At 44.4% G+C, this 51,876-nt stretch carries 56 protein-coding genes, 2 tRNA genes and 1 rRNA gene; 12 read left to right on the top strand and 47 right to left on the bottom strand.

Annotated features, from left to right (window positions below):
- Positions 1–38: 38 nt before the first annotated feature.
- The 12 genes from KCX82_RS20995 to KCX82_RS21050 form a co-directional block, all read right to left on the bottom strand.
- Positions 39–4,631 (bottom strand): S-layer homology domain-containing protein, encoded by a 4,593-nt coding sequence (locus tag KCX82_RS20995; protein ID WP_227020427.1) that lies wholly within the window; start codon positions 4,629–4,631, stop codon positions 39–41.
- A gap of 121 nt (positions 4,632–4,752) precedes the next feature.
- On the bottom strand, positions 4,753–6,162 hold the full coding sequence (gene ltrA / locus KCX82_RS21000) for a group II intron reverse transcriptase/maturase (protein WP_227020428.1): 1,410 nt from the start codon (positions 6,160–6,162) through the stop codon (positions 4,753–4,755).
- 455 nt (positions 6,163–6,617) lie between these two features.
- Positions 6,618–7,196, bottom strand: a complete 579-nt coding sequence (locus tag KCX82_RS21005; RefSeq protein WP_227020429.1) for a hypothetical protein — start codon at positions 7,194–7,196, stop codon at positions 6,618–6,620.
- A gap of 1 nt (position 7,197) precedes the next feature.
- On the bottom strand, positions 7,198–7,485 hold the full coding sequence (locus KCX82_RS21010) for a division/cell wall cluster transcriptional repressor MraZ (RefSeq protein ID WP_227020430.1): 288 nt from the start codon (positions 7,483–7,485) through the stop codon (positions 7,198–7,200).
- Positions 7,482–7,889: a hypothetical protein gene (locus KCX82_RS21015; RefSeq protein ID WP_227020431.1), complete on the bottom strand. Its 408-nt coding sequence runs from the start codon at positions 7,887–7,889 to the stop codon at positions 7,482–7,484. Before KCX82_RS21015 ends, KCX82_RS21010 begins: the two co-directional genes overlap by 4 nt.
- 63 nt (positions 7,890–7,952) lie before the next feature.
- A complete protein-coding gene (locus tag KCX82_RS21020; RefSeq protein WP_227020432.1) occupies positions 7,953–8,885 on the bottom strand; it encodes a DNA adenine methylase in 933 nt (310 codons plus the stop codon).
- 4 nt (positions 8,886–8,889) lie between these two features.
- Positions 8,890–9,093 (bottom strand): hypothetical protein, encoded by a 204-nt coding sequence (locus tag KCX82_RS21025; protein ID WP_227020433.1) that lies wholly within the window; start codon positions 9,091–9,093, stop codon positions 8,890–8,892.
- 216 nt (positions 9,094–9,309) lie between these two features.
- Positions 9,310–9,564, bottom strand: a complete 255-nt coding sequence (locus KCX82_RS21030) for a hypothetical protein (protein ID WP_227020434.1) — start codon at positions 9,562–9,564, stop codon at positions 9,310–9,312.
- A gap of 1 nt (position 9,565) precedes the next feature.
- Positions 9,566–10,075: a hypothetical protein gene (locus KCX82_RS21035; protein ID WP_227020435.1), complete on the bottom strand. Its 510-nt coding sequence runs from the start codon at positions 10,073–10,075 to the stop codon at positions 9,566–9,568.
- Positions 10,076–10,397: 322 nt separating this feature from the next.
- Complete coding sequence (locus KCX82_RS21040) at positions 10,398–10,901, bottom strand: flavodoxin domain-containing protein (protein ID WP_227020436.1); 504 nt, start codon at positions 10,899–10,901, stop codon at positions 10,398–10,400.
- Entirely contained in the window at positions 10,894–11,580 is a 687-nt protein-coding gene (locus tag KCX82_RS21045; RefSeq protein WP_227020437.1) for a hypothetical protein, read from the bottom strand. Before KCX82_RS21045 ends, KCX82_RS21040 begins: the two co-directional genes overlap by 8 nt.
- Positions 11,580–12,161 carry a TetR/AcrR family transcriptional regulator gene (locus KCX82_RS21050; RefSeq protein ID WP_227020438.1) on the bottom strand — a complete coding sequence of 194 codons (582 nt, stop codon included), beginning with the start codon at positions 12,159–12,161 and terminating at the stop codon, positions 11,580–11,582. The genes KCX82_RS21045 and KCX82_RS21050 overlap by 1 nt, the downstream gene beginning before the upstream one ends.
- 179 nt (positions 12,162–12,340) lie before the next feature.
- On the opposite strand from KCX82_RS21050, the gene KCX82_RS21055 reads away from it, so the two are divergent.
- From KCX82_RS21055 to KCX82_RS21070, 4 genes are read left to right on the top strand one after another with little or no spacing between them, the layout of a single operon-like run.
- The gene (locus KCX82_RS21055; RefSeq protein ID WP_227020439.1) at positions 12,341–12,937 is read left to right on the top strand and encodes a TetR/AcrR family transcriptional regulator; all 597 of its coding nucleotides are present in this window, start codon (positions 12,341–12,343) and stop codon (positions 12,935–12,937) included.
- A gap of 14 nt (positions 12,938–12,951) precedes the next feature.
- Positions 12,952–13,638: a DUF4386 family protein gene (locus KCX82_RS21060; protein ID WP_227020440.1), complete on the top strand. Its 687-nt coding sequence runs from the start codon at positions 12,952–12,954 to the stop codon at positions 13,636–13,638.
- 58 nt (positions 13,639–13,696) lie between these two features.
- Positions 13,697–14,098: an FMN-binding protein gene (locus tag KCX82_RS21065; protein ID WP_227020441.1), complete on the top strand. Its 402-nt coding sequence runs from the start codon at positions 13,697–13,699 to the stop codon at positions 14,096–14,098.
- Between the two features lie 39 nt (positions 14,099–14,137).
- Positions 14,138–14,608: a flavodoxin family protein gene (locus KCX82_RS21070; RefSeq protein ID WP_227020442.1), complete on the top strand. Its 471-nt coding sequence runs from the start codon at positions 14,138–14,140 to the stop codon at positions 14,606–14,608.
- Positions 14,609–14,781: 173 nt separating this feature from the next.
- Here the strand turns inward: KCX82_RS21070 and rlmD are convergent, their stop codons facing one another.
- Together rlmD and KCX82_RS21080 are read right to left on the bottom strand one after the other, a co-directional pair.
- Positions 14,782–16,221, bottom strand: coding sequence for a 23S rRNA (uracil(1939)-C(5))-methyltransferase RlmD (gene rlmD / locus KCX82_RS21075; protein ID WP_227020443.1), 1,440 nt, complete (start codon positions 16,219–16,221; stop codon positions 14,782–14,784).
- A gap of 36 nt (positions 16,222–16,257) precedes the next feature.
- Positions 16,258–16,926 (bottom strand): Crp/Fnr family transcriptional regulator, encoded by a 669-nt coding sequence (locus tag KCX82_RS21080; RefSeq protein ID WP_319633372.1) that lies wholly within the window; start codon positions 16,924–16,926, stop codon positions 16,258–16,260.
- Positions 16,927–17,083: 157 nt separating this feature from the next.
- Here KCX82_RS21080 and KCX82_RS21085 point away from each other — a divergent pair, with 157 nt between their 5' ends.
- Positions 17,084–17,854, top strand: coding sequence for a 4Fe-4S binding protein (locus KCX82_RS21085; RefSeq protein WP_227020445.1), 771 nt, complete (start codon positions 17,084–17,086; stop codon positions 17,852–17,854).
- A 197-nt stretch (positions 17,855–18,051) separates the two neighbouring features.
- Here KCX82_RS21085 and KCX82_RS21090 read toward each other — a convergent pair whose 3' ends face one another.
- From KCX82_RS21090 to murB, 14 genes are all read right to left on the bottom strand, one after another.
- A complete protein-coding gene (locus KCX82_RS21090; protein ID WP_227020446.1) occupies positions 18,052–18,198 on the bottom strand; it encodes a hypothetical protein in 147 nt (48 codons plus the stop codon).
- Between the two features lie 60 nt (positions 18,199–18,258).
- Positions 18,259–19,059 carry a TetR/AcrR family transcriptional regulator gene (locus tag KCX82_RS21095; RefSeq protein WP_227020447.1) on the bottom strand — a complete coding sequence of 267 codons (801 nt, stop codon included), beginning with the start codon at positions 19,057–19,059 and terminating at the stop codon, positions 18,259–18,261.
- Positions 19,060–19,197: 138 nt separating this feature from the next.
- Positions 19,198–19,719, bottom strand: coding sequence for an FmdE family protein (locus tag KCX82_RS21100; RefSeq protein WP_227020448.1), 522 nt, complete (start codon positions 19,717–19,719; stop codon positions 19,198–19,200).
- Positions 19,720–19,813: 94 nt separating this feature from the next.
- On the bottom strand, positions 19,814–20,242 hold the full coding sequence (locus KCX82_RS21105; RefSeq protein WP_227020449.1) for an acyl-CoA thioesterase: 429 nt from the start codon (positions 20,240–20,242) through the stop codon (positions 19,814–19,816).
- Positions 20,243–20,446: 204 nt separating this feature from the next.
- Positions 20,447–22,036, bottom strand: a complete 1,590-nt coding sequence (locus KCX82_RS21110; RefSeq protein WP_227020450.1) for a DUF4153 domain-containing protein — start codon at positions 22,034–22,036, stop codon at positions 20,447–20,449.
- Between the two features lie 5 nt (positions 22,037–22,041).
- On the bottom strand, positions 22,042–22,248 hold the full coding sequence (locus KCX82_RS21115) for a helix-turn-helix domain-containing protein (protein WP_227020451.1): 207 nt from the start codon (positions 22,246–22,248) through the stop codon (positions 22,042–22,044).
- Positions 22,249–22,264: 16 nt separating this feature from the next.
- Positions 22,265–22,711 (bottom strand): DUF2975 domain-containing protein, encoded by a 447-nt coding sequence (locus tag KCX82_RS21120; RefSeq protein ID WP_227020452.1) that lies wholly within the window; start codon positions 22,709–22,711, stop codon positions 22,265–22,267.
- A gap of 190 nt (positions 22,712–22,901) precedes the next feature.
- Complete coding sequence (locus tag KCX82_RS21125) at positions 22,902–25,259, bottom strand: M14 family zinc carboxypeptidase (RefSeq protein ID WP_227020453.1); 2,358 nt, start codon at positions 25,257–25,259, stop codon at positions 22,902–22,904.
- Positions 25,260–25,404: 145 nt separating this feature from the next.
- On the bottom strand, positions 25,405–26,370 hold the full coding sequence (gene whiA / locus KCX82_RS21130) for a DNA-binding protein WhiA (RefSeq protein WP_227020454.1): 966 nt from the start codon (positions 26,368–26,370) through the stop codon (positions 25,405–25,407).
- Between the two features lie 91 nt (positions 26,371–26,461).
- Positions 26,462–27,283 carry a 3-keto-5-aminohexanoate cleavage enzyme gene (gene kce, locus KCX82_RS21135; RefSeq protein ID WP_227020455.1) on the bottom strand — a complete coding sequence of 274 codons (822 nt, stop codon included), beginning with the start codon at positions 27,281–27,283 and terminating at the stop codon, positions 26,462–26,464.
- A gap of 53 nt (positions 27,284–27,336) precedes the next feature.
- Complete coding sequence (locus tag KCX82_RS21140) at positions 27,337–28,329, bottom strand: gluconeogenesis factor YvcK family protein (protein WP_227020456.1); 993 nt, start codon at positions 28,327–28,329, stop codon at positions 27,337–27,339.
- Between the two features lie 25 nt (positions 28,330–28,354).
- Positions 28,355–29,206 (bottom strand): RNase adapter RapZ, encoded by an 852-nt coding sequence (rapZ, locus tag KCX82_RS21145; protein ID WP_227020457.1) that lies wholly within the window; start codon positions 29,204–29,206, stop codon positions 28,355–28,357.
- Between the two features lie 67 nt (positions 29,207–29,273).
- Entirely contained in the window at positions 29,274–30,077 is an 804-nt protein-coding gene (locus KCX82_RS21150; protein ID WP_227020458.1) for a PHP domain-containing protein, read from the bottom strand.
- Between the two features lie 116 nt (positions 30,078–30,193).
- On the bottom strand, positions 30,194–31,105 hold the full coding sequence (gene murB / locus KCX82_RS21155) for a UDP-N-acetylmuramate dehydrogenase (protein WP_227020459.1): 912 nt from the start codon (positions 31,103–31,105) through the stop codon (positions 30,194–30,196).
- Positions 31,106–31,409: 304 nt separating this feature from the next.
- Between murB and KCX82_RS21160 the strand changes: the two genes are divergently transcribed.
- Positions 31,410–32,678, top strand: a complete 1,269-nt coding sequence (locus KCX82_RS21160; RefSeq protein WP_405127718.1) for an argininosuccinate synthase — start codon at positions 31,410–31,412, stop codon at positions 32,676–32,678.
- A complete protein-coding gene (gene argH, locus KCX82_RS21165; RefSeq protein ID WP_227020461.1) occupies positions 32,629–33,987 on the top strand; it encodes an argininosuccinate lyase in 1,359 nt (452 codons plus the stop codon). Before KCX82_RS21160 ends, argH begins: the two co-directional genes overlap by 50 nt.
- Before the next feature lie 80 nt (positions 33,988–34,067).
- Here argH and KCX82_RS21170 read toward each other — a convergent pair whose 3' ends face one another.
- The gene (locus KCX82_RS21170) at positions 34,068–34,787 is read right to left on the bottom strand and encodes a Fic family protein (RefSeq protein ID WP_227020462.1); all 720 of its coding nucleotides are present in this window, start codon (positions 34,785–34,787) and stop codon (positions 34,068–34,070) included.
- Between the two features lie 256 nt (positions 34,788–35,043).
- On the opposite strand from KCX82_RS21170, the gene KCX82_RS21175 reads away from it, so the two are divergent.
- Both KCX82_RS21175 and KCX82_RS21180 read left to right on the top strand, forming a co-directional pair.
- Positions 35,044–35,736, top strand: a complete 693-nt coding sequence (locus KCX82_RS21175; protein WP_227020463.1) for an MgtC/SapB family protein — start codon at positions 35,044–35,046, stop codon at positions 35,734–35,736.
- A 115-nt stretch (positions 35,737–35,851) separates the two neighbouring features.
- Entirely contained in the window at positions 35,852–36,100 is a 249-nt protein-coding gene (locus tag KCX82_RS21180) for a DUF6485 family protein (RefSeq protein ID WP_227020464.1), read from the top strand.
- 82 nt (positions 36,101–36,182) lie between these two features.
- Here KCX82_RS21180 and KCX82_RS21185 read toward each other — a convergent pair whose 3' ends face one another.
- The 6 genes from KCX82_RS21185 to speD all read right to left on the bottom strand — a co-directional run bounded on the left by KCX82_RS21185 (position 36,183) and on the right by speD (position 41,658).
- Positions 36,183–37,580 carry an oxaloacetate decarboxylase subunit alpha gene (locus KCX82_RS21185; RefSeq protein ID WP_227020465.1) on the bottom strand — a complete coding sequence of 466 codons (1,398 nt, stop codon included), beginning with the start codon at positions 37,578–37,580 and terminating at the stop codon, positions 36,183–36,185.
- Positions 37,581–37,701: 121 nt separating this feature from the next.
- Complete coding sequence (locus tag KCX82_RS21190) at positions 37,702–38,130, bottom strand: MOSC domain-containing protein (RefSeq protein ID WP_227020466.1); 429 nt, start codon at positions 38,128–38,130, stop codon at positions 37,702–37,704.
- A 62-nt stretch (positions 38,131–38,192) separates the two neighbouring features.
- A complete protein-coding gene (gene moaC, locus KCX82_RS21195; protein WP_227020467.1) occupies positions 38,193–38,672 on the bottom strand; it encodes a cyclic pyranopterin monophosphate synthase MoaC in 480 nt (159 codons plus the stop codon).
- Position 38,673: 1 nt separating this feature from the next.
- Positions 38,674–39,630: a GTP 3',8-cyclase MoaA gene (gene moaA, locus KCX82_RS21200; protein ID WP_227020468.1), complete on the bottom strand. Its 957-nt coding sequence runs from the start codon at positions 39,628–39,630 to the stop codon at positions 38,674–38,676.
- Positions 39,631–39,962: 332 nt separating this feature from the next.
- Entirely contained in the window at positions 39,963–40,841 is an 879-nt protein-coding gene (gene speE / locus KCX82_RS21205; RefSeq protein ID WP_227020469.1) for a polyamine aminopropyltransferase, read from the bottom strand.
- A 22-nt stretch (positions 40,842–40,863) separates the two neighbouring features.
- A complete protein-coding gene (gene speD, locus KCX82_RS21210) occupies positions 40,864–41,658 on the bottom strand; it encodes an adenosylmethionine decarboxylase (protein WP_227020470.1) in 795 nt (264 codons plus the stop codon).
- A 219-nt stretch (positions 41,659–41,877) separates the two neighbouring features.
- On the opposite strand from speD, the gene KCX82_RS21215 reads away from it, so the two are divergent.
- On the top strand, positions 41,878–42,450 hold the full coding sequence (locus KCX82_RS21215; protein ID WP_227020471.1) for a hypothetical protein: 573 nt from the start codon (positions 41,878–41,880) through the stop codon (positions 42,448–42,450).
- A 53-nt stretch (positions 42,451–42,503) separates the two neighbouring features.
- Here the strand turns inward: KCX82_RS21215 and KCX82_RS21220 are convergent, their stop codons facing one another.
- The 4 genes from KCX82_RS21220 to KCX82_RS23075 all read right to left on the bottom strand — a co-directional run bounded on the left by KCX82_RS21220 (position 42,504) and on the right by KCX82_RS23075 (position 45,964).
- A complete protein-coding gene (locus KCX82_RS21220; RefSeq protein ID WP_227020472.1) occupies positions 42,504–43,658 on the bottom strand; it encodes a M20 family metallopeptidase in 1,155 nt (384 codons plus the stop codon).
- Between the two features lie 210 nt (positions 43,659–43,868).
- Positions 43,869–44,300, bottom strand: coding sequence for an ACT domain-containing protein (locus KCX82_RS21225; protein ID WP_227020473.1), 432 nt, complete (start codon positions 44,298–44,300; stop codon positions 43,869–43,871).
- Positions 44,300–45,613: a phenylacetate--CoA ligase family protein gene (locus KCX82_RS21230; protein ID WP_227020474.1), complete on the bottom strand. Its 1,314-nt coding sequence runs from the start codon at positions 45,611–45,613 to the stop codon at positions 44,300–44,302. The genes KCX82_RS21225 and KCX82_RS21230 overlap by 1 nt, the downstream gene beginning before the upstream one ends.
- Before the next feature lie 216 nt (positions 45,614–45,829).
- Complete coding sequence (locus KCX82_RS23075; RefSeq protein ID WP_264373353.1) at positions 45,830–45,964, bottom strand: hypothetical protein; 135 nt, start codon at positions 45,962–45,964, stop codon at positions 45,830–45,832.
- 181 nt (positions 45,965–46,145) lie between these two features.
- On the opposite strand from KCX82_RS23075, the gene KCX82_RS21235 reads away from it, so the two are divergent.
- Both KCX82_RS21235 and KCX82_RS21240 read left to right on the top strand, forming a co-directional pair.
- Positions 46,146–46,532: a desulfoferrodoxin family protein gene (locus KCX82_RS21235; protein WP_227020475.1), complete on the top strand. Its 387-nt coding sequence runs from the start codon at positions 46,146–46,148 to the stop codon at positions 46,530–46,532.
- Positions 46,533–46,607: 75 nt separating this feature from the next.
- Complete coding sequence (locus KCX82_RS21240) at positions 46,608–47,015, top strand: bacteriohemerythrin (RefSeq protein ID WP_227020476.1); 408 nt, start codon at positions 46,608–46,610, stop codon at positions 47,013–47,015.
- A 60-nt stretch (positions 47,016–47,075) separates the two neighbouring features.
- On the opposite strand, the gene KCX82_RS21245 is transcribed toward KCX82_RS21240, so the two are convergent.
- The 8 genes from KCX82_RS21245 to rrf form a co-directional block, all read right to left on the bottom strand.
- Positions 47,076–47,807, bottom strand: a complete 732-nt coding sequence (locus KCX82_RS21245) for a 4Fe-4S binding protein (RefSeq protein ID WP_227020477.1) — start codon at positions 47,805–47,807, stop codon at positions 47,076–47,078.
- A 105-nt stretch (positions 47,808–47,912) separates the two neighbouring features.
- Positions 47,913–48,767, bottom strand: a complete 855-nt coding sequence (locus KCX82_RS21250) for an ABC transporter permease (protein WP_227020478.1) — start codon at positions 48,765–48,767, stop codon at positions 47,913–47,915.
- Positions 48,764–49,678, bottom strand: coding sequence for an ABC transporter ATP-binding protein (locus tag KCX82_RS21255; RefSeq protein WP_227020479.1), 915 nt, complete (start codon positions 49,676–49,678; stop codon positions 48,764–48,766). Before KCX82_RS21255 ends, KCX82_RS21250 begins: the two co-directional genes overlap by 4 nt.
- 180 nt (positions 49,679–49,858) lie before the next feature.
- Positions 49,859–50,323, bottom strand: a complete 465-nt coding sequence (locus tag KCX82_RS21260) for a DUF3021 domain-containing protein (protein ID WP_227020480.1) — start codon at positions 50,321–50,323, stop codon at positions 49,859–49,861.
- Between the two features lie 22 nt (positions 50,324–50,345).
- Positions 50,346–50,783: a LytTR family DNA-binding domain-containing protein gene (locus KCX82_RS21265; protein WP_227020481.1), complete on the bottom strand. Its 438-nt coding sequence runs from the start codon at positions 50,781–50,783 to the stop codon at positions 50,346–50,348.
- A gap of 714 nt (positions 50,784–51,497) precedes the next feature.
- Positions 51,498–51,580: transfer RNA gene (locus tag KCX82_RS21270), tRNA-Leu, on the bottom strand.
- Positions 51,581–51,588: 8 nt separating this feature from the next.
- Positions 51,589–51,663 (bottom strand) — tRNA-Glu (locus KCX82_RS21275).
- Positions 51,664–51,672: 9 nt separating this feature from the next.
- Positions 51,673–51,789, bottom strand: a 5S ribosomal RNA gene (gene rrf, locus KCX82_RS21280).
- Between the last annotated feature and the right edge of the window lie 87 nt (positions 51,790–51,876).

A 51,876-nucleotide genomic window follows, 5' to 3' on the forward strand; every position in this document is an offset into this window, starting at 1 on the left:
AGTCGGCTGACCAATTAGATTTCTCTTTAATCTAATGCTCACACACGAGCGATACTATAGAGTCCTTGCGGACGCACGTACATGCAATCGTGGTTGGTGTAATAGTAAAACTCCAGCTGACTGTAGATGCCTGGCGACAAGCTGCGGCTGAAGGTGATGCCGTTGGTAGTTGTTGCGTAGTCAAGCTGATCCCACTGTCCGGTCAGTACGTTATAGCCGCGAACACGTCCAAAGTCGTTGCCGCTGTGACCTGAAACAGGAGGAACAGTGAAGGTGTAATTTGTAATGGTTGCGCCCGCGATGCCCTGCTCCAGAATGACGGATTCCGGTCCGCTCAGCGTCATGCCGCCGCCTCTGTTGGGGTCGGCAATAAAGAACACGATTGCAGCCCAAGGCGATTCAGCGCCGGTGGAGTCCACAGCCTTCACACGCACCACATTTTTGCCAAGAGGATAATTGGCGCTGGTCTGTGCCGGGCGGCCTTCCCATACATAGGTGATGGCGTCACCGTCAGCATCAGAGCTTGAGGCTGTGATGGTAATCGGTACGCCGGGAGCGATGCTGTTGCCGTCAGGGGTGCGGGTAATCACCGGAGTTGTGGGAGCGGTGTTTGTTACTGTGAAGGTGATGGCCGTCCAATCGGAGTACAGCCCCCAGACGTCTCTTGCTCTGACATAAACGGTGCTTGTACCAACAGGATAGTAGCTGTCCGCTGTATTTCCTGAATACTCAAGCGTTACAGCGTCGCCATCAGGATCGGTAGCCGAAGCTGAGATGTTCACCAACAGCTTGCCGTTTTGCGCCGTTCTGGTAACCGTTGCACTACCAGTAGGTTTGTTCGGTGCAGTATTGGTGATGGTGATGCTCTGCGAATAGGTGAATACTCTGCCTGTGCTGTCGGTAGTGCTTGCGGTCAGAACATAACTGCCAGGTGCATTAATGGCAATCGCGCCGCCACTGTTTGACAAAGATCCTGAATAGTTTGCAGGAGTGCCGTCCTTTGTCAGCGACCATGTGAGGGTTCTGCCCTCCAGTCCGGATACGGACGTTAGGGATACATTGATGTTGCCGCCGATGTGGACAGAGGACGGGATGGTAAATGGAAAACTGGCTATTGGTTTGACTGTCGCCGTGTTGGATGTGAATGTGAATTTTCTGCCGTTTACGTCCGTTGCTTCCGCAATCAGCTTCACAGCAATGGTTTTATCCGTGCTGATGGTAAGACTGCCCCCTCCTGTACCGACAGAGCCTGTGGCATATTGGGTATAGGGCTTTGCCTGGCCGCCATCCACAGAGATAAGCCAATCGATGCTCGTTCCGTTAAGCTCTGAGCCGGAGGCGGTGACGGCAATAGGGTCGCCGCTGTAGCTGAGTGCCGTGAGTCCGAGGGTCATCGACGGGATAGGATATACAGTGAAGCTTTGGCTCTTGGTGAAGGTGCGGCCGGTGACGTCTGTCAGAGTGAGCGTCAGCTCATACTGACCTTTTGCCGGGAAGGTGATTGTACCGCCCGCTTTAGACAGGGTTCCGTTGACATAGGTTGAATATGGCTCTACGTCGCCGCTGTCCTTACTAATCGTCCAGCTTGCGGTGAGGTTCTCCAAATCAGTGCCGCTGACACTGACCGTTCCTGCTTCCCAAACGTACCAGGGCTGCGTGCTGCTGAGAGAAACAGCAGGAATGGGATAGACAGTAAAGCTGCGGCTTTCGGTGAAGGGACGGCCGTTTACATCTGTCATCGTAAGGGCCAACTGGTACTGTCCTTTTGACGGGAAGGTAATCGTGCCGCCATCCTTAACCAAGTCGCCGGAAGCGTAAGCATAATATGGCTTCGCATCGCCAGCTCCCTGCCTGACTGTCCAGCTTTCAGTAAGGTTCTCCAAATCTGCGCCGCTGACTCCGACTGTTCCGGCTTCTCCGGCGTGCCAGGTCTGCGGGATGCTTAAATTCATCGAAGGAATCGGGTAGATAGTAAAGCTCTGGCTTCGGATAAAGGTTCGACCTGTAAGGTCTGTCATGGTTAGGGTCAGCTTATACTGCCCCTTTGTAGGGAATGTAATTGTACCGCCAGCTTTTGTGAGCGTGCCGGATGCATAATTCGAATACGGCTCAGCGCCGCCGTCATCCTTTATAACAGTCCAGTCTGCGGTGAGGTTTTCCAGATCCGTGCCGATGACGCTGACCGTTCCGGCTTCCCCAGCGTACCAAATCTGCGGCGCGCTGAGTGAAATGACCGGGATCGGATAAACCGAGGTAGAGGCACTGTAGGAGAACACTCTGCTCAGCGCGTCCGTCATGGATGCGGTGAGAGTGTAATCCCCGACCTGCGTAAAGCATATTTTGCCGCCGTAAGGGTTCAGGCTTCCCTCCATTATGCCGGAAGGCTCAACCTGCTCGCCGTCCTTGGTAAGTGTCCACTCAACTGGCAGCACATTGTTGTTGCCGCGTGTTCTCAAGTCGATGGTGCGGTCGGTGTGAGTCGCTTCAGGAAGCTCGAAGGAAATATTAAGCACAGGCAGGACTTCAATTTTGCCGCCGTTCTCAAACAGGAACACCCGCCCCGTTTCATCGGTGATGCGGGCAATCAGCTCATAGGTTCCGGCATGCTTGAAGCGGATAGCACCGCCGGTGTTATCCAGCGTTCCGCTGACATAAGTCCCAAAATCCTGGAATCCGAAGCCGTTCTCCAACAGCCACTCGACCTTCAGGCTGCCAAGCTCAGAGCTTTCCGGAACCACGTTGATGACGGTGTCGGTATGGGCAGTTTCCGGCAGAGTATATGAAATGCTAGGAACGGGGTACACCTTGACCGGTGCTGTGTAGCTGTAGCTTCTGCCAGCAGGATCGGTGAAGGAGGCTCTGAGAACATACTTGCCTTTATTTATAAAGCGGATGGAGCCGCCCGCATTGGTCAGCTCGCCCTGAACCGCATCGGCAAGGTCAACAGCTTCTCCGTCCCTGGTCAGCGACCACTGGATTGCGGCGTCACCGAGGTTTTCAAAGCGGGCTTCCACATGGATTGTTTCATCGGTATGGGTAATCTCCGGCGCATAAAATCCGATGGAGCCTACCGGATAGATGGTGATGGTCTGGGAGGCTTCAAAGGCTCTGCCGATTTCATCAGTGAGCGTTCCGGTGAGCATATACACGCCCTTGTCCTTAAAGCGGAGCGTACCTCCCTCGTTGGCCAGCGTACCCTCGACCGCATCCGCAAGGGCGATGGCCTCACCATTTTGGGTAAGGCTCCAGTCGACATTCAGACCGTCAGCCTCCTTCAGAGTCGTCACCACATTAAGAGTTGTATCAGTGTGGGATGCAGCTGGAAGCGAAAAAGCGATTTCCGCTACAGAATAGACCTTTGAGTTTTCACTGTGAGTGAACGCCCTCCCGGTTTCATCGGTGATGGACGCTGTGAGCGTATATTCACCCTTGTTCCTGAACACAAAGGTGCCGCCTTCGTTTCCGAGCGTTCCGTCCAGAATATCAGTCGGCTGGACTGCTTCGCTGTCCTTCGTCGCCGACCACACGATATCGTGACCGTAGAGCTTTTCCAATGGGAAGGCGAGCGTTACTGATTTGTCGGTATGGGTGGTATCCGGCAGGTCAAAGCTCATGTCGATGACTGGATATACTGTAATCTGTTTGGACAGCACCGTTTCTTTTCCTCTGGCGTTTTTAGCTGTGGCGGTCAGGGTATACTGTCCGTCCTCCTTGAACTGAATGGCGCCGCCTTCCAAGCCAAGTGAACCGTTAGCAGCATCCTCCAGATCCACAGGCTGCTCAGAGCCGTCCACGGCGGTTTTGGTCAGCGACCAGGTATAGCTTTTCATATACTTCCATACTGGCATGACCTTTATCTCTCTGTCAGTATGAGCCGTTTCGGGAAGCTCAAAGCGTACCTGCGCGTCCGGATAATAATATCCGCCGCCTCCCGAACCTCCTGAACCTCCTCCCGGATTACCCGGAGTTGGTGTGGGAGTCGGAGTCGGCTGATTTTCATCCGGATTTGTCGGAGTTGGTGTGGGCTGCTCGGTGGTACCCGGCGTTGGACTCGGAGTAGTTGTGTCCGGCTCTGTCGGCTTCGGAGTGACCTTGTCAATCATATCCTCGGCGTCGCCCTTGGTAACAGGATCATTGGGACGGATTTTGTTGCCATCCGTATCCCCGATGATTCCGTCCTCACGGCCGATGATGACATATCCCTTGTCATCATCCTTGATGTCCGACTGGTCATCATAACCGCTGTGCCCCTGTGTATTTTTAGCTTCCTCATCCTTATCCTCCGCTCTCACAAGCATCTTGACAATTTCCGCGCGGGTGATGGGATCGTCAGGAAGGAAGCCGTCAGGGTAATCGGCTGGATCAATGATTCCTGCATCAATCAGCGCCTCGATGTACTTTTCCGACCAATGGCCGTCGATGTCTGAGAAGCTGGGCGGCTCTTTTTCCGTATTTGTGGTATCCAGTTGCATGTCCTTTGCCATAATGGCTGCGTACTCGCCGCGTGTGATGATGTCATCCTGCCCGATAAAGCTCTCCGGATGCATGCGATATGCCGTATAAATGCCGCCGCATATCAGGAGAAGCAGAGCAAGAGTAATAATAGCAATGCGCTTTCCTTTCTTTTTCATGGGTTTTCTCAATCCTTTCTTTTAAATTTGACAAATCGAGTAGGAGGGAATTGATTATTTCAATTCCCGACCTCTCACACCACCGTACGTACCGTTCGGTATACGGCGGTTCAAATAGGAATTAATGTATTAATAAATACCTTTCGGTTATTGTCGGGAATCCTTGTTTCTTGAGCCTTTCATTGGTTAAGGCAGTTGCTAGGATTGGGCTATTGGAAATTCTCCAGTAGCCTTTTCTTGTGTTGGCATATTCCCACGCTTTATAGTTATCAATTCCAAGCCTAACAAGGTTGTCATGCCTGGTTTTGATTCTCTTCCAGCGTTTCCAGTAACACATTCTTATCCTTCTTCTAAGCCATTCATCCAATTCCTTTGCCAGTTTGCCCATATCCGCAGTTCCAAAGTAGTTCACCCATCCAGTAATAATCTGTTTGAGTTTCGCAATCCTCTCTTTTATACCCATTGCATTGCTTCTGCCTGTAACAGCTTTCAGCTTTGTTTTGAGCTTTCTAACGGATTTGGGATGTACTCTTATTCCGGTTTCGCCCTTTTTAAGGTAGAACGAAAATCCAAGGAATTTTAGCTTCCATGGCCTATCTACTGCGCTTTTATCCTTGTTGACTTTGAGCTTGAACTCTTCTTCAAGAAATTTCGTGATACTTGCCATTACTCTCTCCGCTGCTTTCCTGCTTTTGACGTAAATATTACAGTCATCTGCGTAACGGCAAAATTTCAATCCCCTCTTTGTAAGCTCCTTGTCCAGTTCGTTCAGCATTATGTTGCTGAGAAGCGGAGAAATATTCCCGCCTTGTGGCGTTCCTTCCTCCGTATCAATGACCACACCATTTATCATGACTCCTGATTGCAGGTATTTCCTTATCAGTGACAGTACTCTGCCGTCTTTTATCGTTTTTGACAGAATGCGCATCAGTTTGTCATGGTTTACTGTGTCAAAGTATTTTGCAATGTCAATGTCTACAGTCCATTTGTAGCCTGCGTCTATATATTCCTTGCATTTCCTTATAGCTTGGTGTGCGTCTCTTTCCGGCCTGAATCCATAGCTGTTGTCTGAAAATTCCCTCTCATAAATTGGAGATAGAACCTGTGCAATAGCTTGCTGTATCACCCGGTCAAGCACTGTGGGTATTCCCAGTAACCTTATTCCCCCGTCAGGTTTGGGTATTTCAACCCTCCTGACAGGTTTGGGACTATACGTCCCTTCCATGATAGCCTGCTTCATTCGGTCTCCATTTTCTCTTAGAAACGGCAAAAGTTCATCTACCGTCATTCCATCAATTCCATGCTTCCCTTTGTTTGACTTGACCTTCTTAAATGCCTTGTTCATGTTGTCTCGGTCAAGAATTTTCTCAAGCAGCCCCATGGCGTACCATTTTCCATCGTTTGTTTCCTTGTCTGACATGGAAGAAATGCTCAACGCTCCTGCATTACCTTCGAGTTCCACTCTATCTTCCTGCAGGTAACCCTCTTTATGAAGTTGTCTGTTTTCACTGCATTTCCTCGTGTCCTTCAAATTCTCCAAACCTCCTACTGTTCAGTCCTTCCCAGTATGTACATCCATGCTGGTACTATGACCTCTGCTGACTTCTCATGATAAATCTTGTTTCAACCGTGATTCAAATTTCATTTCCTCACGTCCATGAGCTATCCGCGGGTAAGCTCGCGCCCCTTCATCCCATATACCTGCTGCATTTACACCGTAAGCCTCGGATAGCATTGGACTTCGTTTTGTTCAGCAAACTCGTCCGGTTTACATATGCCTTATATGCAGTTTCTGTTCGTCAGGCCGGGACTTTGCCTCCGGCTTCCTTCAGATTCCACCTCACGATGGACACCCTTGCCCTTGGCTAACGGTTGGTGCTATCAACCCCCGTAACGGACTTTCACCGTCAAGGTCGCGCGCATGCCGCGCGCACTAAAAAAGCCGGAACCATTTTTTCTGTTTCCGGCTTCAAGTCCTTATTTGGTTCATAGCTTCATTTCCATGCCGCCCTGCTCCGGCTGTTCCTTTTGCAAGGCTTCCTGCAATGGGAGGACAACCTTTCCGTCAAGCATTTCAAATACGCAGAAGTCATCCCTGTCACAGATCATAACCCTGTGCTGGTAGTCCTTCTGCATTTCGATGTAGTCCTGCACCTCCTTGATGCTGCACAGCCACACGCCGGAGGTATATCTGCCATTCGGCAAAAAACAATAGCCGCTGTACTGCGGCTCATGACTTTTCAGATCCAAGGCTTCAGTAGGACGGATTTGTGAAAGCTGTAGACGGGCATGGTCGGTAAGGATTTCCGGCTTAGCGACGCCAAGTATGTCGCTCCGGTTCCACCGAACCTGCTCTCCGTCAGCAAGGGAACCGGCAAAGACAGATCTGCCACTGGGATTTGGATTGCTGCCGAAGCCTCCGGTGCAGAAGTACATCTGATGTTTGGCGCTGCGGAATTCCTCCGACAGCGTTGAGGGACTAAGGACAATGACCTTGCCGCCTATTGGCATACCGTATCCGGTTTGTATGCAGTCCTCCTGTGTAAATAATTCTTTCTCAGTCAACTCAGATCGGCTCCTTTCTTTTCTCGATGATATCCAGCAGCCTTGCCGCTATGGATATAAGCGTATCCTCCGGCATATCACGGATGGCGGCACGGACGAACGCCTCTACCGCCTCCGGCGACTGGTCGCCGATTTCAATGAGGTCAACCTTTTTAGCGGTGACGACGCCCTTCTGGACACCAAGCCTCACAATGTCGCCATGCTCCATTTCAGCAGCGGCGCGGAGTGCCTTTGGAATCAGGACGCGGCCTTTTTCGTCAAGTATTTTGTAAATGGGCTTTGCTTTCATACGAAGTAACCCTCCTTTCTCATAACCTCCCGAACCGTGTCGGGGTTGATGCCGAGTGTAGCGAACAGCTCGTGAAGCTCATCCGGCAGATTATCCAGAATATCCGCTTCCAATATAACGATGGCACCCGGCGCGCAGACAATTTCCAGAGCGCTTGCTTCCGAAATCTCAGCCGCTTCCAGAAGCAAGTCGGGAAGGGTCAGGGAAATCTCCACGCCATCTTCTTGGCAGTCACACAACGGCTCATCTGCTTCAGGCGCAATGGGGGTAAGGACAATCTGCGGACAGGTATTTTCATCCGCATCATCATCCACAGCGAGAGTGACATTCACCTCATCGCCCGGCTTTAGCCCTGCGGTGTCGAGCGCCCCTGTCTGCAGGGTGATACGACCGTGCTTATCCACGGACGTAACCATTTTAAATAGCTTCATAATGTAAATCCTCCTGAAAAATATGATTTGATTTTGTTATAGCGTGCCGAAAAAACCGCCTACGTCGAATAAGCCCATTTGCAAAGGTATATCCCGCATGCGCTCGCCAGTATCGTAGTTGGAGATCAGCACCTCGGCATATTCACAGCCGTTGTCATAACGTTGCGCGAGGTTGTTGATCCGGCTGACCGCTTCGATATTGAAGTCTTTATACAACTCCCGAATGAATTCGCAGTCGTTGTAGCTGACCAGCCATTTGCCCAGACAGGATGCCAAGGTATCTCGCAGGCGGTAGTGATCCTCTTTTCTGAACACCACCTCGTAGTGTCCCTCCGTTTGATAATATGGGGGGTCGCAGTAAATGAAAGCGTGTTCTCGGTCGTACTGCTTTATCAGAGCTTCAAAGTCCTTGTTCTCAATGACTGTGTCCTTGAGCCTCCGGCTTGCCTGCCAAATGAGGTCAAAAGTTTTACGGATATCGAATGGCTGACATCCATAACTGGTGCAGCCGCTTCCGTAACTTAATCGGATGAGCTTGTAAAAGGCTGCGGCGCGTTTCACATTGTTCATCTGCGCCTTTTCTAAAAGGATGGGCTTAATTTCTTCAAACTGAAGCTCAGTGAGATGCTTTTGCGCTATCTCCAATTCCTCATGCAGATACTCGTTTGTGAATTCCTCCTTCTCCAGAAATTTTCTCAGGACATTGAATTCGTCCCGCCCATTAAGAGGAAGAAAGCCAAGCTCTTTTAGCAAAGCCAGGGGTCTGTCACGGATACAGGTGAACATATTGGCAAGGTCGGAGTTAAAATCGTTATATACCTCCATGACGGTGCTTGGCCTTCGACCGAATAACACCCAGCCGCCTCCGCCAAATACCTCGATGTACCTGCCGAATTCCTTCGGCAGCCTCTGATAAATCAGATCCCGCAGAGACTTTTTACCGCCCACCCAGCTGATGGGACTGTTCATTGCATCACCTCCCTGGGCTGCGGGAGCTAATCCTTTCAACCTCGGTTCTCAGACAGGAGCCGTCAGGACTCCAGCAGATGAAGCCGACGCCGGGATATGGGCAGCCATCACATCGGGTGGTATCTTTGGGCGGGGGGACGGTAAACTTTTTAGGCAGACCGGTTTCTCCCGCATTTACTTTTGCTTCTGTGCTTAAATCATTGTTCATGGTTCAGCTCCTTTCTCGGAAAAACAAAAAAGGCGCTGCCTTTTTTGTAAAGACAGCGCCCTCTCGTTCATTTATTTAGTTGTTTGGCTCACAGTTTCGGAAATAGAAATAGCGCCCTTCAGCTCCAAGAGAAACTAAAGAGCGCTACATATTCATCTGCATTCTCTGGTCGGGGTATAGGATAGCGAAGCTTTTCGTCTGCAGATGCGTGACCGCCTAGCTCAATAAAAATTCGTGATTGGCCTTAAGCCAATTGAGATCCTCGGCTGTGGCGTCCTCCGGCTTACCTTCACCATAATAGTAAGATTTGACCGTCGCCGTTATATATTCTGATTCACCGCAGTCCTCGACCAGCTCTTTATATAACTGGGACTTTTGAATGTCCTCCGCTTCGGGGATACCACTCATGAGGCCGACTGCACTGATGCCGGTGTTGGTTTCCAGACCAATGATGGAGAACACCTTGCTCATTTTACATTCCTCCCATCACCGGACCGCCGTATCCAGCATCAGGCGAGCTGTTTTTCATCTCCTGCTCCAGCTTCATGGAGTAATTTTCGCTGTCCCAAAAGCTGACATAGATTTCTCCATCCGGCGTTTTGATGGGACGCTGCTCGAATCCTTCCCCATAACCATCAGAGTTCTGACCGCACACATAGTCCATAAGCGCAGCGGTTTCTTCTCCGGTGAGAGTCTCCTTCAGCCCTGCGGTCATGACTCCCCACAGCTCGCCATCAACAACCTCCACTGTCGGGTAGAGACTATGCACCTTTTCTTTAAGAGCTTCGTCGTGAATGTACTCGGCAAGACCTCGGTCATTTTCAAAGTGCCGGTTCTCCTTTGCTATGGCAGCGAGGATTTGATCCTCATATGCCACCGCATCCCTGGACGAGATATCCTCCCGCTCATCCTCCGAGCAGTCATACTGAGGATAGCTGAAAATCTTCAGAGGGAAAAAGATACGCATTGTTTCGTTTGCCATTTTGATTTCCTCCATTCGTTTTTATATGAACCCTAAAAAAGGGCATAAAAAAAGAGGGGGTATCTTCGTTAGAAAATACTCCCGCTGATTTTTTAGGCATCGGTATATGGTTGTTTCGATACGTGATAACAGAAAGCAGAAATCCTTCCTCAATTATGAAAAAGGATTTCTGCTTTTTTGAAATGTTAACCTTGCGCCTTCAAAATCGTAATTGCTCTACATATCAATAAAACAGTACCGCTAATAACGCCGGCAGAAACACCGATAATTTTTAATATCTTTATAACGGCCCCTCTGCTACCCTCTTAATTCTTTTGACACGTCAGCATTCCCTGTGGATTGTTTCCGTCCAGAAAACGATGTCCTTCCAATTACGGAAGTCGCCTTCGGGCGCTTGTACTTTGTTAATGATCCACTTTTCAAAAGGGTTCAGCGTTTTCAGCTCCAATTTTCCTCCAAAGCAGGTGATATCACGAGGATGTATGCGTTCAATGACTGGTCGGAGAGATTTAGGGTAAAACCAGCCGTCCATCTGTTCAATCGGGTTTCCGGGGCCGGTTGGGCCGCATATAAAGAGCCAAACAGGCAATTTCTCCAATACTTCTATGTTCCTTTTCAAAAAATGCACGACTTTTTTATGCCAAAGACCGATATAAACCGAGCTACCGAGGATGATTTTACTGTAAGGAGTCAGATCAGTTACTGTACCGGCATCCAGCACATCCACCTGCAAGCCTTTTTGTCTGAGTGTTTCACCGATTCTTTCAGCTATCTCCGCAGTCGAGCCTCTTTTGGAGCCATAAGCCACTAATATTTTCTTATCCATTGGTTACCCCTCCCTTGTCAATGTCATGAGCGCATCCCGATATGAACGCGAGAATTAGGAACAGCAGCCCGACACCCAAGGTAGATACCATTACCGTGCTGATGCTGTCCGGATTGGATACGCCGGGTACAAATCCAAATATTGCGATTTGCAACGTAATAAGTATAAACAAGGAGCTGACAATCAAGAAAGGACGCCATAGCTTTGACAAAAACCTGCGCGTACCTACTGGCAGAACCTTTCTCCACCAATTGAGAGGCTTATGGATACGCAGGGACATTGCCCATCCAATCATAAAGAAAATTATCTGAGCTATTCCGCCTCCGACTAAAAACAACAGGATAAACAACGACAGAAATATCAAAGAGGCATACTTTTTATACATAAAGCCCGCCGACCAGATGATGACGGCAACCCCCACCAGCATGGCGGCAATACCGGTTATCAGGAAATTTGGGATGATGGTAAAGGCAGGCTCATTTCCATGAAGCCACATTCTGTTTGCCTCTCCGATGGCGTCAATTACATAGCCATTCGTGGCAGTATTGCCTTGCAACGCTTCAAAAAAGCCATGACTCATGCCACCAATGCCGAAAATGACACCGAGCGTGGCAACGATTGTCTGAATCGCACGATTGACGTTGCCTTGTCTTGTATTAATAGTATTTTCGCTTATCATTACTCTACCTCCTTGATTCGTCCGGATAATACGCAATCGACTATTTGATTGATCTTTTGCTTCCTCTTTTCCTCATCAAAAAAATCCGTATCCAAATATCTGCTATAAAACTCTGGTTTCAGCACAATATGGTGAAATGGAATCATGAGCTGCATGGCGATAATATTCAAGTCCGATTCATCGCACTCAGTCAATATCTCTTTTAGCAAGGGCGTGACCAATTTGCAGGAATTCCCGCAGCCGGATTTCAGTTCGAGTGAAATAGCGATTTTGCATATATTGCGGTATTTGAACGCCGCATCCGCTGTTGCGAGCAGCATATTCCGCAGCCGTGTCTGCGCGTCGATAGCCATGTGGTTATTTTGGTTGGACTTCTCAATAATTTCGCCCATCATCGTTCCTACAACCTGGCTGAGCAGATTCTCTTTTGACTGGTAGTAATAATTAACAAGCGCAAGATTTACGCCAGCTTTTGATGCAATCTCTCTCGTCGTTATCTGCTGATCGTTTTTTCCCTCAGCCACCAATTCCAGTGCAGCCTGGAATATCTTTTCTTTGGCATTTGCCTCATCTTGATTCATACTTGATACTCCTTATTAAACAAGTTTTAATCATGTTTAATATTATACTCCATGCTTAGAGATTGTCAATAGCTTTTTTACCATATTTTAATAAAACCCCCTTGACATCATTATTAATATGCTATATATTTTAACTAAGTTCAATTATTTTAACTAAGTTAAAGTACCCGGAGGTTAATGTGAAACAGACGAAAAAAGAACGTACTCAAAAAGAAATCATCGAGGCTGCGAAGGATATCATCCATGATAAAGGACATGAAGCCGTTACTGTTCGATATTTGGCTGAAGTAACAGGATATTCATATACCAATCTATATTATTATTTTAAGGATGTGAATGCTCTCTTGTGGACATTACGTCTCGATATGATTGAGGATATGATTACAGAGCTTACATCCATTTCCTTTAAGAAGGATGATCCTGTGGAAGAAATCCTTGGCGCTTTTTTCTGCTATACGGACTATTTCTTCAAACACCCGAATGTCTTCCGTTTTTTTTACTTTTACCCTTTTGTTCAACCGGAAGGAGATGACAGTTATCAAAAGCTTGAGCAACGATTTCACAGCATGTGGCAGACATCCTTTATCAGGCTAATCCAGGAAGGCATCATTCAAACTGAGGATATTGAAGTTGTAGCCAAGACTATCATTTACGCCTTACAGGGAATGATCATGCTGAGTTTCTCATCCAATGGTGCTACACAAAAAGAAGACATCAAAGATGAACTTATAAAACTTGTGAATTACTTATTCAATAAGAATAAGAGAAATTATTAAGGAGGTTATGTCTTATGAACCAAGGTTTCAAAATCAACTTTCAGCCACTTTATCGCGTCGCCCAGTTTTTGGCTTTAACAATGCTCATTCTTATTCCATTACAAATCGTTATTTATGTGATTGCACCGCCACCGGATACTGTTAAAGGATTCTTTGAACTTTATCAGCAAAATCCGTTTTTAGGACTTCTGAGCTTGGATTTTCTTTACCTGTTTAACAATATGATTATTGTAATAATCTATTTAGCCCTCTTTGTCCTCTTATACCGAGAAAAGCCCGTTATTGTACTCTTGGCATTAATACTTGGTTTAATCGGCATCGCATGTTATTATCCGTCCAATCCTGCGTTTGAAATGCTGACTTTAAGCAATCAGTATTTTCAGGCGCTGCCTGAACAGCAAACTATATATTTGGCAGCCGGCGAAGCCTTAATGGCTGGTTATACAGGCACCACCTTCGATGTCTACTATGTATTGAGTACAATATGCCTGCTGTTATTTGCCTATGCATTAATAAAAAGCCATAAGTTTAAGAAATCGGTTGGCTTGTGGGGGTTAGCTTCCGGATTCTTTATGATCGTACCCTCATCGGCAGGAGTATTGGGCATGATTTTTTCTTTACTATCCCTCATTCCTTGGGTGGTATTCATTGCGCTACTGATGATAAATTTCAGGAAATTCGCCGCCGACACTTCATTTTAACTGGGATGTATAATCTGATACATTATCTGCAATGAGCGTTTATAACAAGGAGGGTAGCATGAAAAAGCGATATATTGTAACAATTATTGTTGTGCTTGTCTTGGCACTCGGTTTTATCACTACGAAGCTTTTGCTAGCGAAAGCCGAAGGGAACCTGAAACAGTTGGCTCTTTCAGAAATATCTGATGTCGATCTTGCCGCAGCAGAGGATGGCATTTACATTGGCAGTTATTCGGCCTTTCCGATATCAGTTGAAGTCAGGGTAACTATAAAGAATCATATCATAAAAGAAATTGAGCTATTAAAGCACAATAACGGCCAAGGGCAAGGAGCTGAAATTATTCCCGAAAATGTTATAGAGGCGCAGTCCTTAAATGTAGATAGTGTATCTGGCGCTACATATAGTAGCAAAGTCATTTTAAAAGCAATCCAGAATGCAATATTAAAAGCTAGTGGATAGACAACATGATTTATTTATAATCCAGAAAGGAAGATTACAATGAAAATCGGAATTATTATTCATTCTCAGACCGGGCATACGCTTTCCGTTGCACATAAGCTTCGTGAGCAATTTCTTAATGCAGGGCATACCGTTTCAATCGAAAGAGTCGCAGCATCAAACGATACAGAAACAAATGTGGATTCGATAGCACTGACATGTGTGCCGAAGCTCGATAAATTTGATATGCTCGTTTTCGGGGCTCCGGTGCGTGGCTATATGTTATCTCCGGTCATGCAGGCGTATCTCCGCCAACTCCAATCTCTCAAAGGTAAAGTTGTTCTGGGGTTCGTCACACAATTTTTCCCTAAACCGACGATGGGTGGCAATCAGGCCATCGAGCGTTTGTCTGCGATCTGCCGTTCCAAAGGAGTAGAGGTAACAAAAACAGGAATCATTAATTGGCTCAATCCATTCAAGCGAAAGAAATTAATCGTAGAAACCGTTGATAAATTTCAAATACGAGTTTGAGTGCTTCGGCCTCGACGTGTCTGCAATATATAGCTTAAATGGGCATCATCTTCAAAAATACCGAATGTCATCTATGAAATGCCCCAAAACACAGGCTCAAAAAATGCACTTTTTCAGCCCGATTTTTGCTCATTTTTTGCTCCAAAACCACTACATATAGTGGTTGACTTGGATCATTTGCCCTTCAAACCACAATTCGTCATCAGAACTATACTCTCAACGTGATTCCCCCAAGGAAACATATCCACCGGCTGTGCTTCCACAAACGCAAACCCCTTCTCGCCAAGCAACTTAATGTCCCTGGCCAGGGTGGCCGGGTCGCAGGATACATAGACGATTCTGTCCGGGGAGGCCTCCGCCACTGCATCCAAAAGGGCAGGATCGCAGCCTGCTCTTGGCGGGTCCAGGATTACCACATCAGCTTTTATTCCTTTTTCCAGCAGCTTCGGCAGCTCCTCTTCCGCCTTTCCGCAGATAAATTCCGCGTTGACGATGCCGTTAATTACTGCGTTCCTGTTGGCGTCAATAACCGCCGGTTTCACGGATTCGATACCGATTACCTTTTTCGCCTTGGAAGCGCAGTATAATCCTATGGTGCCTACACCACAGTACAAATCCAACACCGTTTCATTGCCGGTAAGCCCAGCGTAGGACAGTGCCTGATCGTAAAGCCTCTTCATCTGTACGGGATTTACCTGATAAAAGGACATGGGGGAAATCTCAAACTGCAAATTGCCTACCGCATCCAAGATGGTAGGCTTCCCTGCAAGTGTGATGCATTCCTCACCCATAATTTCCGAGGTTTTCTTTTTATTGATATTTAAGACGACACTTTCCAGAGAATACTCCATCCCATTTTCATCAGGTGGAATCTCACTGATAGCGTCGTCCATCATGTAAACCAGTTTTTCACCGTTTGGCAGGCCTTTTCCGTTAATCACGAGAATTGCCATAACTTCACCGGTCTGGAAGGCGGTCTTTACAATGAGATGACGGATGAGACCCTTTCCGGTTTCTTTGTCGTAGGCCGTAATATGATCCGATTCCATAAAATTCTTGAGCACCCTGGCCAGTCTTACTGCAGACTCGGACTGAATCATACAGGCGTCACATTGTACCACATCATGGCTCTTGGCCTTATAAAAACCGATACTGCATGGGCCTGCATTAGCAAGGATGCCTCCTTTTCTGGTCACAATGCCCCCGCCGCTTACCGGAAATTGGGCTTTGTTTCGATAATAAAAGGGCCTGTCCATGCCGATGGTGTCAAGAACTCTGGGATTTTCAAGGCCGCCGATTCGGATCAGCTTGTCCTTCACCATTTTTTTCTTCAATGCCAGTTGTCCCTCATAGCTCATGGTCTGCAGGGAACAGCCGCCGCAGATTCCTGCAGACGGACATACGGCTTCCACTCTGTTCGGTGATGGCTGCAGGATTTCTTCCAGGTGGCCAAAGGCATAATTCTTTTTTACTTTGGTTAATCGGGTTTTTATTACATCTCCCGGGATAGCTCCCTCCACAAAGACGGCCATTCCTTCAACTCTGCCGATGCCCTGTCCCTCATTGCTCATATCCTCTATTGTAAGCTCGCAGATTTGTCCTTTTTCTATCATTTAATTTATGACTCACTTTCTATTCATTACTGTTTACTATAACACTTCAAATTCATTTTTATCAAATTTCAAATATCCCTCATCCCGGAGTTTGCCCAGCTCTCTGGACATGGCGCTGCGGTCCACGCTGAGATAATCAGCCAGCTCGTTTCTGGTAAAGGGGATTTTAAACTTATTCTTCCCCACTCGCTCAGAGTAATCCGCTAAATAAGTAAGCAGCTTTTCCTTTGTGGTTTTGCAGGAAAGAATCCGCATTTTTTCATTCATCCATATGTTTTTTACAGCAATGACCTTCAACATATTTTCTACCAAAATCCGATGAAAGTCACAAGCAAAGGAACACCTTGCCACCACCTTGCTGAAAGGAATCCAGACCACTCTGCAGGCAGCGGTGGCAATAACGGTGATGGGCACGTCCTGGTAACCCGCTGCCACGTAGGCTTCGGCAAAGAGATCCGCTCTGGAAAGCTCAGACAGAATGGCTCGATTGCCTTCTGCATCTTCTCTGGTAATCTGAGCAGAACCTTCCATGATAATTCCGACAGAAGTGACTTTCGTGCCGGCCAAAAGTATGATATCATTTTTCTCGTATTTCTTTTCCGAGGCATCAAGACATTTCAGCATGCTCTCTAGATCTTTTTCGTCAATTCCTTTGAAAAGAGCGGAAGAAAGCAGTATTTTAAAATTTTGTTTCAAATTTTTCACTCCTTTGTTGCAAATGCAACAGTATGATTAAAATCATTGTACTATACTTAAGTCATAAAAGCAAAACAAAAATGAAATGAGATAGACATCAGAAATCTCACAGGTTTGCCGAATTTGAATCAGCAAATGAGGCGAGTAAAGAATGGAGGATCATAACATGATAAGAAAAATTATAAATATCGATCAGGAAAAATGCAACGGATGCGAACTCTGCGTGAAAGCTTGCCACGAAGGCGCCATCGGTATGGTGGACGGCAAGGCAAAGCTGATGAGAGATGATTACTGTGACGGCCTCGGAGACTGTCTTCCTGCATGTCCTACAGGTGCCATCACTTTTGTAGAAAGAGAAGCAGCAGCTTACGACGAAGCAGCAGTAAAAGCTAATATGGCAAAGAATCAGCAGCAAGCACACCATGGGGATATCCCCTGCGGTTGTCCGGGAAGTCAGTCCAGAATGCTGAAAAGAGATCACACTACACAGAATGCTGATCAGATCAATGACGCTCAGCATCAGAACGAAGCAGCACCAGCTGCAGCTTCCGTACCAACTCAGGCAATGGAATCACAGCTTCAGCAATGGCCGGTTCAAATCAAGCTGGTTCCGGTGAATGCACCGTATTTTGACGGAGCAAACCTCCTCATTGCAGCCGACTGTGCGGCTTATGCTTACGCTGATTTCCATAACAAATTTATCAAAAACAGAATTACCATCATCGGTTGTCCGAAGCTGGACGAAGGAGACTATTCCGAAAAGCTAACGGCCATCCTGCAGAATAACAATATCAAGAGCGTAACAGTAGTCCGTATGGAAGTTCCGTGCTGCGGAGGCATTCAGAATGCTGCAATCAACGCTCTGAGAAACAGCGGAAAAATGATTCCTTGGCAGGTAGTAACCATTTCTACCACCGGAGATATCTTAGAAGCATAGCCTTCTCTGAAGCATCATTCATTTCCGGGAACCAGCTGCAGAACAAAAAGAATGAATCGTACTTGACGGAACTTTATTCTGCCCCTGACAGTTTCATTCATATAGATGGCTAAATCGACTAGATTGGCCAGAAAAAATAATAGATAGACTGCATCGAAAGATGGTTGCTCTATCTATTATTTTTTTCTTTCTTTTATTTATTTGCTCTTTTCGTGCTTGCCGTCATGTACGCCGATTTTTTCACCATGGATGATTCCGGCATCCGCATGGTCTCTCGGTTCCATTTTTCGAAGCTCAGGATTGCTTTTTTCTCTGTCTTTTCTTCTATTTTTGTTGTTATCCATCTATCTTACTCCTTTCGAAACTAAGTTTATTATTTTCGAAAGGAGTCAAAAAATGCATCGTTATGACTGATTTGGTTCTTTCATAATACTATTGAAAAGAATATTTAAGATTGCATCTATCGTTTTAGGGGATATGATCTCTTTATGTGTCGACTCCTCATCACCGATATAAAATCCCATACCGTTGACCGTGAGCAGCAGCGCCTCTGCCACTGTTTCCACATCCACGTCTTCGCGAAAAATCTCCATCTCAATCCCGATTTTCAGGCATTTTGAAAAAATTGTTTCAAAATAATCCTGAAGTCCTTTTGCCTGTGCCCGGATTTTCTTTCTATAATTGAGGTGACTGAAAACCTCGGTATAGATAGTGGTATCATGGGAATAATTGATAAAATTACCGAAACCGGTAATGTACAGTTTGAAAAAACGAACCGGGTCATCTTTATTTTGCTGATACATTTCTTCAACCAATGCTTTCAGCCGGCTGAATTGAAACTCAATACAGTCTTCCAAAAGATCATATTTATCATTAAAATATTTATAGATGGCTCCTCGTTTCAATCCTACAGCACCAGCGATGGTTTCCAGATTTATATTATTAAATCCGTATTTTGAAATACCTTCTTCGGCAGCTTGTATGATTGCCATTCGTTCGTCAAAAACCGCAGGGCAGCAGCCCTTTGAATACAGGTTTAATTCTGATAAAAAATCGTGTTTCGTCGGAAAGATTTTATAAAAACTTCTTTTGCTGATTTTGCTCTCTGCCACTATGTTATCGACAGTGAGACTCTTTGCACCCTCGCGTTTGCATATGTTCTGCGCACTCTTTAGGATTTTTTCCCGATAGAGTTCTTCCTCCACTATTCATCCCTTCCATTCTTAGATCGTAGAAACCTGAATTGTCATTTTTGTATTTCGAATTTTAGTATGAATCAGTGTGCGACGATTGATTGTACGATGAGAAATCTAATTCAGATAAGGTTATAATTAATTTATTGATTACACTCTATGGTATTCCGTGACGCAGTCGATGCAGACCTTCTTTCCGTTTTCCAAACGGATATACGGCTCCGCCGTTTTTTCTCCGCAGATTTCACATTCAATGGATTCAAAAATTCTCGCCTCTTCAGGCAGTCCGTAATCCGGTTGTTTTTCAAGAAATACGTCCTCGAAGGGGGCATCCAGAATAAATTTTTGTTTTTCCTCACGATCCATTTTCGGCAAATTTTTAAGAACCAGTCTTACTTTCCTGCCATTTTTCCGGTTGAAAAAAGAGTAGGCTTGCTTTCCCCTCATTCTGAAAATAAGATTGCCCTTTCCCGCACTGCAGCCTAAAATAACTTGAATACCGTCAACACCGCAGGCATCGTTCTCCGTGACACATACGATTTCTTCATCCTCGGAGAACTTCAATCCCAAAATTCTTTGTGCTTCCGCCGCAGCCCTTACGCCGATGGCAAGCCCCGGACAGGTATGTCCATGAAATGCGGCACTCTGATCAAATAATGCATGAATATCCATATAGGCTCCTTTCTTATATATAATTTCAGTCAGTTTTATTCACTCGGCTTTTGTTTATACTTCTTTATTTCATACGTTCAGTTCCTGTTTATTCCTATTCCGCATCAGGCTTTACACATTTTTGAAACAGCTCATGCAAACCTTTATTTCTGTCCCGTAAGCGAATCGGTTTTAGACAGGTATCTGTCACAGCATGCCTTGTCATGCCGGTAACCAGCAACTCTCCGGTTTCTTTCCTGTAAATTTCGTAATCTATGGTGATTGTTGCTGATTTTGCCTCTGATATCCACGCTTTCACTTCCAGAAGATCATCATATTTAGCCGGTATCTTATATTTGCAGCTGCATTCAACAAGAGGCAGCATAACTCCTTCTTCCTCGAACTGAGCATATGGATATCCCAGACTTCGCAGAAGCTCGGTCCTTCCGATCTCAAACCATTTAATGTAGTTGGTATGATATACAACGCCCATTGCATCCGTATCCGCGTAGATTACTCTGACAACTGTTTTGTGCTCTATCATCCTAGCCTCCTTTTGTTATTTTAATTTGACTGACTTCACAAATAAACTACATTATACCACTATTTGAAAGATAAAAAAAGTGGAAATGACGGAATCCACGTTTCCTAAATAGAACTCCTCCGCAAGCAAAGCTTGCGGAGGAGTTCCGTAGGAGCGTTGCCTCAAGGGCGACAACGATTAAGGTCCCCGATGGTTCCCTGAATCCTAATTGGAAATAACGGCACGGATCTTTTCTGCCTGATGCGTCTGCAGATTAAAATCACGGAATGTAGTTTCATAGGGCAGCATGCTTGCCTCGTCGTAATATCTTCCGTTTATGGCCGAACGAAGACTTGCCTTGAATTCTACGTCATCTGTTTCCTGATAAAGTTCGTAAAGGTATGGCACAGCCGCATCCGAAAGTTCCGACAATGCCGCAACATCCAGTGTTTCCAGTGTACCTTCCCGATAACGGTCAATATTATATTTTGCGATCATACCGTCTACATTTCCGTAACAGAGTACGAAAAATAATATCACAAAGCTTATGATAACAATTTTTGTCCCATTGAATTTCTTGAACTGTCTGGCTGCAATAACCCCGAAAACTGCCAGCAGCAGGATCATGAACCAAGAGGTATAGACACGTAATTGGGTGAGTCCGTAGCTTTCGATATACATCGCCATTTTACTCATAGCGGTGGCGATGAGCAGAATGGTGAAAAAACAAATGGCAAGAGTCTCTGCTTTTAAAAGTTTTTGCTTTTCTTCCTTTTCACGTTTGATAATAGCATGAGCGACGGCGATTACAGCCAGATTGATGCCGGCAACGGTACAAAGCTCAAAAAATCCTCTTCTGGCGTATTCTGCATAGGTCATTGCAGCGGGTATACTGCTTGTAAAGGCTGAAAAGAGATAAGCTGCCTGCGTGAGAAAAAATACCAGATAGATTAGATTCAGTGCAGTCAAGGCAGAATATACCGGAGTATCCGGCGCAAAGCGGAAAGCCATGACATTCTTTTCCGCAGATTCCAGAGTCAAATGATCCGTATATCTTTTGTATCGGTTGCCGTAGATCATCCCGTAAAGGTAGCAGGCCACCGGGATGCCCAGAATCATTTGCAGGAGATATTCCAGCAGATCGGCGGAAAAGGAAAACCGAAGATTCTCAATAAAACTTTCAAAGGCCGCATCCGCATCGATGAGAAGGTTCACCACCAGAATAAGCACGGGAAGAAAAATCAGAATACCGGCAGCACCGCTGACAATTCCCTTACCCCGCTTGTTTTCTCCGACTCTGCTCTTGAATGCCGCAAAGCAGCAGGAGAAGTTGGAGAAAGGGATCAGAATGCTTTGGTTTATCATATCGTACAGAAAAGAAAAGGCAAGCCGTTTTTCCATTCTGTTTCCTGTGGTAAGACAAATCCAGTATATAAAACCGGCCATCAAAAATAAGAAGTTTAAATTCTTTATGATGATGCTGTCTGAAAGCAGAAAATAGGTAGAAGATAAAAGGATAACCGCCAGGCAAACCAAACTTGCCCTCCCCTGCTTCAGTCCGCTGATGTGAAGATATCCCCCCGATGCGATGCAGATAATAACGGCAAATAAAGTAACTCCAGCCCCCAAACTGCCTGGGGGGATAAGATTCCAAAAGAGGAATCCGATAACCAGCATCACCAGAGCGAACCCGGTATCCTTTCCTGTAATCACTTTGGGCAGAGCCGGCTTCGGCTTCCAGGTGCCGTCCAGACTCGGCCCGATATTTTTATCCGGTGCAATTCCGTTCATTCCCCCTGTTAACTCTCTTTCCATGTTCCCTAATCCTCCTTATATTCCAATATGTCCCCCGGCTGGCAATCCAGCACCTTGCAAATTTCCTCCAGCGTTGAAAAGCGAATGGCTTTTGCCTTATTATTCTTCAAAATAGATAGGTTTGCAGGGGTAATCCCAATTTTATCCGACAGTTCTCCTGCGGATATTTTCCGTTTTGCCATCATGACATCAAGATTTACGACAATGGCCATCTCTCACCCCTCCCGTCTAAATGGTATAATCATTTTCATTTTTAATGATCATAGCCTGTTCGATAACATTCTTTACCACTCTGAGAATAAGGCCGAAAAACGCCGCTCCCAGCGCAATGATCAAAAATAAAATATAGGTAAAACCTGAAAGCAGCATGATCAAAGAAGCAGCAAAGCAGCACCAGGAAAGGTTTCGAAGATACCCAACATTTTTCTCGATAAAAATTTCCCCTTTTTTGATATTGGTAAGCAGCTTGTTAAGTGAAAACAACGCGACCAGAGCCGGAGCACTGCAGGTATAAACAATAAACAGCAGCTGCTGGATGAGATCCGGATTTCTTCCTGCATATACCAAATATTTTCCGATCACATAAGGTGCGGTAAGATCAAAGCAGATCACGAGTATGATGACCAGCTTGGTGAAAATGCAGGAAAGCGTGACCGATTTGCTTGGATTCCACATGTCAATTCCTTCCTTTCTGTCCCCGATTTCACTATTATTATAGTATTGCCATTATTGATTGTCAACAACAATTTATCGTTTTTCGATAAATTGTTACCGTTTATCAATCAAAAAAATAAGGCTGCCAAATCAGGCAACCTCATTTTTTTATTTGGATAAACTAATTTTCATATTTTAAGTTTTTGATAAACTACTTTTCATACCCCAGATAATACATGGCATTTGCCATGAGTCCGTAGGTGGCAGGGGTATAATTTCTAAAGGTAGGTTCAATACCAAAGAGTACGGCATCAAAGCCCTTGCTGTTATCATGAATGATGGCCGCGGCACCGGCTGCTTTTTCAGGTTCCATCCAGAAGCCGGCCAAATACATTTCTCCCTTTCCGAAGGTTGCCGCCGTGGTCACCTTGCTGTCCATTTTATCAAACCAGACAGGGGCATAGGCAAATACGGTTTCCTGAGTGCCAAACTGGAAGCTGACAGGATCCGTGTTATTGCCGTCCATGAGGCAGATACCGTTTTCTGCAGTCTGACCATCCTCTTCAGAACCGGTAAAGGTATACGCAACATTCAACTTCTTTGCAGCTTCGTTCAATGCTGCACCGGCGTATCCGACTCCAATGAAATCATGAGTTTTCGCGAATTCGATCACTTCATTCTGCCCTACCTCATCCAGAGACCAGGTAATTCCGGTAGCTTCGTAGCTGTCCTTCCAGAAAGCTTCGGTTCCGCTGATGACCATGGACTCAAAGCCGTTTTTCTCCAGGTCATATCCGTTATTGATCAGAAAATAAGGGATTGCAGTCACATTAAAGCCAAGCTCTTTCATGGCAGTTGCCACACCGCCGTCATTTCCGATCACAGCGATTTTTTGCAGTGTTACCGGCAGAAGTTTCCCTTTAATGCTTCCCATATTTTGAATGGTCACAGCATTTTCCGAAGCCAGCTTTGCCAGCTTTTCTTCCAGGCCTTTTTTATTGGGAATGACAAAGGTTCCGGGGGCATAAGCTCCCACTGTCTCTCCGGTACGATAAACAGCATAGCCATCCTTTACAAGAGCATTGGCTGCTTTATAGGCTTGATTGTTTTCCACAGGCATAACATAATTGGTTTCCGTACCCTTTGTGAAGGTTCCCTTCAGCACGGGAGCAGCCGAAACTGCTGTCAAATCAGCGTCAAAGCCCTTTTCAACAGCCACGGCATCAAAACCGCAGAGCTGCGGGAAGGAATAGGCAGAAATGTCGTACATGGCCGATGCCAGCTCGCTTACATCCTCGCCCTTCCAGAGCATGGTGTTGACAAGCCCTCTCAAGCCCTGCTTCATGGGAACCACATAGGTTCCTGCCGGATAGGTCACACCATCCGCTGTGAATTCCTTCTCAGCCATTTTTACCACTACCTTGTTGTCCAGAAGGTGCCGGATCATATTGGCAGCTTCAAGCGTATCCTTTTGCTGCGTTTGAGTCATAGGGATCACATAGGCTTCGGGAAAATCTATATCCGTCTCCACCACTGTTCCTTTTACTCCTCTTTCATAGATGGTAAACTGATTTTTCAGTAATTCAGTTTTATTCTTGGATGCGTATTTTAAAGAAGCATAGCTCGCCGTATAAGCAGTATCGATCCCCTGCTGGTTGGGGAATTTTACCTCCAGGGTGTGTCCGATGGACCCCAGATACATGAAATACTGCGGTGTAAAGATTGGAGGATAATCATCCCAGCCATCCTCCCAGACTTTAATAGGAATATCTACATCCCTCTTGGTAAGGGCGGTAATCTCTGCTGAAATGGCTTCTGCATGAGGCAGAGCATATTTGAGAGCAAGGTCATACTCATAATTGGGGTTATGAGGAATGGTACAGGGCTCAAGAAGAACATTACCGCTGCCCATAAAGCCGTGGAGATCCAGCATCACTGTGGGAAACCATTTGGTCGCTATATTTTTGACGACCCCCTGAACCTCGGGCTGACTTTGGGTAATGTAATCTCTGTTCAAATCAGTGCCCACAGCATTCTCTCGGTGTCCGGATGCCCTGCCGTCAGGATTTTGGCAGACATTGATGAGAACCACACAGTTTTTGAGAATCTGTTTTGTCTCAGCACTGGTGTCTGTCAGAAGCTTATTGATCAGCTTTAACACTGCATCGGTACCTGTGGTTTCGTTACCGTGAATGCTGGCATTGAAAAAGATGGGGATCTTGCTGTCGCCCTTGGCGTTGAGCTCTTTTAATGCTTTTTCAGGATCATTGACGGCATCCTGCATGAACTTCTGATACTGATCCAGTTTTTTCATGCCTTCTGCATCGGAAATCGTGACTAGATAAAGGTTTCTTCCCTCTACCGACTGGCCGATAACCTCGTAGTCCATCAAATTCGGATTCTTTGCTTCCAAGCTCTTGAGCTGCCCCTCTATTTCTGAGTAAAGCACCGCATTTCTTGGCAGCGGATATTCAGATGGCGAGGTTGCTGCAAAGGCCGTAAATGTACTGCAGATTAACAGCGCAGCGATGAACAGGGCAAGAAAAACCTGTCTCCTTTGTCTTTTCATACTCACATTTTCCTCCTTTAAAATACTTTGGATCTGTCCGAAACTACCAGGTAAAAAAAACCGGACTACCCCTAACACCATATTAAAACGCGGTTTTAATTATGTCAGGAATTTTCCGGCTAATTTCCTTTTATAGATTTTTCTTCTATTTTATGTTCTCATTTTGCATCAAACGTATTTTTTCAGCAATTTCCTCGATCTTCTTCAACCGATGATTGATCCCGGACTTTCCGATGGGAGGGTCCAGCATTTCCGCCAGCTCGATCAAAGAAGCCTCGGGATTTTCCATCCGGAGTCTGGCTGTCTCATAGAGTTTATCCGGCAGGGACGCAATCCCTCTGGTCTCCTCGATCAGCATGATGCTTTCCAGCTGTTTTGCGGAAGCATTAATGGTTTTATCCAGGTTTGCACTGTCACAGTTGTTGATGCGATTAGTTTTATTCCGCATTTCTTTCAGGATCCTGATATTTTCGAAGTCCAAAAGCTGACCGTGGGCACCGAGAATATTCAGAAAATCGATGATCTGCTCCGCTTCCTTGAGATATACCACAAAGCTTTTCTTTCTGGTAACCACCTTGGATTTCAGCCCAAAACTGTTAATCAGCTTCCTTACATCGCTGCTGAGTACTTCGCTGTTGCACACGATTTCAAGGTGGTAGCCTTTTTCCGGATCACTGATGGTTCCGGCCCCAAGGAATACCCCTCTGAGATAGGCTCTTTTGCAGCATTTAGTCTTGATAATGTCGGAAAAGATCCCGTCACTGATATAGTTGCAGCCTTCCCGAACAAGTAAAATTCCCGTCTCCCTCAAAATCTGCTCGGCGTTCATTTCCGATTCGATGATCAGTTCGTAGAAATGACCTTTTTTTAGGATGGAGGCTTTAGCAATGATCAGCTTTGCATTGATACCGAAATAATCTTTGATGAGCCGCTTGAAATGTCTGGCCGCTGCCGGATTTTCCGTCAGCAGCTTTACATTGATTTTTCCTCCGCCTGAAAGCTTTATGGTTCCGCACATGCGGATAAAGCCGGCGATTTCCGCCAGCTTGCAGCATTTGCGTTCCGATTCTGTTCGAGACAGTTCATTTTTTGTATTCGCTGAAAATGACATGATGCCCTCTTTATGTTACTTATAACGATGCTTCTTTTGTTTTTTATAGCATATGTTACAGTTTCAAATATTTTATGAATATGCTTTCACGTTATTTGCTGATGCTCAGGATCCTTCTGGCTTCGGCAGGCGACGCAATTTCTCTGCCAAGGAGCTTCGCAATCTTGACAACCTTTTCTACAAGCTCGCCGTTGCTCTTAGCAAGAACGCCCTTTTCCAGATACAGATTATCTTCAAAACCGACTCTGACATGGCCGCCCATGATGATAGCAGCAGCTGCCATTTCAAACTCGCTCTTTCCAATACCGGCAACAGTCCAGGTGCTCCCGGCCGGAATGCTTCCCACCATGAAAACCAGATCCCTGACAGTGGCAGTCATTTGTACGCCGAGAACAAAATCAAAATGCAGAGGCTCTGCCAGAAGACCTTTTTTGTGAGCCTTCATAGCGATATCGATCATGCCTTTGTCAAAAACCTCAAGTTCCGGCTTGATGCCTCTTTCCTTCATGATTTTTGCAAAGTTGAATATGGTGTTGTCCGTATTGATAAAGATATCGTCTCCGCCGAAGTTCAAGGTACCACAGTCCAGAGTGGCAAATTCGGGAGTCGGCTGGATCTCAGTGGATTGAAGCCTCTCCAGATCTGTCATACCCACAGCTCCCCCGGTTGAAGGCTGAATGATCGCATCAGGACATTCCTTGAGAATGGCATCGACGCATACCTGAAATCGATCCTTGCTCTGGGTAGGGGTCCCATCATCTTCTCTTACGTGAAGGTGAATCACCGCTGCTCCTGCATCGTAGGCGGACTTTGCTTCCCTTACAATTTCCTCAACGGTATAAGGTACTGCGGGATTATGTTCCTTTGTTACCTCTGCGCCGCAAATAGCGGCAGAAATGATAAGTTTTTCCATTTTTGTGCTCTCCTTTAGATTAAATATTTAGATTAAATAAAACAAACAAACGATTAATCCGTCCAGTCACAGGAAAGACTGGAGACGATGCTGGCAATACGCTGAGCGTCATGCCGTATGTATCCTTTTTTTACCTCGGTAAAATTATTTTCTATTAAAACGATATTCTCACTTTGGAGAATGGCTCGATCCATTTCATTGGGAATGATCTGCTCCGCACCATCCTTCCGGTAAGGTTCCAGAATATCCGCAGAAATCGCTTGATTATTGGCAATGACGTATTCTATGTTTCCCTTCCCCGCATATTCTTCCGCACGCTTCACATGTTCGATTACGGAATAATGATCCGTTTCCCCTGGCTGGGTCATCATATTGCAGATCAATACCTTTCTCCCTCTGGCCTCGGTTACGGCCTGGGAAATTCCATCTACTAAAAAATTAGGAATGATGCTGGTAAATAAGCTTCCCGGCCCCATCACAATCAGATCCGCTTCATGGATGGCTTCAATGGCCTTCTGATTGGCTTTCGGCTTCTCCGGATCCAGAAAAACCTTTCTGATGGCACTTCCAAGCCGCTGAACCTCCGGCTGAATCTGGGATTCTCCGCAAATGATATGGCCGTTTTCCAGCTCGGCACATAAACGAATGTTACTGCCGGTTACCGGCAGCACCCTTCCTCTTACTCGTAAAATTTCATGGGTTTTGGCCACAGCCTCATCAAAATTCCCGCAGATGCCGTTTAAAGCTGCAATGAGAAGGTTGCCAAAGCTCTGTCCTTCCAGCATTCCTTCTGTAAACCGATATTTCAGCAGTTCCATCATCAGCCCTTCTTCATCAGCCATAGCTAAAATACAGCTTCTGATATCTCCGGGAGGCAGCATGCCCAAATCTTCTCTTAAAATACCGGAACCGCCTCCGTCATCGGCAACGGTTACCACGGCTGTCAGATTGTCCGTGATTCTCTTGAAACCACGAAGAATGACCGACAAACCGGTACCTCCGCCGATTACCACGATTCTCGGCCCAATACCCTGACCGTTTCTCATGTTATGTTTTCCCTTCTATCTGAATTCATGAAAGATTTCGATGCACCGTAACAACACGTTTTCCCTCAGCCAGAAATCTCTCGGAAAATTCGTTGGCCATGGCCACCGAGCGATGCTGACCTCCGGTACACCCAAAGGCCACCACCAGATGAGACTTTCCTTCTCTGATGTAAAACGGGATCAGCGTATTGATTAGCTCGTGCACTCGTGTGACAAATTCCTTGGTTTCAGGAAACTTCATCACGTAATTTCTTACCTTCTCACTGTTTCCTGTGAGCTTTCTCATGCTGGCAAGGTAGTACGGATTCGGGATAAAGCGCATATCAAATACGATATCCGCATCCAGAGGAATTCCATGCTTATATCCGAAAGACTGGATGCTGATGGTAAAACTGGGGCTGCCTTCCTCCGAAAGCAGAAGTTTTTTGATTTCCTCCGAAAGTTTGGCGGATTTCATATTGGATGTATCTATAATATAATCGGAGATTTTTCTGATCTCCATAAGTCTTTCCCGTTCTTCCGTGATTCCCTGCAAGGTATTTCCAGCGCAGGCAAGGGGATGGGTTCTTCTCGTTTCATTGAATCTTCTGATCAGAACCTCATCGGATGCTTCCAGAAACATGATTTTAAATCTCATACCCGCATGCTTCAAATCACTCAGGCTGGATTTCAAATCATCAAAGAACTCGCCTCCGCGGATATCTATCACGAAAGCAGCCTTCTCTATTTTCATTTTGTCCTGCATACTAAGATCCATGAAATTTTTGATCAGCGCAGGAGGCATATTATCGATGCAGTAATAGCCCATATCTTCCAGGCAGTTTATGGCCTGGCTTTTTCCTGCTCCCGATAATCCTGTTACGATAATTACTTCCATTGTTTTGTCCTCTTAAGAGTTTTCTCTCTATTTCACTATACGTATGTGTTTGCTGAACCATGCAGGTCTATTCCGCAGTCTTTAAATTTACCACTCGTTCAAAATCGAGCCCTGCTGCTTTGATTCTCGCTACCGCACCCTGACAATCCCCGATGCGGTCCGGAGTATGTGCATCACTGCTGATCACAAAAAGAGCATCTGTTTTCGCCGCTGCTTTGATTCCCTCTACTGACAGGTAATCATGCCAGGTACTGATCTCCATCAGGGTTCCCTTGTCCGCACAGGCTAAGGCGATCTCATAAATATCAAAAGGCCCTTTGTCTCCGGGATGGGTCAGTATTTTGATCTTATTTTCATAGATGGCCTTAACCGCCAGTTCCGTGTTGATTTTTTTCAGTTTTTTCCCGCTTCTTCCCAAGATACCGGAAAGATAATTCTGAGAATGAATTCTCATCGCACTCAGCGGTTTCTCTCCAAAGACACCGTAATGGTAACCTGCCAGGAGATAATCAAAATCCGGCAATTCCTCCGTATCCACGTCCAGCCGGCCGCTGGGATTAATAATATTTGCCTCTACTCCCAGCAAAATCTCAATCTCAGGATAGACAACTTTCAGTTCCTCTATTTCCTTTCTCATGACGGCAATGTTTTTTCTCTTGACACCGTAGGTCACATGGCCAGGGCCATGGTCGGAAATTCCGACGGCTGAAAGTCCTTTTGCAATGGCTGCCCTCACATTATCCTCGATGGAGCCCTTTCCGTGGGAATACGTGGTGTGGGTATGCAGGTCATAGGTTATTTGGTAAGGCATGCTGTTTTGATATCGGGTTGCATCCCTGAAGTCCTGAGTGTTCGTTTTCTTTCCTGTCACTCTGTTCATCTCCTGTGTTTTCAATTTGATTTTTCATATGGTATTTATAGCCAGCTTCAGTGTGAATCAATCAACAGATTCAGAAATATGAATTCTGAAATGGATACTTTCTTCCGTCAGCCTATGATTCTCACTTCCGGTTCCAGCATGACCCCGGAGGAGTCGAATACCGTATGCTTCACAACTTCCATGAGATCAATGATGTCAGCAGCCGTCGCGTCGCCTGTATTGATGATAAAACCTGCATGAAGAGGTGATACCTGGGCTCCTCCCAGGGTCAAGCCTCTCAGCCCTGCATCATGTATCAGCTTTCCGGCAAAATGCCCTTTCGGCCGTTTAAAAAAGCTTCCTGCGCTGGGAAAGGACAAAGGCTGCTTTTCCATACGCCGTGCAGAGAGCTCCTTCATTTTTTCCTTGATCTTTATCTTGTCACCCCGCTCCAGGGATAGTTTTACCTTCACTATGATGTCCCCTGTTTCCTGAAAGATACTATGCCGATAGGATAAGTTCATTTCTTCCTTGTTCAATGTGATGACCCTGCCGTCTTCACGGCTGATGACTTCGGCGGATTCGATGATCTGGGAAAATTCCCCGTCATAGGCTCCTGCGTTCATAAAGGCCGCACCGCCTATGGAGCCCGGAATCCCGGCAGCAAACTCAAAACCCGTCAGGGATGCTTCCAGTGCTTCTTTTGCAACTGCAGAAAGCAAAGCCCCCGCACCGGCTTCCACCTGGGTGCCGTCCACGTGAATCGAGGCAAAACCTGCGCCGATTTTGAGAATGGCTCCGGAATAACCCGAATCTTTAATGAGAAGGTTGGTGCCGTTTCCCATGATAAAATAATCCGCCTGATTTTCGGAAAGGACCTTGATGGCATAAGCCAGCTGTTCCTTGTCCTGAGGTTCAATCAAAAGCGCCGCATTTCCTCCAGCTTTAAAAGAAGTATATTCTTTCATCGGTGCATCCATCATAATTTTATTTTTATCTATTTGTAAAGTAAGCTGTTCAAATATCTGATCTCTGTTCAAAACATTTCCTCCTGATGAGAGTTATGGTAAATTTCTATCTTATTATATTAAATATTTTTCAGAAAGTAAACCAAAGAAATCCTTTATCCAAAGCGGACAAACCTCACTGGACAAGGTATTCCGGCCTTCTTATGAATAAATATGCATAATTATTAAATAATTTGAATAAATATTTACTTTTCCTCTTGAAATCTCATAATATGAGTGGTATACTCTTTTTCATAGTTGAAAAAACAAAAGGCAACAATAAGCGAGAGTAAGGACATGTATTTCACATAGATGCCCAAAAAGGAGGATGTTAAAAATGGGAAAAGAAAAAGTTGTATTAGCTTATTCAGGTGGATTGGATACTTCCATTATTTTAACCTGGTTAAAGGAAAATTATGATTATGAAGTCATTGCGGTTTGCTGCAACGCCGGTCAGGTTGAGGATTTTGATGCGGTAGAAAAAAAGGCTTATGCCACCGGAGCTTCCAAATCCTATGTAATCGACATACAGGATGAATTTATCACAGACTTCATTTGGCCTACACTGAAGGCAGGTGCAGTCTATGAAAATGATTATCTGCTGGGCACTTCCATGGCCAGACCCCTTATGGCAAAGAAGCTCGTTGAGATCGCTGAAGCAGAAGGCGCCTATTATATTGCTCACGGCTGCACCGGAAAAGGCAACGACCAGGTGCGTTTTGAAGCTACCATTAAGGCTCTGAATCCTTCCATTAAAATTATCGCACCCTGGAGAATCTGGGATCTGGAATCCAGAGAAGATCTTATTGCCTATGCGGAGAAACATCAAATTCCCATTGCACAATCCAAGGAAAAAATCTATAGCAGAGATCAAAATATCTGGCATATCAGCCATGAAGGCGGAAATCTGGAAAGTCCATGGAACGAGCATTTAGATGATATTCACGTAATGAGCGTACCACCGGAAAAGGCGCCTGATCAGCCGACCTATGTGGAAATCGATTTTGTCAAAGGTGTGCCGGTGGCCATGAACGGAACCCCTCTCAGTCCGCTGGAACTGCTGACGGAACTGAACAAGATCGGCGGAGAAAACGGAGTAGGAACCATAGATATTATTGAAAACCGTCTGGTCGGGATGAAATCCAGAGGTGTATATGAAACTCCCGGCGGAACGATTTTATACAAAGCTCACAGCGCTTTGGAAAAATTGATTCTGGATCGTGACACCATGGCGTATAAAAATCTGATCGCTCAGAAATATGCCCAACTGGTTTATGACGGAATGTGGTATACTCCTCTCAGAGAGGCTATCGATGCCTTTGTAAACGTAACCCAGGAGATGGTAACGGGAACCGTAAAGGTAAAGCTTTACAAAGGAAGCTGCACACCGGCAGCAACCAAATCCGACAATTCTCTGTACAGCGAAGAGTTTGCCACCTTCAGCAAGGATGAAGTTTACAACCAGAAGGATGCTGAAGGATTTATCAATCTATTCGCATTGCCTCTTAAGATCAGAGCAATACAAAAGCAGAACAAAAAGGGAGGAGAAACGGAAAATGAAGCTTTGGAAAGGAAGGTTCTCAAAGGCGGAGAATTCGTTGGCTGAGGAATTCAATGCCTCAATCGAATTTGACCAGAGACTCTATAAGCAGGATATCACCGGCAGCATTGCCCATGCCAGGATGCTGGGGAAACAAGGAATCATAGATAAGGAGGAGGCTCTTGCAATAGAGTCTTCTTTGCTTGAAATATTAAAGGATATCGAGGATGGGAAAATCGAATTTACCATCGAGCAGGAAGATATTCATATGAACATCGAAAGTATTCTTACGGAAAGGCTGGGGCCCCTGGGGAAAAAGCTCCATACCGCAAGAAGCAGAAATGATCAGGTAGCAGTGGATATTCGTCTTTATCTAAAAGATGAAATCAATCATGTAGTCGAACTGCTGGAGGAACTGAAGCAAACACTGGTCACCCTGGCAAAAGAGCATCAGGATACGGTAATGCCGGGATATACCCACCTTCAGAGAGCACAGCCCGTTACCCTTGCTTTTTATCTCATGGCATACTGGGAAATGTTCCATCGAGATGTAAGACGATTCCGGTTCTGCTATGAGACCACCAATACCCTTCCTTTGGGCTCCGGTGCCCTTGCAGGGACTACTTACAACACCGACCGGGATTTTCTGGCTGATGAGCTTGGCTTTGACAGACTCTGCGATAATGCCATGGATGCTGTCAGCGACAGGGATTTTGCCATAGAATTCATCAGCAGCTGCTCCATCGCCATGATGCATCTGTCCCGTTTTTGCGAAGAGCTGATTATCTGGAGTTCTACGGAATTTCAGTTTATTGAAATGGATGATGGATACAGCACAGGCAGCAGCATCATGCCCCAAAAAAAGAATCCGGATATGGCTGAACTGATCCGGGGAAAAACAGGAAGAGTCTATGGGGATCTCATGACATTGCTCACCCTTATGAAAGGGCTTCCTCTGGCCTACAACAAGGATATGCAAGAGGATAAGCTTCCGGTTTTCGACGCAGGGGACACCCTCAAAAGCTCACTGGCAATCTTCATTCAAATGATTACAACGATGAAAGTCAATGTTCAGATCATGGAGAAGGCTGCAAAATCCGGATTTATGAATGCAACGGATGCTGCCGATTATCTGGTTTCCAAAGGACTCGCCTTCCGTGACTGTCATGAAATCATCGGCAGGATGGTGCTTTACTGTATTGAAAACGGGAAGGCCATTGAAGAGCTTACAATGGAAGAACTCAAAGGTTTTTCCGAGAAATTTGAAAAAGATATCTACGAGAAAATCGACATCAGATCTTGTATCAAAGCCAAAAAATCAAAAGGCTCCACATCCTTTGAGAGCGTGGAGCAAATGCTGGCGGCGAAGTCGTAAGGAGCACCGATCCTCGCAAAAGTCGCAAGGATCCCCTGTTAATTGCACAAGACCTAATTAGCCGCCGTTAATTGCAGGACTTAATGAACTGCCGTTAATTGCATCAGAATTTCCAGCTTATTGTACACACCTCGTTCCAGAGGTTCGTACATGGGCTGGATTTTTTCGTTTCTAAGGTATTGCCTCACAGCCGAATAATATTCAGACTCGCTGAGACTCAACAGTACCGGCGGATATCCGTTTTTTATCAGCTCATAATACATGGCCATTCTGGCTACGGCTTCTGAATGGGTCTCAAAGGGATAAATTTCAATGATTTTATTATGCAGGTAGGCAGCCCGGAGAATGGGATTCCCCTGAAAATCATCGAGATTCATCCATTGAATTAAAATATCCATCTGCTCTTCTATTTCACTGGGGTGAGGCGGATTATAATCCAGCATAAAAAGTACGGGGTTGGTTCTTCGGTATTCCAGCTTTTCCGGTTTTGCAAAGCTCTGATAAAACCGGAAGAGATATTTTTCGTTGAGCTCAATTTCCATGTCTGCCATATCATAAGCAAGCTTTATGGTATCGTGATAATTCCCGATATTCGCATGATCATTCAGTGTTGCTTCTGAAACGAGCTCTCCCTTGAGGATTCTCTGAACACTGATTTTACCAATATTGCTGCCATCCAGACGCAGGGTGGTGTAAATCCAGTCTACCACATTGAGCTCATCAATATAATTTGCGATTTCCCTGGTGTAAGGCTTCCTGTTGTCGAGGATCAGTTTCTTTTTCTTAATTTCCCGGAACAATGATTACACCTTCTTTCTTATGATGGTAACAGCATTATACAGCATTTCTGAATAAACTGCTGAATAAAATCGTCGGTAAGTACAAAAAATGAATATGGCGTTTGCTTTTAGTCAATTGTATCACAAAAAATAAAAATATGGTATAATATAGAAAATCTTGCCCCGACCTCAATTTATTCTGAGATCTTATGCAATAAGGAGATCTCTCTGATACAGGAAACAGTTCATTCCTGTCGTAATCAATGGAGTAATTTTTATGATGAGCTTACCTGAATATTTTTATGATGTCAACCTGTTTACCGTAGCCTTCCGCCTGTTTCTTGCCGTAGTCTTCGGCGGCATCATAGGCCTAGAACGTGGTGCAAACAAGCATGCCGCGGGCTTTCGTACCCATATCCTGGTATGCATAGGGGCCTGCCTTGCCATGCTCACTAACCAATTTATCTTCACTAACATAACAGAAATTTCCGACCCCTCCCGAATGGGCGCACAGGTTATTACCGGAGTTGGTTTTCTTGGCGTAGGCACCATCCTGGTAACCGGCGGTCACAAAATTAAAGGCCTTACCACAGCGGCGGGTCTTTGGACCTCTGCTTGCATCGGCCTTGCATTAGGCATCGGGTTTTACTCCGGTGCTTTTATGACGGTGCTTTTGGTTTATATCGCTTTGGCACTTTTGCCAAAAGTGGAAACCTTTTTCTATCACCGTTCAAGAATTATGGATTTATATATCGAGCTGGACTCCTTATCCGGACTCAATGATTTTCTTTGTTATGTAAAATCATTGAATATCCGCATTCAAGACACCCAGCTGAGCAAAACCAACACCGTGTCAACGGGGGAGATCGGGTTTCACCTTTCCATCAAAATACCTAAAGAGATGGATCATTTAGAGGTGATAGAAAAACTGAAAGCACAGAAAGGAATCTATCTCATAGAGGAAATATAAGAAACTGCTCAACGTTAGCAGATTTTCAGTTTAAAATAGAATATAGTTGGTATAAATGAACTCAATAGAGGAAATCTTATTCATTTTCAAATTTTATTGAAGGAGAGTGAACATTATGCCAATTAGAGATTGTATGTCAAGTTCGCCCTTTTGTCCGGTCAACAAATATGAAGAATTCAATGATCCGGCAATCAGGGAAAAAGGCTGTAACACTTGTGTCGAAGAAGGTTTGAAGAGCAACGAAATTCCGCCATGTTTTTTCTGCAAGGTGGATGAAGATGGCTCTGGCAGCCACACGGATTATTCCATGGAAGCCTTTGCCCGAAAAGTCATAGAAAAAGCCAAGAATCTTATGGAACTTTAAAATAATCAAATACATAAAAGGGGATGTTATCCAAATGATTGACATTGGGTAACATCCCTTTCTATTTCAGTAGTGTATCACTCTATACCGGATATACCATATCCTCTTCATTTAATAAAGTGGAATCGATCTGATATCGCTTGGCATTGCGGTATTTGAAGAATTCGATGGAGGGCTGCGGGAATAAGGCTCTGGTGAGAACATCCTCATCCTGCTCTACATACTGGGCAACCTCTTTTTTAATCTTTTCCAGCTCGGGATCGATCAAATCTGCAGGTCTGCAGGTAATAACCTCTTCATCTCCGATGATTTTCTTTACGATTTCATCCTTGATGGGTACGGTAGTCTTTCCATACATACCTTTTACCAGCTGCTTAACTTCGTTTGGTACCATTTTGTAACGTTCTCCGGTAACAATATTCAGAACAGCCTGGGTACCGACGATCTGGCTTGTCGGGGTTACAAGAGGCGGATAACCAAGATCCTCTCTGACCCTTGGAACCTCTTTCAGTACCTCTTCATATTTGTCCATGGCATTGGACTGCTTCAGCTGGGAAACCAGGTTGGACAGCATGCCGCCCGGAACCTGATAAATCAACGTATTGATATCAACACCCATCAGCTTCGGATCCAGAAGTCCTGATGCAATGTATTTCTCTCTGATTGGTCTGAAATATTCCGCTGCCTTGTTTAATAATTCCATATTCAGGCCTGTATCGTATTCCGTACCCTTGAAGGCTGCAACAAAAGGTTCGGTTGGAGGCTGAGATGTCCCTTCTGCAAATGGAGACAACGCAGTATCAATGATATCCACGCCGGCTTCTGCTGCCTTCATATAGGTAAGACTCCCCAGTCCGCTGGTGGCATGAGTATGAAGCTCCAGTGGAATTTTGATAGAAGCTTTGATTTCCTTTACCAGTTCATAGGTATTGTACGGGCTGAGCAATCCTGCCATGTCCTTAATGCAGAGTGAATCAGCTCCCATGTCTTCAATTTCTTTTGCCAGTTTAATGAAAACTTCATTGGTATGCGCTGGGCTGATGGTATAGGAAATGGTTCCCTGAGCGTGTCCGCCGAATTTTTTCGTTGCTTCGATGGATCTTTGAAGATTTCTTGTGTCATTGAGTGCATCGAATATTCTGATGATATCGATACCATTTCCGATAGCTTTATTGACGAATTCATCCACCACATCATCAGCATAGTGCTTATATCCGAGCAGATTCTGCCCTCTCAGAAGCATTTGCAGTTTTGTATTTTTAACATTCTTTCTAATGGTTCTGAGCCTTTCCCAAGGATCTTCGTTCAGAAATCTCAGGCAGGCATCAAAGGTCGCCCCACCCCACATTTCCAACGCGTGATAGCCAACGCCGTCTAGAACCTCAAGAATTGGAAGCATTTCCTCTGTCTTCATCCTGGTCGCTATCAAGGACTGATGGCCATCTCTCAAAATAGTTTCCGTTATCTTTATTTTGGACATTTTTCCCTCCATATTTTAGTCTTCTGCTGATCTTATTTTTTACATTATTTGTTACATTTATTACATTATATAGACGGATATTACGAAAATCAATACAATTCCTTTTAAGTATACAATATAACTAAATCACTTCAATGGAATCTCCGGGCCTCACAATACCGCCCTGTATCACTCTGGTAAAAATGCCTTCCGTCGGCATCACGCAGGTACCTGTTTGCTGTTTAATAGCACATCCATGATGACATTCCTTGCCTATTTTGGAAACCTCCTGAATGGTTTCACCGATCTTCAGTCTTGTTCCGATAGGCAGTGTCTTCAATTCGATCCCCTGAGTGGTAATGTTTTCTGCAAATACCCCTGCACCAAGAGAAAGTCCCATTTCTCTCATTTTGTCCACACTCTCGTCCGCCAGCAGACTGACCTGTCTGATGTCGTCTGCACCGCAGTGCGCATCTCCTTTAATTCCGCCCTGGATAAACTCAGCCTGATCCACCGGGTGCTTGACGACGCCTTTCCGATCACTGATATTTACTGCTAAAACCTTAGCCATATGCAAAACCTCCTTATTGATTTATTTGCAAATTAACGGTTGTATTTTAAAATACAAGGCCTCTATACCTCGTTAATAAATTCACCTGATTTTCCACCGGATTTTCTTACCAGCCGGATATCCGTTATTCGCATTCCTCTGTCAATAGCCTTACACATATCATAAATGGTAAGCGCCGCTATCGATACCGCATGAAGAGATTCCATCTCAATCCCGGTTTTCCCGATGGTACTTGCAGATGCTTCGATGTGAACTGCCCCTTTCTCCTCATCTATGATAAAGTCCATATCCACTCCGGTAATGAAAATGTTATGGCACATAGGAATGGCGCCGGCCGTATTCTTAGCCGCCATGATTCCGGCAGTTTGGGCCACGGACAGGACCTCCCCTTTGGAGATGGTTCCCTCTTTGATTCGTTCCAGGGTTTCCGGCTTCATATAGATGCTCCCCCTGGCAACGGCTATCCGTTTCGTATCCTCTTTATCGCCGACGTTCACCATTCTCGGTCTTCCCTTTTCATCCAAATGTGTAAACTCCTTCATGTCAGCCTCCAATTTTATTCATATCCCTCTGGATAGGGTCCGCTCCTTCATTGAGATGGTGACGGTCCTCTTTTCCGAGTATGGCCTCTTTAATTGCCTCCTTCAGCATTTCATCGTCATCTGTTTTCAGTGCTTTGTGTAAATCAAATTCCTGATTGGTGTGCAGACATGGTTTCAGCTTTCCGTCGGCAGTAAGTCTGATTTTGTTGCAGTCATTGCAGAAATGACAGCTCATAGGACTGATAAAGCCGATTTTTCCCAGCGCTTCTGGGTACCGATAATACTCTGCCACACCGTTTTGTTCCTGTGGAATCAAACAAGGAAGTTTTTTCTTGATTTCCTGACTGGAAAGAAATTGTTCATGGTTTTCCGCCGCAGCATGGCCTATCGGCATAAGCTCGATAAAGCGAATATCCAGCGGATGATTGCAGGTTAATTGTACAAAATCGAGAATCTCATCATCATTAAAGCCTGAAATAGCCACCACATTCAGCTTCACCGGTGTAAGTCCTTCTTCAAGAGCGGCCTGGATTCCGGCAAAAACATCATCCAAGTTTCCCCCTCTTGTGATTTCTTCATATTTTTCATACTGTAAGGTATCCAGGCTGATGTTCACACGATTGAGACCTGCTTTTTTCAGATCATGTGCAAACTCACCAAGTAAAATACCATTGGTAGTCATGGTAAGCTCTTTTACACCCTCTATGGTTGCCAGTCGGTCTACCAGATCAACAATTCCTCTCCTGGCAAGGGGTTCCCCTCCGGTAAGTCGGAATTTTGTTATCCCCAGCTCGACTGAAGCTTTTACGATTCGTGTGATTTCTTCAAAGGTCAGGATCTTATCATGTCCCAAATTTTCGACACCCTCCTCCGGCATGCAGTATTTGCACCGAAGATTGCATCGGTCTGTAACGGATATTCTCATGTAGCTGATTTCTCTGCCAAAACTGTCCTTCATCGCTTCCCCCGTACTAGCTCGTTCAATTGTTGTAGATTCAATTGCGAACTGTCATCATTCGTGAATATTTTGAGACAGAATCTGCAATCGATCTGATCTCAATTTTTCCCTGTATCATTTAAATTTGACCGCATGAAATACGTCGGTCAATTTTGATAACATTTTACCACATCGGGAGATTTTATTCCATAAAAATAAAAACCTCCTGGCTGATGCGTCTTACCTTTAACTTACATACTTTATGTTTTCAATAGTGGTGTCCAATGGAATCTTAATAAAAAAAAGAGAAACCATTTTGTCTGGTTTCTCCATTTTATCATATTTTCTGGCTCTTATACTCCTACCGAAGCCAAAATATCCTGTACATAATTCGGGAGTGCAAATGCTCCTTTATGCAGATCCAGATTGTAATATCTGGTGGTCAGCCCGAACTTCTTCCATTCTTCCGGCTTCAAATCCGCAATAGGGTCAAGAGATTTGGATGCGAATCCGAAATACCAATACCCTGATGCATAGGTTGGCGTATTAAATCCAAATACTTTCGCGATAGGGAAGGTCTTTTTGATTTTCGCATGAGCCTTTTTCATCTCTTCTATGTCACCCTCGTAGAAAGCACCTTCGTGCTGATTGATCAGGATGCCATTTTCGGTCAGGATGCGATAGCAGTCCTGATAAAATCCTACCGTAAAGAGTCCTTCTCCAGGACCGGCAGGGTCGGTGGAGTCTACCAAAATCAGGTCGTAGCTTGCATCCGGTGCTTCTTTTACGAATTTTAATCCGTCTGCAAACATCAGGTTTAATCTTGGTTCACTGGTAAAAACGGCTGAAGTGGTAGGCATGTGCTTCTGACAAGCTCTGACTACGGCTTCATCGATTTCTACCATATCTATTTTTTCAATGGTTTTATACCTTGCTACTTCTCTTGCTGTTCCGCCGTCTCCGGCACCGATAATGAGAACATTTTTAATATTGGGGTTTACAGCCATGGCTGGATGACAGATCATATCATGATAGACAAACTCGTCCTTTTCTGTCACCTGGGTGTATCCGTCTAAAACCATAAAAACACCGAAAGTTTCATTTCGAAACATTTCCAGCTTCTGGAATGGTGTTTGTTCGACATGCAAAACTTCATCGATTTTTAAAGACAGTTTTACATCATCATCCATATAATACTCAGAAAACCATAAATCACTGTTTTTTAACAACATATTTCTTTTCCTCCATTTAACATCAAATTTTATCCGGCATGTTTTTGCCGTAGAAAACTTCATCCATTTCTTTTCTTAGTTTCGCTGTGATCATATTAATTTCTTCCGTGGTAATATCATCCACTGAGAAGTTAAAGAAGTAATTATCTAAGTCAAAACTTTTTAGTTTGCATTTTGTATGAAAAATGTTTTCCTGAAATACGTTGACATCGATCATGTAATATTGATCAATCAAATCCTGCCTGATATAGTTCTGGATAGAATTCAGCTTGTGATCAATAAACATTTTCTTTCCGGTAATGTCTCTGGTAAAACCTCTTACCCTGTAATCCAAAGTCATCATGTCTGCGGCAAAGCTTTCAATGAGATAGTTTAATGCCATAAGCGGTGAAATTTCTCCGCAGGTGGATACATCAATGTCCGCCCGAAAAGTGCAGACCCCTCCGTCGGGATGGTATTCCGGGTATGTGTGAACTGTAATATGGCTTTTATCTAAATGAGCCACAACAGAAGGGTTATCAACGGTATTATACTGCTGAACCTCTGACTCCGGAGGTGCGCTTCCCTCACAAATGAGTATGGTAACGCTTGCTCCCTGAGGATCGTAATCCTGAACAGCAATGTTTAAAATTTTTGCGCCTATAATTTCTACAACATTACGCAAAATTTCCGTCAATTTTGCAGCATTATATTGTTCATCGATATATTCAATATAAGCTCTCCTGTCCGCTACGGTTTTTGTGTAGCAGATATCATACATGTTAAAGCTCAAGGTCTTAGTCAGATTATTAAACCCATGCAACTGTAATTTTTCCAATTTAACATTCCCACAACCTTTCTTTTTTGATTATACTTTTAGTACAGTTTATCATTGTAACACTTGTACTACAAAAATGCAATGGACTGCAGCTAATATTTTGGAAGTAAAAGCTGGAATTTTGTCGAACACTTTTGACATGAGATTATAATTACCCTTTTGTGGTATAATATTCTATATAGTAACTACAGGAATAAATGCGGAAAGTGAGGATTTGCAATGACCGATGAAGGATTGAAAAAAACGTTGGGTTTTGTTCTCCGTAATAAAACAATGATCATGTCACTTTTGGAAAGATTCGATGCCTATGAAGTTGAAATGGGGATACTCTCAATTCCCCAGGAAATGGTGAACCGTGATCTGAAAATGCTAATTATGGACAAGACAACCCCTTACCTGGAGGATTATTCGATCTTGATGAATACCGGATCCCTATACCTTGATCTGGAGTTGAATGCCAAACAGCTGGGAAAGATATCAGCAAAATGCATGCTCACCATTGAAGATTTCCGTTTTCAAGGAGAAGAACACAAAATCAGGTTTTCCTACAAAGAAGATGTGAAATCCCAGGGAAACTTTATTCAAAGCATGGCCCTAAAGGCAGCCGGCTTGAAAGGAAACTATCTGGAAACCGCAGCTGAAATGGCCAAATTGGATTTTATACAGGTCGACAAGAATGAAGTCCTGATCGATCTGGATAAAATAGAAGGCATAAAAAAGCTCCCGCCCTCCTTAAGCCTTTCCTATTTAGGCTGTGAAAACGGGAACTTAAAATTGAAGTTTTCGATCTGACGGTGATCCCTTCCGGTGCCTCTTTCGGCTCCGGGAAGGTTCCCCCTTCCTTTCTACCTTAAAAATTCCTCTATGATCTGCTTTTGCAGTTCATAGGAAGTAATAACGTCATAACCGGTCATGGCCATGGCGGCGGCCGCTTTCCGGATTAAATTTTTACCTTCCTCTGTAATGGTTCTCTCAGCAAATTCTCTGGTGTGAATGACCAGATTTTCATCGCCAAAGCCTATCCAAGGATGGATCGAGGGGATCACATGGCTCACATTGCCCATGTCGATAGATCCGATTCCCGCACTGGCCGGACTGATACGATCTTCCCCCAGGTTCATAAGGTTTTTATTATACACCTCAGAAAGTGTTTTATTGGTTCTCATATCGTCAAAAACAGCCTCAAAGCAAGAAATTGTAACCTTGGCTCCTGTGATTCTTTCGGTACCATAGGCACAATCTTCCACTCTCTTCACTGCTTCCATCAGGTTCTTTTTATTGGCTGCCCGGATGTAAAACTTTGCTTCCGTAAAATCGGGTACTACATTGGGAGCTTCTCCCCCTGCCGTAATGATCCCGTGAAACATCACATCTCTTGTCACGTGCTGCCGCAGCGCATTGATGGAATTAAACAACAGAATCACAGCGTCCAGCGCATTAATTCCCTTTTCCGGAGAAGCCGCCGCATGGGAGGCTTTGCCCCGATACTGAAAATTCATAGGATAAAGCGCCATGGATGTTCCGCTTTCCTCTGTAACCGGGCTTGGGTGGGTCATAATCCCAACGGTAATTCCGTCAAAAATACCTTCTCTGGCCATTTGCACCTTTGCACCATTGGTTTCTTCTGCGGGCGTTCCGAAAACGAAGATTTTTCCTCCAATCTCATCTAGAACAGACTTCAGGCCGATGGCCGCTCCCAGAGACATGGAGGCAATTAAGTTGTGGCCGCAGCCGTGTCCAATGCTTGGAAGTGCATCATACTCACAGAAAAATGCTACGGATGCACCTGCTTTCCCACTGTCGTAAACAGCACGAAATGCAGTTTCAAGTCCGCAGATCTTTTCCTCTACCTGAAACCCCCTGTCTTTTAATTCATCAGTCAGGGTTTTCGCGGCAAGGTATTCTTCTCCTCCCAATTCAGGATGTTCGTAAAGGCATTTGCTGATAGAAACAAGGCTATCCAGGTTGTTTTCAATTTCCTTTGTGATTTTCTCTTTCATAGTGAACCTCTTCCCGGTATTAAGATAAAGGGGCTATCTCCAATATAGCTATTTATGATAAGACAGCCGCTGCTTTCGTCTATTAGATTTATTTATTTAATAAGGACCAAGTTTGATCATATCTGCGATAACAACAAATATGCCGCCTATAATCCACCTTATGGCTGCCAGAGGCACGATCCATCGGATCCACTTCTGATATGGATTCCCTTATTTTCCGTACACCTCTTCTTTGTTGACAACGTTAATTCCATTCTTTGCAAGGATATCCGCCGCCTTTTCCTGTTCATCCACCTTTAATACAATATATGGCATTTCTCGTTTTCTCATAACAAATGAATAAATATACTCAATATTTATTTCATTGTCCTTCAATACGGTAAAAATCCTGTTCAGGCTCCCAGGCTCGTCATCAGGTTCCACGGCAAGAACTTTGCTTACCTTTGCCACGAAGCCCTCCTCTTTTAAAACTTCCAATGCTTTATCCGGATTGTTTACAACAATTCTCAGGATTCCAAATTCTGAGGTATCAAAAACAGCTATAGCTCGAATGTCGATATTGTGGGCAATCAGTATATCGGTAAGCTGTGACAGACTGCCTTTTTTATTCGGAATAAAAATTGAGATCTGTTTAATCAACATTATTGTTCCTCCCTCATATCAATGACTCTCTTCGCTTTCCCCTCAAATCTGGCCAGTGCTCTCGGTTCTACCAGATTTACCTTGGCGTCAATTCCCAGAACCGTACGCAGCTGGTTTTTTATTTTGTTATTCAAGCTTTCCAACAGGGTAAAGGATTCCAGAAGATTGGCGTCGATGAGTTCTACATCTACTTCTATTTTATCGAGATATCCTTTTTTAAATACCTTAATTTGATAATGGGGGCCGATACCTTCAATATTTAAGAGCACCTCTTCGATCTGTGAAGGGAATACGTTGACACCGCCCAGGATCAGCATATCGTCGGATCTTCCCTGGATTTTTGACATCCTAACAGTAGTTCTTCCGCAATCACAGGTCTCATAATGCAAGGAAGTGATATCCTTTGTCCGATATCTCAATATCGGAAGCGCTTCCTTGGTTATGGTGGTAATGACCAGTTCTCCGACCTCACCTTCACCTAATACTTTTCCCGTAGCGGGATCTATTATTTCCGGAAGGAAATGATCTTCACTGATGTGCATTCCTTTCAGAGCCTGACATTCTCCGGAAACTCCGGGACCGATCAGTTCACTCATGCCATAGTTTTCCGTTGCAAACAGTCCCCAGTTCTCATTCAGTTCCCTTCTCATAGCCTCTGTGGAACCTTCTCCCCCGAAAAGTCCCCACTTTAAATGCAGATCCTTTTTGGGGTCAATTCCCATCTCCCATGCAACCTCTGCCATATGTAACGCATAGGAAGGAGTACTGATCAGTGTGGTAGTTCCAAAGTCCTGCATAACCATGATCTGCTTCTGGGTATTACCGCTGGACATGGGAATAACAGAGGCACCTACCCTCTCCAGTCCCTGATGCAGACCAAAGGCACCAGTAAAAAGGCCATACCCGAAGGAAATCTGTGCCGTATCTTCATCTGTTACCCCTGCCATGGTAACCAGTCTGGCGATCAATTCGCACCAGGTATCCATATCCTTTCTTGTATATCCTACAACGGTTGGTTTCCCAGTGGTTCCGGAGGATGCATGAAAGCGAACGATTTCCTTTCTGGTTGAAGCAAAAAGCCCAAAAGGATAGGTATCTCTGAAGTCAGCTTTAACCGTAAAGGGCAGTTTCTGAATATCCTCCAGGGTCTTAATGTCGCCGGGTTCTACTCCCGCTTCCTGCAGCTTGTTTTTATAATAAGGTACTTTGTCATATACCCGGTTTACAGTTGCTTGCAGCCGTTCCAGCTGTAATGATCGAAATTCTTCTCTTTGAAATGTTTCTTCCCTGCTCCAGATTTTACTGTCAGTCATTTTCCTGCATACCTCCTAAAGTGTTTCTTTTCTATTATCTTTCCATAAGTCATCAAAACAAGAAAACCGATACCTATCTATGGCAAATAGAAGTATCGGTTCCAATATTCATGCTCCCTATGTCAAAATCGCTACGTTAACTACTTACCTACATTTTTATCATAGCACACTATGCTATGCCTTTCAAGTTCCATATTCGACTTGTCCCGGTATCCCTCAGTTTATCATGCCATTTACCATGCTGCTCTGCTTTTTATGAATTTCATGCATGGCGGCTTGCAGTTGTGTTTTCCATGTCCTGTTGATTCTTATCCATTTATGATCCACCTTCGCTACAATGATCATTATCATGATTTATTTTTATTTTTTCACATTGAATAAAATAGTACTTTATTATGATTCTTATGTCAATCCTTTGTTATTCCTCATATTTTAGAAATTGACTGCATTTATCGGATAAATCTGGTTTATAATAAAAATAATGTGGTATAATTACGGTAAATAATGTTACTTTTGGAAAGGGGATTAAAAAATGAGTAAAGAACAAAAATTTTATCGATGTAAACACTGCGGAAATATTATTACAAAATTATTCGATGCAGGAGTTCCTGTCGTATGCTGCGGAGAGGATATGGCAGAGCTTGTTGCAAATACATCAGACGGAGCGAAAGAAAAACATGTTCCTGTAGTTGAAGTTGAAGGAAATAAAGTAACCGTATCCATTGGAAGTGTTGCTCATCCGATGCTGGAAGAACACCATATCGCATGGGTATATCTGCAGACCAATTCTGGCGGACAGCTTCGTTATCTGGAAGTCGGCGCAGAGCCAAAAGCGTATTTTGCGCTGAGTGACGGGGAAACTGCGGTCACCGCTTTTGAATACTGTAATCTTCATGGATTATGGAAAGCTGATATATAAATCATTGCCGGAAAAACACCCTGGCAAAGGGTGTTTTTCTTTTTAAATTTATGAATCAAAAGGACGGTGAAAAACATGGCAGTTGAATGGACTGATAATTTAGCGGTTGGCGTTGGTGTGATCGATGATCAGCACAAGACACTTTTTGATAAAGCAAACCAGCTCTTCGAAGCCGGTAAAAACAATAAGTCTAAGGAATTCATATCTGAGATGCTTGACTTCTTAGACAAATATACCAAACAGCATTTCCGTGATGAAGAGTCTTACATGAAAAGTATCAACTATCCCGGATATGAGGATCAGAAAAAGCTTCACGCAAATTTTATTATGGAGCTCGATAAATTAAAGAAAGAATACAGCGCTTCCGGCGGAAACATTATTGTGATTCTCAATGCAAATCAGATGGTGGTGGATTGGCTGCTGAAGCACATATCAATCGAAGACAAGAAAATCGGAATCTACGCGAATAACAGAAATCGTTAAGGGTCCAATACTTAAACAAAAAACTTGCCTGGAAGCAGCCCGGTAAGTTTTTTATTGTAATTACAGCCTTCCAAAATACATTGTTATGACGTTTTTGGGGCAGACATCGGCACATTTCCCGCAGAGAATGCATTCCGAATTTTCCATATTCTTTTCCGTTACCATTTTGTTCACTTCAAGGCTCATAGGACAGGCTTTCCTGCAGCTACCGCATTGTACACAATTCTCCTTTTTGGATTTTAACCGAATAGACGGCAGATTGATCCAATTGCTGATCTTCCTTCCGATTATCATAAAGGGGCTCATCCAACAAATATAATGGCAAGTCGCTCTTTTTCCAAAAATAAGAGACAGCAGTAAAAACAGCAGAAGGACTCCATAATAAATTATGTACGCATAGATATTGCTGACAGAAATCCCATGATCCATGGCGAAAAAGTATTCTACTCTTTTGTAACCGCCCGCTAGTAGGGCCATGACAAATATAGTAATCAGCCATGGAACCCAGATAACAAATTTCAGCAAGTTCAGCTTGCCCGTTTTCGGTTCTTTATCATTTACCTGAAAGCACAATTCCTGAAAACTTCCGCAGGGCATTACCCATCCGCAGAAAGCCCTCCCCACAAACAGTGAACCAAACAGGAAAACAGCAAATGTGAAGAAGCTTGCAGTAATCATTCCCTGAGATGCACCCCAAATAATTAAATAAGGGGAAAAATAGAACTGTGTAACCGGAAACAGCAAAAATGATAATAATAATATCAGATTTCTTATTCTTTGTCTTTTTTTCATCGGCCTCCTCGGCCCTCCTTCCATGAGAGTCATCTGATTTTTATACTTTTTAAGTAACTTTCATTTCTATTTTAGCACGAAATTGTACAATTGTCCTAAGGGTCTTTATTTTCTTTTCCTGGATAGATTTAATATCGTCAACCCATAAAAAAGGATGGCGGAAGCAGTTAAGATCAGTATGCTCAAAAGCGGCGTCAAAGTCTCTCCTCCAAATTGATAGGTAACTCCCATGGATTCTTTGAATTGGTTCACATAATCAGCCTGAATATTGGAGAAGGAAACATTGAGGGGCTTCTCCATGATGATCTGGCGGAATAGTACGGCAGCATGAGAAACAGGAAAAATCTTTATGAAAAACTGTACTGTTTCGGGCAATGTACCAATTGGGAGATAAATTCCTGTGATAAAACCAATGAGAGTACCGATAATGGTGCTGGCTGCGGCAAAGGCATTCTGGCTATAAAAAAAGGAAACGATAAAGCTTACCAATGCCGTATTGGTTGCCGCCGACAGTAGTATCAGCAGAAAGACCTTGAACATTGAGACAGCGCCAAGAAGCTCCCCGCCGTTCATCAGGATATACAACTCTGAGAAGACGAAAGTGATCAGACTCATTATGATTCCAATGATGTAAGCACTTGCAAAATATCCGCCGGTAATGCTCCTTCTTTTCACGGGTGCTGCATAGAAATCCATATTTGTCTTTTTTGCTCTATCCTCCACCATGATGCCAAAAGCGCCCATGGTAGAAGTTACTGTGGTTACAGCCATAAGACCTGCGATCAGCCAACTGTCCATTAAAGTTTCGGCATCTTTAATCTCAGGCAGATCTTCCATCCAAACATCACCTAAAAATAAAGCATATAACCCTATAATAATAAGCACTGCAAGCAAAGAGAAAAAAACAGCACTCTTGTCCCGGAAAAACAATAACAAATTTCGTTTTGCAAAGGTAATCATTCCCGTAACTCCTTTCCGGTAATGCCGATGAAAGCATCGTCCATGGTTCCTCTTACAACTTCGAAGCCTGTAATTGAGTCCCTGCATTTTTCAAGAATCGGAAGCGCTGAAATCGTTGAAGGTATTCGTATTTCTAACTGGTCTGCCATTTTCACATAACCAAGATGTAATTGATCTAAGATTTCTCTTACTTCTTCTTCCCGTGAGCAAAAAAGACGAAGCAGATCTTTAGCATACTGTTCCTTCAACTCAGACGGTGAACCTTTTGCAGCAATTTCGCCTTTATCAATAACAATGATGTAATCCGAGCCGGCCGCTTCCTCCATATAGTGCGTAGTCAGAAATATGGTCATCCGCTCTTCTTCTTTCAGTTTTAATATGGTATCCCATATGCTTTTTCTTGTTTGGGGGTCCAGCCCTGTGGTGGGTTCATCTAAAAATAAAATTTTCGGAGTATGAATGAGTGCTCTCGCGATATCCGCTCTTCTTCTCTGTCCGCCGGAAAGCTTCCCATAAGGACGATCCAGAAACTCTACAAGCTCCGTTATCCCTGCTGCATTTCGAACTGCCTGATGTATTTTTTCTTTTCCCGACATGTAGAATCCGGCTCTGAGGCTTAGATTTTCTCTTACGGTAAGCAATGGATCAAGCATATTGTCTTGAAATACGACTCCTATCTCTTTTCGGATCTTATCATCCTCTCTTCCTAATTCCTTCCCATCAATGATCACTTCTCCGCTGTCGGAAGCCAATAAGGTGCACAGGATATCGATGGTTGTGGATTTGCCGGCTCCATTGGGACCTAAAAACGAAAACAGCTTTCCTGTTTCCACATAAAAGCTTAGATTCTTTACCGCTTCAAGATCTCCGTAATTCTTTCTCAGATTTCTTACTTCAATTATTTTGCTCATATACTAAAACTCCTTTCGATGGTGTCAGTATATTGACTCTGACCGCTGTTTTCAACATGCTGCAGCTATCCTGAACCAGGTAGAGGGTAAGCTGCAAAATAAAAGCGGTAAGCTGCATTAGCCTACCGCTCAATTTATAACTAAATTTCGATTCGCATCATATATTTTTCGATTCGCATCTTATTCCTTCCGTTCTTTATCCATACTTTGGCCACTTAGATTATGAAACTCCCCCAGCTTTCGATTTAATAAGTCCGCCATTTTTCGATCATTTTGAAAGGCTAATACTTTTACGCCTAAATAGACAGCAGTAACCAGTAGGAAAAAGACCACAGGCTGAAGAATATTCCCGGTGGCGATCCATCCCCAGGAGTAACCTACAGTAAACAAAATTAAAAGTATAATAGAAAAATGTATCACCTGTCTGGTCAGCATCTGACGCTTATTTAGCTCCTTTTCGGAATAGAAAATGAAATGGGGTAGGGACGACATTATACCAAGCGAAATAATATTCCAGAAAAATTCAACGGGGAACAATTCTTCAGGATAAAAGGCCGAGCAGAAGATAGCTACGGAAATAACAATACCCGCTGTAATGACAAAGAAATCACGAATCATTAATTTTAACAGTTCTTTAAATGACATAATTCTCTCTCCTTTCTGTCCCTTATACTCTTAATTTTTTCTTCAAATCCGACACATACTGTCTGGATATAATGGTTTTCTCACCGTTGTCCAGAGTGGCCTCGAAACGACCGCTAAAAGCAGGACTCAGGTATGTTATTTTCTTTATATTCAATATGACAGATTTTGCAACTCTAAGAAAGTCGCTGTTGGAGAAGACTTCTTCAATTTCATATAACTTCAGTTTTGATTCATAAACTTTTTCCTTACAATAAATAAATACTTTATTATCGACAGCTTCAAAATAATAAATGTTCATAGGATTGATTCTATGAATATTGCTGTTCTCATATCCGATTACCATCTGCTTCTGTGTTTTAATAGCGTTAATAAGCTGAAGAATCTCACTGCTCATCTGCCTGCACCGGATGATGATCTCTTCTTCGCCCTCGCTGTTCGGTTCTTCAATAATGATTTTCATCTTTATTCACCTCGTGCTTACTGATGGAGATTCGTAAATTCAATGACTGTATATAAACAGCATAACATGCGGTTTTCTCTTACGCAACCCGCCCTTTTGGGTTCAAGTCCCTCTTTTATGACAATAAAAAAACACCCTACATTCCTTCAGGTGTTTTCTGTGGTGCGCGCGGAGGGACTTATACAGCCACTTCGTGTCTGCCGTCCTGCGCCATCTTCGTGGCTTGGACCGCCAACCTAAAAACAGTCCGTGGACTGTTTTCTTAACGGTAGACGCCCTTTTGGGTTCAAGTCCCTCTTTAATGTTAATAAAAAAAACACCCTACATTCCTTCAGGTGTTTTCTGTGGTGCGCGCGGAGGGACTTATACAGCCACTTCGTGTCTGCCGTCCTGCGCCATCTTCGTGGCTTGGACCGCCAACCTAAAAACAGTCCGTGGACTGTTTTCTTAACGGTAGACGCCCTTTTGGGTTCAAGTCCCTCTTTAATGTTAATAAAAAAAACACCCTACATTCCTTCAGGTGTTTTCTGTGGTGCGCGCGGAGGGACTTATACAGCCACTTCGTGTCTGCCGTCCTGCGCCATCTTCGCGGCTTGGACCGCCAACCTAAAAACAGTCCACGGACTGTTTTCTTAACGGTAGACGCCCTTTTGGGTTCAAGTCCCTCTTTTATGACAATAAAAAAACACCCTACATTTTTTCAGGTGTTTTCTGTGGTGCGCGCGGAGGGACTTGAACCCCCACGGTCGCCCGCTAGATCCTAAGTCTAGTGCGTCTGCCAATTCCGCCACGCGCGCATATAATTTGGTGACTCCACCGGGAATCGAACCCGGGTTACCGCCGTGAAAGGGCGGTGTCTTGACCGCTTGACCATGGAGCCTTATTAAAAAACCGGCGACGTCCTACTTTCCCAGGCAGCTGCCCGCCAAGTATCATCGGCGCAAAGGAGCTTAACTACTGTGTTCGAGATGGGAACAGGTGTAGCCTCCTTGCTATAGTCACCGGATCTTGAGGTGTGTACCCTCAAAACCGAACAATGTCAAAATATCTATTCTTACTTGAAACCATTGGTCAAGCGTTCGACCTATTAGTA

It is taken from the genome of Sinanaerobacter chloroacetimidivorans (assembly GCF_018128545.1).
GTDB classification, from domain to species: domain Bacteria; phylum Bacillota; class Clostridia; order Peptostreptococcales; family Anaerovoracaceae; genus Sinanaerobacter; species Sinanaerobacter chloroacetimidivorans.

Excerpts from the sequence above, each read along its gene's own strand:
- KCX82_RS21215 (WP_227020471.1), top strand. The coding sequence starts at position 41,878 with ATGACCGATGAAGGATTGAAAAAAACGTTGGGTTTTGTTCTCCGTAAT.
- KCX82_RS21140 (WP_227020456.1), bottom strand. The coding sequence starts at position 28,329 with ATGAGAAACGGTCAGGGTATTGGGCCGAGAATCGTGGTAATCGGCGGA.
- KCX82_RS21105 (WP_227020449.1), bottom strand. The coding sequence starts at position 20,242 with ATGATAGAGCACAAAACAGTTGTCAGAGTAATCTACGCGGATACGGAT.
- whiA (WP_227020454.1), bottom strand. The coding sequence starts at position 26,370 with ATGTCATTTTCAGCGAATACAAAAAATGAACTGTCTCGAACAGAATCG.
- KCX82_RS21050 (WP_227020438.1), bottom strand. The coding sequence starts at position 12,161 with ATGAATCAAGATGAGGCAAATGCCAAAGAAAAGATATTCCAGGCTGCA.
- KCX82_RS21240 (WP_227020476.1), top strand. The coding sequence starts at position 46,608 with ATGGCAGTTGAATGGACTGATAATTTAGCGGTTGGCGTTGGTGTGATC.
- KCX82_RS20995 (WP_227020427.1), bottom strand. The coding sequence starts at position 4,631 with ATGAAAAAGAAAGGAAAGCGCATTGCTATTATTACTCTTGCTCTGCTT.
- KCX82_RS21060 (WP_227020440.1), top strand. The coding sequence starts at position 12,952 with ATGAACCAAGGTTTCAAAATCAACTTTCAGCCACTTTATCGCGTCGCC.
- KCX82_RS21185 (WP_227020465.1), bottom strand. The coding sequence starts at position 37,580 with ATGTCCAAAATAAAGATAACGGAAACTATTTTGAGAGATGGCCATCAG.
- rapZ (WP_227020457.1), bottom strand. The coding sequence starts at position 29,206 with ATGGAAGTAATTATCGTAACAGGATTATCGGGAGCAGGAAAAAGCCAG.
- speE (WP_227020469.1), bottom strand. The coding sequence starts at position 40,841 with ATGTTGTTAAAAAACAGTGATTTATGGTTTTCTGAGTATTATATGGAT.
- KCX82_RS21190 (WP_227020466.1), bottom strand. The coding sequence starts at position 38,130 with ATGGCTAAGGTTTTAGCAGTAAATATCAGTGATCGGAAAGGCGTCGTC.
- KCX82_RS21090 (WP_227020446.1), bottom strand. The coding sequence starts at position 18,198 with ATGGATAACAACAAAAATAGAAGAAAAGACAGAGAAAAAAGCAATCCT.
- KCX82_RS21010 (WP_227020430.1), bottom strand. The coding sequence starts at position 7,485 with ATGAAAGCAAAGCCCATTTACAAAATACTTGACGAAAAAGGCCGCGTC.
- KCX82_RS21045 (WP_227020437.1), bottom strand. The coding sequence starts at position 11,580 with ATGATAAGCGAAAATACTATTAATACAAGACAAGGCAACGTCAATCGT.
- KCX82_RS21040 (WP_227020436.1), bottom strand. The coding sequence starts at position 10,901 with ATGGATAAGAAAATATTAGTGGCTTATGGCTCCAAAAGAGGCTCGACT.
- KCX82_RS21250 (WP_227020478.1), bottom strand. The coding sequence starts at position 48,767 with ATGATTACCTTTGCAAAACGAAATTTGTTATTGTTTTTCCGGGACAAG.
- KCX82_RS21235 (WP_227020475.1), top strand. The coding sequence starts at position 46,146 with ATGAGTAAAGAACAAAAATTTTATCGATGTAAACACTGCGGAAATATT.
- kce (WP_227020455.1), bottom strand. The coding sequence starts at position 27,283 with ATGGAAAAACTTATCATTTCTGCCGCTATTTGCGGCGCAGAGGTAACA.
- KCX82_RS21025 (WP_227020433.1), bottom strand. The coding sequence starts at position 9,093 with ATGAACAATGATTTAAGCACAGAAGCAAAAGTAAATGCGGGAGAAACC.
- KCX82_RS21180 (WP_227020464.1), top strand. The coding sequence starts at position 35,852 with ATGCCAATTAGAGATTGTATGTCAAGTTCGCCCTTTTGTCCGGTCAAC.
- moaC (WP_227020467.1), bottom strand. The coding sequence starts at position 38,672 with ATGAAGGAGTTTACACATTTGGATGAAAAGGGAAGACCGAGAATGGTG.
- rlmD (WP_227020443.1), bottom strand. The coding sequence starts at position 16,221 with ATGATAGAAAAAGGACAAATCTGCGAGCTTACAATAGAGGATATGAGC.
- KCX82_RS21125 (WP_227020453.1), bottom strand. The coding sequence starts at position 25,259 with ATGAAAAGACAAAGGAGACAGGTTTTTCTTGCCCTGTTCATCGCTGCG.
- KCX82_RS21085 (WP_227020445.1), top strand. The coding sequence starts at position 17,084 with ATGATAAGAAAAATTATAAATATCGATCAGGAAAAATGCAACGGATGC.
- KCX82_RS23075 (WP_264373353.1), bottom strand. The coding sequence starts at position 45,964 with ATGATAATGATCATTGTAGCGAAGGTGGATCATAAATGGATAAGAATC.
- KCX82_RS21260 (WP_227020480.1), bottom strand. The coding sequence starts at position 50,323 with ATGTCATTTAAAGAACTGTTAAAATTAATGATTCGTGATTTCTTTGTC.
- KCX82_RS21100 (WP_227020448.1), bottom strand. The coding sequence starts at position 19,719 with ATGGATATTCATGCATTATTTGATCAGAGTGCCGCATTTCATGGACAT.
- KCX82_RS21110 (WP_227020450.1), bottom strand. The coding sequence starts at position 22,036 with ATGGAAAGAGAGTTAACAGGGGGAATGAACGGAATTGCACCGGATAAA.
- KCX82_RS21035 (WP_227020435.1), bottom strand. The coding sequence starts at position 10,075 with ATGGCAAACGAAACAATGCGTATCTTTTTCCCTCTGAAGATTTTCAGC.
- KCX82_RS21120 (WP_227020452.1), bottom strand. The coding sequence starts at position 22,711 with ATGTGGAATCCAAGCAAATCGGTCACGCTTTCCTGCATTTTCACCAAG.
- KCX82_RS21070 (WP_227020442.1), top strand. The coding sequence starts at position 14,138 with ATGAAAATCGGAATTATTATTCATTCTCAGACCGGGCATACGCTTTCC.
- KCX82_RS21230 (WP_227020474.1), bottom strand. The coding sequence starts at position 45,613 with ATGACTGACAGTAAAATCTGGAGCAGGGAAGAAACATTTCAAAGAGAA.
- KCX82_RS21115 (WP_227020451.1), bottom strand. The coding sequence starts at position 22,248 with ATGGCCATTGTCGTAAATCTTGATGTCATGATGGCAAAACGGAAAATA.
- argH (WP_227020461.1), top strand. The coding sequence starts at position 32,629 with ATGAAGCTTTGGAAAGGAAGGTTCTCAAAGGCGGAGAATTCGTTGGCT.
- KCX82_RS21255 (WP_227020479.1), bottom strand. The coding sequence starts at position 49,678 with ATGAGCAAAATAATTGAAGTAAGAAATCTGAGAAAGAATTACGGAGAT.
- KCX82_RS21065 (WP_227020441.1), top strand. The coding sequence starts at position 13,697 with ATGAAAAAGCGATATATTGTAACAATTATTGTTGTGCTTGTCTTGGCA.
- KCX82_RS21160 (WP_405127718.1), top strand. The coding sequence starts at position 31,410 with ATGGGAAAAGAAAAAGTTGTATTAGCTTATTCAGGTGGATTGGATACT.
- KCX82_RS21020 (WP_227020432.1), bottom strand. The coding sequence starts at position 8,885 with ATGAACAGTCCCATCAGCTGGGTGGGCGGTAAAAAGTCTCTGCGGGAT.
- KCX82_RS21265 (WP_227020481.1), bottom strand. The coding sequence starts at position 50,783 with ATGAAAATCATTATTGAAGAACCGAACAGCGAGGGCGAAGAAGAGATC.
- KCX82_RS21225 (WP_227020473.1), bottom strand. The coding sequence starts at position 44,300 with ATGTTGATTAAACAGATCTCAATTTTTATTCCGAATAAAAAAGGCAGT.
- KCX82_RS21030 (WP_227020434.1), bottom strand. The coding sequence starts at position 9,564 with ATGAGCAAGGTGTTCTCCATCATTGGTCTGGAAACCAACACCGGCATC.
- KCX82_RS21175 (WP_227020463.1), top strand. The coding sequence starts at position 35,044 with ATGATGAGCTTACCTGAATATTTTTATGATGTCAACCTGTTTACCGTA.
- KCX82_RS21245 (WP_227020477.1), bottom strand. The coding sequence starts at position 47,807 with ATGAAAAAAAGACAAAGAATAAGAAATCTGATATTATTATTATCATTT.
- KCX82_RS21220 (WP_227020472.1), bottom strand. The coding sequence starts at position 43,658 with ATGAAAGAGAAAATCACAAAGGAAATTGAAAACAACCTGGATAGCCTT.
- moaA (WP_227020468.1), bottom strand. The coding sequence starts at position 39,630 with ATGAAGGACAGTTTTGGCAGAGAAATCAGCTACATGAGAATATCCGTT.